Origin of the sequence: Paraeggerthella sp. Marseille-Q4926 (genome assembly GCF_916618935.1) — a bacterium.
GTDB classification, from domain to species: Bacteria; Actinomycetota; Coriobacteriia; order Coriobacteriales; family Eggerthellaceae; genus Paraeggerthella; species Paraeggerthella hominis.
Genome location: NZ_CAKAKF010000002.1, coordinates 171,100 through 228,770, shown reverse-complemented (window position 1 = coordinate 228,770; position 57,671 = coordinate 171,100). Strand labels below are relative to the sequence as shown.

Sequence of the window (57,671 nt, the reverse complement as noted above, 5' to 3'; positions counted from 1 at the left end):
AAGTAAGGAGAGCGGTTGATCAGCTCGATCACCGCGCTCGCGTGTTCCGGATTCATGGTAGCCATCGTTTTCGCCCTTCCCTTCCCATTGCCTGCGTTTCATGGTAGCGGCCCGCACGTACCGGCGACACGGGCAAATCGCGTGCACCGTGAACCCTTGCGAAACCCCGCGAACAGAAGACGGCAAGCCAGCAACGGCGCCGCCGCCGCAGACCACGTGCGCACGAAAAATCGCGTTTGCTGGCAGGTTTTGACGGTTTGGGGTCGTCGAACCGGGCAAGACGCGCGCCCGCGAAAGGGCAATACCGCAGACCAAAGCTGTGACCTGGTAAAACAAAATACGATCCGAGCAGCGGCGCACGTAACGACGAGAACGACAACCTCTAACCGTCAAAACCTGCCAGCGACAGCGGTTTTTCGCGCGCAAGCCGGCTTGCGCGGAAGCAAACGCGCGCCGAAAGCCCTCGTTCGCAGGAAGAGCGCGCCCGATCCGACCGCGCGCCAACCGTTGGCGCACCACGCAAAAGGGGCCCGACGCAATGCCGGACCCCTTCGAAGGTTGAAGCGCGAACCGCTTGCAGCGCTTACTTCTGGGGATAGAAGCCGCTCGGCTCTTCGCCCAGGTTGATCATGATGTTCTTCGTTTGCGTGTAGTGCTCGAGCATCACCTTGTGGGTCTCGCGACCGATGCCGGACTGCTTGTAGCCGCCGAACGGCGCGCCCGACGGAATCTGGTTGTAGGTGTTCACCCACATGCGGCCCGTCTTCACGCCTCGGGCAACGCGGAACGCGCGGTTGATGTCGCGAGTCCACACGGCACCGCCCAGGCCGTAGACCGAGTCGTTGGCCATGTCGATGACCTCTTGCTCGTCCTTGAACTTGATGACCACGGCCACCGGCCCGAAGATCTCCTCCTGAGCCACGCGGCACGAGTTGTTCGGCACCTCCAGCAGCGTCGGCTTGAGGAACGCGCCCTTTGCCAGCTCGCCTTCCGTAGCTCGCTCGCCGCCCACGAGCACCTTGCCGCCCTCCTGCTTGGCGATCTCGACGTACTCCAGGATCTTGTTCATCTGGCGCTCGTCGATTTGGCTGCCCATCTGAGTGTCGTCTTCCCACGGCAAGCCGACTCGCACGTTCTCGAACGCCTTGACGGCATCTTCGACGAACTTATCGTAGACGTCCTCGTGCACGAAGATTCGGCTGCCGGCGCAGCATACCTGGCCCTGGTTGAACAGGATGCCCAGCTGCACGCCGTCGAGCATCATGTCCCACTTGCAATCGGGGAAGATGATGTTCGCGGACTTGCCGCCCAGTTCGAGCGTAGCCGGAATCAGGCGCTCGGCCGCCGCACGGGCGACGTCGCGACCGACCTCGGTGGAGCCGGTGAACGCCAGCTTGCTGATCTTGGGGTTGTCCAGAATGTACTGGCCGGACTTGGAGCCGCGGCCCGTCACCACGTTGAACACGCCGGCGGGAATGATGTCCTGGGTCAAGCGAGCCAGTTCGAGCACGGTCAACGACGTGGTAGAAGACGGCTTGAACACCGTGCAGTCGCCGGCAGCCAGCACCGGAGCAAGTTTCCAGGCGGCCATGAGGAAGGGGAAGTTCCACGGCACGATCTGGCCCACCACGCCGATGGGCTCGTGGACCACGAGCGACATCATGTTGCCCGGCAGCATGTCGGCCTCGCCCGTGTCGGCCAAAAGCACGCCGGCGAAGTAACGGAAGTGGTCGACGGAGTAAGCCACGTCGATGGCGCGCGTCTCACGGATGGGCTTTCCGTTGTCAAGGGTTTCCAGCAGGGCGAAATGCTCTGCGTTCTCCTCGATGACGTCGGCTATCTTGTTCAGGATGATCGCGCGCTCGGCCTTGTCGGTCTTGCCCCAGGTCTCAAAAGCCTTCCATGCGGCGTCGACGGCGCGCTCGACGTCTTCTTTCGAAGCGTCGGCAATCGTGGAGAGCTTCTCTCCGTTTGCAGGGCAGTAGACATCGAGCGTCGCGGCGTCGGACGCGTCGGCCCACTGGCCCCCGATGTAGAGTTGATAGGATTCCTGAGCAGGATTGTTCATTTGTGCATCCTTTCTCTTGGAAGCGCATGCGATGCGTTCAGGATAGCGATTCACCTTGATCGCTTTCTCTAGCATACCCCGCGAGCAGCAGAACTGTCAGTCGTCTTCTCATGAAGAATCGTCAACGGTCCGTAAACGTGGGTGATCAGGTGTCAATTACAGGCGAACGGAAGCTGTTCCAAGACGAAAGGCGAAAAAACCGATCGGGAAGCCAGCCGCGGAAACCGGGATCCAGCGCGCAAGCGCAAGCGCCCGCGTCGCATCGAGCGCAACGCACCCCGGCACGCCCGCGCCCCAGCAACGCGACGAGGGGTGCGCCAACCTTCGTCAGCGCACCCCTCGTCGGTCCTTGCCAGCAGCTTGCACGCAGCCGAAACGCTTACGCGCGCTGCTGCTTGTCCAAAAGCAGTCGGTTCAAGGCGTTCAGGTACGCCTTCGCCGACGAGACGATGATGTCGCCGTCCGCCCCGCGACCGGTATAGGCGTCCCCGCCCTCGGCCGTCACGCGCACGGTCACCTCGCCCAAGGCGTCGATGCCGCGCGTGACGGAGGTCACCGTGAACTCGGTCAGGTCGTTGCCCACCTGCACGATCTTGTCCACGGCCTTGAACGCGGCGTCGATGGGGCCGGTTCCGTACTCGCACACCGTGCGAACCTCGCCCTCGGCATCGCGCAGCGTGAGCGTTGCGGTCGGGGTGAGCGGGAAACCGCAGCTGATCTGAATGGCTTCGAGCGTGTACAGCGCGCGCTCGTTGCGATCGCGCTCGTTGATCAGGCTCTCCAGGTCTTCGTCGTAGACTTCCTTCTTCTTGTCGGCCAGGTTGAGGAACGCCTCGTACACCTGATCGAGCGCCTCGCCCTCGAAGTCGTAGCCCAGTTCCTCCAGGCGATGCTTGAGCGCCGCATGGCCCGAACGCGCCGTCAGCACGATCTGGCTCTGGCCTGCGCCCACGTCCACCGGATCGATGATCTCGTAGGTGTCGCGCTTCTTCAGCACGCCGTCTTGGTGAATGCCCGAGGAGTGCGCGAACGCGTTCGCGCCCACGATAGCCTTGTTGGCCTGCACGTTCATGCCGGTGATGGACGACACCAAGCGGCTGGCCTTCACGAATTCGCGCGTGTTCACGTCGGTGTGCGCGTCCAGCTCTTCTTCGTGCATCCTGATGGCCATGACCACTTCCTCCATGGCCGTGTTGCCCGCACGCTCCCCCAGGCCGTTGATGGTGCACTCGACCTGGCGGGCGCCGTTTCTCACGCCGGCCATGGCAAGCGCCGTGGCCATGCCCAGATCGTTGTGGCAATGCACGGCGATCTTCACGTTCTCGATGCCGTTCACGCCGTCGACCAGGTACTTGATGCGCTGTCCGAACTCTTCGGGCAGCGAATAGCCCGTCGTGTCGGGGATGTTCACCACGGTGGCGCCCGCGTTCACGACGGCCTGTATCACGCGCACCAGGAAATCGTAGTCGGAACGGCCCGCGTCCTCGGCGTAGAATTGCACGTCCTCAACGTACTTTTTCGCGTACTTCACGCACTTGACCGCGCGCTCGATGCACTCTTCTTCGGTGATGCGCAGCTTGTCGCGCAAATGGCTCGGACTCACGCCGATGCCCGTGTGAATGCGCGGGCGCTTGGCGTAGCGAAGCGCGTCGGCTGCCGAATCGATGTCCTTCTCGACCGCGCGCGTCAAACCGCACACGACGGCCTGATCGCCCGCCAGCTCGGCGATGCGGCGGACGCTCTCGAAATCGCCCGGGCTCGAAATGGGGAAACCCGCCTCGATGACGTCGACGTTCAGACGTAGCAGCTGACGCGCGACCACCAGTTTCTCCTCGGTGTTCATGGATGCGCCCGGCGATTGCTCGCCGTCGCGCAGCGTGGTGTCGAAGATATCGATCTTGCGCGTCATGTGCTCATTCCTTCCCGTCATACGCCTGCCGCCCGCTTCGCCGAAAGGCGCCGCGGGCGGCAGGCTGCTCAAATTGGTTTGATAATCATAGCTAATTAAGCCAACCGATTCAATTGGGATTCTTCGAGCTCCGGTCAATTCCGGGAAACCGACCGTAAAGGGAGGCGAGCGGCGCTTCTCTGAAGCACCGCTGCAACTTCTCCCCCCGATCTTACAGCTTGATGTACCAGAGGTTCTTGAGGTCGGCCAAACCCGCGCGCAGCTTCGCCAGCACGTCCTCGTCGACCGAACCCTCCACGTTCATGTATGCAAGCGCACAGCGCTCCTCCGACTTCGTGCCGATCTGCATCGTGGTGATGTTGATGCCCGCTTCGCCCAAGATGGTCCCGATGGTGCCCACGCGACCCGGCGCGTCTTCGTACTCGAACACGAGCGACTGCGACGCCGGGGCGATGTCCATCTTGTACCCCAAAAGCGACACCAGGCGCGCCGCCTGCGCCTCGCCGGCCAGCGTGCACGCAACCTCGGTGCCGTCGGCCACGATGGACACCGTGGAAGCGTACCCGGCGGCGTCGGCGTTCGACAGCGTATCGATGCGAATGCCGTGGCGCTTCGCTACGGCCTCGGCGTTCACCGGGGTGACCGTTGCCGTGTTCTGGTAGGACAGCAGCCCCTTGAGCATGCCGGCAACCAGAATGGACAGGTCGGCGTTCGCCAGCGCGCCCGCCGCCGTCAGCTTCAAGAACTGCGGAACCTCGCCGTGAATCTGGGACAACATGCTGCCCATCATCTGGCAGGCGGGAACGTAGGGTCCCACCGTGTCCATGACCTCGGGCGGCACGGGAGCCATGTTGAGCGCCGTGGGAACGATGGACCCCTCCAGGCCGGCCGCCACGTACTCGGCCGTCTGCACGCCCGCTCGCAGCTGAGCCTCGAGCGTGCTCGCACCCAGATGCGGCGTGAGGATGGCGTTCTCGAACTCGTGCAGCGGGCTCTCGCGGCACGGCTCCGTTTCGTACACGTCAAGCCCCACCGCGCCGATCTTGCCCGCCGCCAGGAAATCGGCCAGCGAATCGACGTTGAAGATGCCGCCGCGCGCAGCGTTGACCAAGATGACGCCGTCTTTCATGGCGGCGTACTGTTCCGGCCCGAACATGCCGATGGTCTCTTTGGTCTTGGGCAGGTGAACCGTGATGAAATCGGCCAGCGGAACGATGGCGTTCACGTCGTCGTACAACGTCACGCCCAGCTGCTCGGCACGCTCGGGGCTGCAGTACGGATCGTACCCGATCAGCTTCATGCCGAACGCGCGGGCTCGCTCGGCGACCAAGCCGCCGATGCGGCCCAGGCCGAAGATGGCCAGCGTCTTCTCGTACAGCTCGACGCCCGTGAACTTGGCGCGCTCCCACACGCCCGCATGCATGGACGCGTTCGCAGGCGCGATGTTGCGCGCGCATGCCAACATGAGGGCCATGGTGTGCTCGGCGGCCGACACGATGTTCGACGTCGGCGCGTTGCATACGATGACGCCGCGCTCGGTTGCGGCCTCCACGTCGACGTTGTCCACGCCTACGCCCGCGCGCCCGATGATGCGCAGCTTGCCGCCAGCCTCGATCACCTCGCGCGTGACCTTCGTGGCCGACCGCACGATGAGCCCGTCGTACTCGGGAATGGCCGCAAGCAGCTCTTCGGGCGTCATTTTCAGCTTGACGTCGACCTCGATGCCCTTGTCGCGCAGCACCGCAAGGCCGGCTTCGGCCAGCTTCTCGGAAACCAGCACCTTCTTCGTCATAACGAACCCACCTTTTGATTCATGTAACAGTGTCGGAATGAAGATGCCCCGACCAGGCGCACATGCCTCGGCCGAACGGGCGGAACCATCATACGAAAAAACCGCCCGCGCGAAAGCACGAGCGGCGAAATAACCGATGAAATGCGAACTGCGGGGCTTATGCGGCCGCACGAACCGCATACGACCCCGCAGTTGAAAGCAGTTTTCTACCAGCGCATTTCCCGATGCTTGATGTTGTTCGCAAGCATCACGCACGCAATGGGCAGAGCCAGGGACACGATCGCGCTCACGATGGACGAGAGCTCCGCGCCGCCGAGGAACGTGCCCACCAGGTTGAGCGCGCCGAACACCACGCCCAGAACCGCCAGAACGAAAAACGCGCCGATCTTGCTGGGGTTGTTCGCCCCACGCAACCCGAAAATACCGATGATCAGGTTGAAAGCGGACGACAAAAGCAAGCCGAACCCAACGATCATAGTCAATCCACCCGCAACGGCGGCATCGTCGTTTGCCGTATCGATACCCGATACGCCCAAAGCACCGCCTCCGGCCAGCAGCAACGCCCCCGATACAACCCCCAGGACGCCCAGCACAATCATGATGATCGAAATAACCTTGAGAACCTTCTGAGACCCGCTCTTTTCCATGTCATCCTCCATTTTCTTGGAAAGGACCCAAACAAGGCAACGCTTGCTGCCAGCAGATCCCTCGCTTCCTTCTTCGTTATTCGCTGCGCTTGCGTACACCAACCGCGCCCAGCGCAACGGCGCCGAACGCAACGCACGCGATCAAGGCCATAGCTATCATGTTCGACGTATCTCCCGTTTTAACCAACGTCTTAGGCTGAGCCTCAGCCGCCGGCACGATCTTGCCGTCCTGCACGTCCTTTGGCACCGTCAAGGCGAAAGATGAAAGCTCGCCCACGCTGACCAGCACCTTCCCGTTCGCGCATTCGGCCGTCATCGTCTCCAAGGTCCCATCCGCCTTCAGATGGCGAACCGTGACCGTCTTCCCATCGTGCTTCCTATCCAAAGGGAACGACAGCCGCAACGCGCCCTCGTACGAGCCGCCCGTCAAGCGCACCTCGTACGCGGAAAGCACGTCGTGCCCCTCACGGCCGGCCTGCGCCAAAACCGCCTGGTACGCAGCGCCCGAGGACAAGGGCGCCACTTCGAGAACAGCGCCCTCGGTCAGCTTCCCACTCACCTGGACCAAGCTCTTTTCGTCCACGATGGTGCGGTCGACGTACACCGGCGCCAAAGCCGTCCACTTCGCGTACAACGTGGTATCGCAGGCAACCGTATCGCTTTCGAAATCCCACGGAACCGTCAATGCGGAATCCTTGCACCATCCGCCGAACGTCGCGCCGCTCTTTACCGGGTCGACCGGTTTGGCGACCTTCGATCCGGCCTTAACCGTTTGGGGTTCCACGGCGCTGCCGCCAGCAACGTCGAACGAAACGGTGCACACGGCCTCGGACGCAATATGAGTGGGAATCGGGTTCTTCTCGCCCATCAGCACAGGCAGGTTCCCAGAGGAAAACGTCCAAGCGCCCAGAGGAGCCGCCATGAACCCGAGTCCGTTTTGACGCTGCCACCACGATGCGTCGACGATGTCCGTTGCGGACGCATCCGCGCCGTCCTTCGTCTCGGCACCCTTCTCAGGCGCGATATCAGACGACCCAATGCCAACGCTCATGCCCGCAAACCCATAATTATTCGAAGCTGTAAATACGTTTTCATTTACAGCGTTGCCCCAGACGCGACCTGCCGACGAGGCACCGCTCGTCGCAATAACGGACGAACCGAGCGCGGCGCAATTCTTGATGGTATTCTCGCCCTGGTAGTTGTCCACGTTGCCCACGATGCCGCCGACCACCTCTTTCCCCTGCACCATGCCCGTGCTATAGGAATACGAGATGTTGACACCCGTGCGCACGAAGCCCGCAATGCCGCCAATAGAGCTTGCCGATCCGGTCACGGAAGCCGTGCTGTAGCAATTCTCGATAAGCGCGCGGCCGGTAGCAGCGCCGACCAACCCGCCCACGGAGTCATTGCCGCTGACCGCACCCGAAACGAAGCAACGCGAAACGACGCCTCCCCGCAACTCCGACGCCAAAGCTCCAGCGTAGTTCCCCCCGGTCACAGCAACGTCCGCCAACCCCAGATTCACGATACGGCCCTTCACCATGCCGAACAACGACGCCTGCGAAGCGCCGCCGTTGACAACCAAGCCGGAGATCGTCCTCCCGCCTCCATCGAAGGTGCCGGAATACGTCCCGCAAGGAGCATCCCAAGCCTCAGCGAGATCGATGTTCGCCGTCAACTTGAAACTCGCGTTCGAGAGGGTGCCGTCGTTCAGTCCGGCTCCCATGGCGCGCAACTGGGCCTCGTTCTCGATCAGGTACGGATCGTCCTCCAACCCGGTGCCGCCGCCAAACGACGCAGCGGGTTCCGCCGCAAACGCCGCCACCGGCATCAAAGCAAGCAGCAGGACCGCTCCCGCAAACGCGCTCGCCCATCGTTTACCCATCGGCTTTCCTTTCGTTTAATTTCATGCATTTTGAGGGCAATCATGTCATATAATTCAATACGCAAACCGTTTTCTGCACAAACGGTAAGATTTTCAAACATGAACGGAACGGGAAAAGCGGTGACGTTTCCAGTTGCGTTCAACGACGATACCCCAAGGAACTCAACACCGGCCAGAAAGGCAACACCGTGCGCATCGCACTCTGCGAAGACAACCCCAAAGACCTGGCGGTGCTCGCGAACTTGCTCGACAGATACCGTCGGGAAACGAAAGCCAGCCTCTCCCTCGCCGCTTACACCAGCGGCGTTGCACTATTCGATGACGTGCGCAACGAGGCTTTCGACCTACTGCTGCTCGACGTCATGATGCCTTTCGTCGACGGTATGCAGATCGCTCGGGAAATCCGAGAGTTCGACGAAAACGTCAAGATTGCGTTTCTCACCTCATCACCCGAATTCGCCGTTCAAAGCTACGAGGTCGACGCGTTCCATTACCTTCTGAAACCCGTGAGCTACGACAAGCTGCTCCCCATGCTCGACAAGCTGCGGCTGCACATCGAAGGGCACGACGCGGGGCTGGCTGTCAAGCTCAAGAGCGGGGCCGCCAACATCCCATTCGCGCGCATGGCCTATGTCGAAGTGCTCAACCGAACCGTACGCTTCCACCTGACCGACAAGAGCGTGCGAGAAGTTGCCGGGTCGCTTTCGGACTACGAGCCGCAGCTTCTCAGCCGACCCGAATTCATCCGAACCCACCGGGCGTTCATCGTCAATCTTGATCAGATTCAAGGGCTGGAGAAGCTAAGCCTGCGCACGTTCTCGGACGAGTCAGTCCCCGTATCGCGCAGACTGTTCGGCGAGGTCAAAGCCGCCTACTTGAAGCGGTTGTTCATGCAGGCGGAAATGGCGTAACGGCATGTCGCTCGTACCCGTATTCATCCTGCCCGTCTACGCCGTTGCCTTCATGTGGGTATTGCTCGACGTGCAGCCCGCCAAGATCCCGCCGCAGCGCAAGAAGATCGCGATCGCATTCGCCCTTGGCACAATCATCGTCAACGTCGCCGTGTTCCTTCTGTTCGGGCGCACCGCCTACGCGCACGCATACGCCCTGATCATGCACGTCCCGATTCTCATCGGATTCTCGATCATCTCCCCGTATCGTGGATGGAAGGTGGCGTTCGCGTTCCTCACCGCATTCGTGTCCTGCGCCGTCCCCGTTATCGTGGATTCGGTCGCGCGCTTATTCGGGGAAACCGGGCCCTGGACCGAGCTGGCCATCTTTGCCGCAACGTGCGCGCTGATGCTTCTTGTGGCCGCAAAGGGATTCCGCAACCTGGTCGCCTACGCGCTCAAGCACGGCGAACCCGGCGATTTCGCTCGGTTCTCCCTGATTCCGTTGACGTACGAACTGTACGCGTTCTCAACGCGGGGCAGCTTCTCCATCACGGACCTGCCTGCCGGGCTGAACGCGCGCCTGGTACCCCTTGTGCTTACGGTGCTGTCGTACTACCTGGTCTTTCGCGTATTCAAAAACACGCGCGAAAAGCAGGTGCTGCTTCAGGAACAGCAAGCCGCCGCAGCGCAGCTCGACCAGGCCAAGCTCGAGCTCAGCCGATTGCGCGAGACAACCGCGCAAACGGCAGCCTACCGACACGACATGCGCCACCACCTTGCGCTTGTCAGCAACTTGGTTGCTGAAGGCAACGCCGAAAAGCTCAAGGAGTACCTAGCGGAAATCGAAGCCGACCTTGACGACATCACTCCGCAGCGGTTCTGCAACGACGAGACGACGAACCTGATACTGTCCTCGTTTTCCGCAAAGGCACATCACTTTGGCGTGTCGATGCAGGTAACGGCGAGCCTTTCCCGACACGTGCCGCTAAGCGACACGGAGTGGTGCGCCCTGCTGTCGAACCTGCTGGAAAACGCCGTGACCGCTTGCGCGAACGTGCACGACGGTCGAAACCGCGAGGTTCGCCTGGCAATTACGAGCGCCGACGACCGCACGTTGCTGGTCCTTGTCGAAAACCCCTGCTGCAAGACCGTGACCATGGAAAACGACAGACCGACGACGTCCGAACAAGGACACGGCTTCGGCATCAAAAGCGTGGACGCCATCGTGGAAAAGCACGGGGGCATGTCCCTGTACGAAACCGTCGGCGGCGCGTTCGTCGCCCGCATCGCCATTCCCCTGGAGCAGCAGCCCGCATAGCGTCCCCGCGCGCATGGGACGCTCTTGCATCTCCTCAAAGTTAGTATAAACTAACTTTCAAACAAGCAACGCCTACAGAAGGTGCGGGCCGCAGGGCGCTTCCACCCTGCCCCATCTTCTCCAACGAGCATCGGAGCAGCGTCATGAAGGCCAAGGCATATTACGCGGTCCAAGACAGTCACGAAATGGGCATGGGGCAAAAGTTCGTGAAAACGTCGCCGGTACTGCACGAATTCAAAAGCGAGAAGGCGCGCGACGCCTGGGTGGAACGGGCGGCCGACCGTCGTCGCAAAGTGAACGCGAAAGAGAAAGAGGCCCTGCAGGCGCAGTCGCCCTTGCGAACCACGTCCCCGGTGCGCCACGCAACGCTCCCGAAGAAAAGCTGGGAATAGCAGCGTCGCGCCTATTCCCAGCTTCCCCACACGTCCGGAGCGTAGCCCACCGTGGCCTGCTTCCCGTTGCGCACCACCGGCTCCGCCACAACGTGCTGGTTCTCCAAAACCTTGTCGAACTTCTGGTCGGGGCTCAAATACGCCAGCAGCGCCACCAGATCGGCATCCTTCGCCTTCGGGTCCACCAGCTTGTCGATCCCGCCCACGGCGCGGCAGACCGACTCCAGCTCCCCTTTGCTCATGCCCTTTTCCTTCAAGTCGATGAACTGGAACTTCACGCGGCGTTCCTTGAAGTAGCGCTGGGCCTTCTTCGTATCGAAGCTCTTTTTCGTGCCGAATACCTGGATGTTCATGCTTCCTACTTCCCGCTCTCGGCGATCTCGCCGCAACGATACGCCGCCAACAGCAGCTCCAAGTCGGCGATCTGTTGCTTCAGCACCGCACCGGTGTCGGTGTCCGCCACCAAGGTGCGCTTCTCCACGCGCTCGACCACGCGGCGCGATGAATGAATGTCCAGCTCGTTCATCACGGCAGCGCGCATCGACTCAAGAGGCTCGTGCGCAGCCAGCACGAAGCCGTAGGAATTCGAGATCAACGTGTAGCCCGCGATGCCGGTGGTGGGCTGGTACGCCTTCGAGAAGCCGCCGTCGATGGTCAGCACGCGCCCGTTGCACTTCACCGGATCCTCGCCGTCCTTCACCTTGACCGGCACGTGCCCGCACACGATGCGCGAGGCGTCGGGGTCCAGCCCGAAGTCCTCGAAGATGCCCGCCAGCACGGCCTCGTCGTCCAGGTATGAGTAGAACGCGTTCTTAACCTCCTTGCGCGCGGCCTTGTCCGCGATCAGGTACAGCTCGAACGTGGCCATCTTGCTCTTCGCGAACAACGGCGACCCCTCGCCCAGCCACAGGTACCACATGAGGTCGCGCCCGCGCTTGCGCATGTCCGGATCGGGATCGAAGAAGCCCGCGCGCACCCAGCGCTCCATGGCGTCGTACAACGCCCGGCCCTTGTACGTGCGCCCGAACACGTCCACTTCCTTCAACGACCCGTCGGCGTTCAGGGGAACGCACGCGTGGAACAGCAAGCTGCCGTTGTACACCTTGTACAAGCTGCCCGCCTCAAGGAAGAAGCGCATGTGGCGCTGCAGCTTCTCGCACCCGGCGAACGCCTGCTCAAGGCGCTGCACAACGTCCTCTTCCTCGGGAGTCAGGCGGTAGGGATCGGCCGGGTCCACCGTGGGAAACACGTTGTCGGTCAGCTCGTACTCCACGCCGTCGAGCATCACGGTGCCGCGTTCGTAGTCGATTTTGTCGAGCAGCTTGCGATCCTCCAGACCGAAGTCCGGGTTCTCGTCGATCAGCTTTCCCTCCACCTTGAACTGGATGATGGCCATCGCTTTTTGGATTTTGACGTTCATTTCCAACTCTTGGGGCGAAAGGTCGGGGTTTCCCTTGAGCCCGAACGCGATGCAGGGATCGTCGCGATACGCGTCGAGCGCGAACGACGCAAGGGGCAGTATGTTGATGCCGTAGGCGTCCTCGAGGATCGACAGGTTGCCGTAGCGCGCGCAGTTGCGCACCACGTGCGCGATGCAGCCCCGCTGCCCCAGCGCCGCGCCCATCCACACGATGTCGTGGTTGCCCCACTGGATGTCGAGCGAATGGTATTCCATAAGGGTATCCATGATGATATGGGGATACGGACCGCGATCGTAGATGTCGCCGACGATGTGCAGATGATCGATGGCAAGCCGCTGGATGAGCTGGCACAGCGCCTCGATGAGCGCGCCGCCGCGATCCGTGCGGATGACGGCGTCGATGATGGCGGCGTAGTACGCCTGCTTGTCCACCCCGTGGCGGTTCTCCGTCATCAGCTCTTCGATGATGTAGGCGAAATCCTTCGGCAGCGCCTTGCGCACCCTCGAGCGCGTGTACTTGCGCGCCGCGCGCTTGCACACGGCCACCAGCCGCGGCACCATGACGCCGTACCATGCCTCGGGGTCGTCCACCTGGGACAAGACCAGCTCCATCTTCTCGCGCGGGTAGTAGATGAGCGTCGCGAGGGAGCGCTTCTCCTCCTTGCTCAGCTCGTCGCCGAACACGTCGTCGATCTTGAGACGGATGGAGCCGGATCCGTTGCGCAGGATGTGCGAGAACGCCTCGTACTCGCCGTGGATGTCGGACGCGAAGAACTCAGTGCCCTTCGGAAGGTTCAGAATGGCGCTGAGATTGATGATCTCGGCCGAAGCCTTGGCGGCTGTGGGAAACGATCGGGAGAGAAGTTCCAGGTAGCGCTTTTCCGTCACATCCATAGCTGATCTCCTTGAGAGGTACGGCAACACGTTAACCGTTCTATAGTATCAGCAATTCGCCGCAACGGGCTGGCCAGTGGGCAAGCGGCGCGATAACTCGACGGGGCTGCGCTTCCCCGCAGCGCGGCGGCGCGTGTTTTCCGTCCACGGCGATTCCGTCCAAATTGTGCCCGTTGCGCCGATCGTTTTACGGTAAAGTAATCTTTGCTTTTACGTAATCAATCGACACGAGAGCAGACGAGCGCGATGACGGTGCAACGCTTTTACGCGCTATTGGGCGCGGATTACGCCGAGGCCATCCGAAGGATCGGCAACGATGACCGCATACGGAAGTATCTGGGCATACTGCAACGCGACGATTCCATGGACGTTCTTCAGCGCGCGCTTTCGGAAAACGACGCCGATACGGCGTTTCGCGCTGCCCACACCATCAAGGGATCGGCGCTCAACCTGGGGCTTACCCGCCTGACCGACTGCTCGTCAAGGCTCACCGAGGCCCTGCGCCCGAAAACGATAGACGGCGCCGTTGCGCCCTTGGCCGAAGAGACGGCGCGGGCGTACCGGGAGACGATGGCCCGCATCGGCGATCTGCTTGCCCAGCCGGAAACGGAACGGCCATGAAAGAGCGCAGCCTGATCCTTATCGTGGACGACTCCGAGCTGAACCGCTCCATGCTGGCCGACATCCTCTGCGACGAATACGAAATACTCGAAGCGCGCAACGGCCGCGAGGCCATCGCGCTGTTCCAAGAGCACGAGCACGAAATATCCCTCGTGCTGCTTGACATCGTGATGCCGGAAATGGACGGCTTCGAAGCGCTGGCCGTCATGGGCAAAAGAAGGTGGCTCGAGCACGTCCCGGTCATCATCATCTCCGCGGAAAGCGCATCCACCTACATCGACAGCGCCTACGACCTGGGCGCAACCGAGTACATCAGCCGGCCCTTCGACCCCAAGGCGGTCCAACGGCGCGTGGACAACACCGTTTTGCTGTACTCCAAGCAAAAGATGCTCGAGAACATGGTCACCGAGCAGATGCTCGAAAAAGAGAAGGGCAACCTGATCATGGTCGACCTTCTCAGCCATATCGTGGAATTCCGAAACGGCGAAAGCGGCATGCACGTGCTCAACATCCGCTCCATCACGAAAATGCTGCTCGAGCAGCTCTGCCGCATTTCGGATCAGCACGCGCGCATACAGCCCAAGATCCCGCTCATCGCCAACGCTTCGGCGCTGCACGACATCGGCAAGATCTCCGTCGACGAGAAGATCCTCAACAAGCCCGGAAAGCTGACGGAGGAAGAATGGGCCGTGATGAAGACCCACGGCGTTGCCGGGGCGAACATATTGGAAAGCACGCGCTACTACCCGGACGAAGAACTGGTCCGGGTGGCGCGCGACATCTGCCGCTGGCACCACGAGCGCTACGACGGCAAGGGCTATCCCGACGGCCTCGCGGGCGACGAGATTCCCATCGAGGCGCAGGTGGTGGCGATCGCTGACGTGTACGACGCCTTGACGCACAAGCGCGTCTACAAAGACGCCATCTCGCACGACGAAACCATGCGCATGATCTTCAACGGCGAATGCGGCGCGTTCAACCCGTTGCTGCTGCAATGCCTGGCCGACATCGGCCCGCAGCTGAAACGAGAGCTGAAGCTCAAGTCGCTGGGGAACGTCTCCAAAGAGGAGATGCTCGACATCACGCGCGCCATGGTGCAAACCGCCAACGTATCCAGCCGCACGCTGGCGCTGCTCGAGCAGGAGCGCATCAAGTACCAGTTCTTCGCCGACCTGTCCCGCGAAATCCAGTTCGAATACGCCGCGCACACCGACGTCCTGACGCTTTCCGAATGGGGCGCGTCGCAGCTTGGCCTTCCCAGCATCATCGAGAACCCGCTTGAAAACAGCAAGCTGCTCCAGGTCGTCGCGCAAGAAAACCTAGAGCAGCTGCGCAACCTGATCGTCTCGGCTTCGCCGGAAAGCCCCAACGTGAGCGCCCATTACCTGCTGCACACAGACAGCGGGCAGCGGTGGCACAAGCTGCTGGCCCGTCCCCTTTGGCTGGGAAACGATGCCGAGGTATTAACGGGATTCATCGGAAAATGCGTGGACGTCCACGAAGAGCGGATGAACCTGGATCGGCTCATCTGGCAAGCAAGCACCGACGCGCTCACCGGCCTGCTCCACCGCAAGGCCGCCAAAAGCGCCGTGCAGAACGCGCTCGACGAAGCGGCTTCGCGGAAAAACTTCGTGCTCATGCTGTTCGACCTGGACTTCTTCAAAAGCGCGAACGACCGCTACGGGCATCTGTTCGGCGACGACCTTTTGCAGGAGACGGCGCGGCGCGTGCTGAGCGCCGTGCGCGATGCGGGCATCACCGCCCGCATCGGCGGCGACGAGTTCCTGGTGTTCGTCGAGGCCTCCGACCCTGCGGCGGCCGTCGATCGAATCTTCAGCTCGCTTGGGAACCCGTACCGAGGCCATCCCATGACCGTCAGCATGGGAGCCGCTCGCGCGCCGCAGAACGGCACGCGGTTCGAAGACTTGTTCTATTGCGCCGACCAGGCATTGTACGCAGCGAAGCAGCAGGGCCGCAACCGCTACCGCTTTTACGACGAGTCCATGTCCGCAATGCTGTCCGTGCTTTCGGAAATACCCGGTTCGGACACCGAGGAGGCGGCGGCCGGACAGGATCGAGCCCGATGAGACGAACGCGAAAACCGCGAACCGCATCCGCTCAGGCACCGGCTTGGCTCAAGGCAGCATCCGCTGCCCTTTTGGCTTTGCTGCTCTGCGCAACCTTTGCTTTCGCGCGCGCCTACACGGACCTCAGCAACTCCATCCATCGGGAGCGCGTCGAATCCGTGCAGCAGATCAGCAGCCTGATATCGAAGAAGCTCAACCTGCTGAAAGAACGCCATGAAGAAGAAACCGCCACGGCCGCACGGTTCCTGTCGCACTCAGGTGCGACTTCGATGGCTCAGGTAGACGAGCTGCTGGACCACTCGGACGAGTTCCACCTGCTGTCGGAGGACGGACGATGCCTTGCCTTGGACGGAAGCGCCATCGTCGTGTCAAGCTCCATGCTGTCCGAGGACATCGGCACTTGGACGGAAGTGCGCTCCGAATTCTGCACGGTCCAGAGCAAGGGCGATTTCTGGGTGTTCGCAGCACCGGTCGAGAACGTTTCCATCGACGGAGTCGAGATCGCGGGCCTTCTGAAGGTGGTCGACTCCCAGCAGTACGCAGACGTTGCCATCCTGCCCGTGTTCAACGGACAGGGCGCCTCGTACGTGGTCGACACGAACGGCGTCATCCTTTTGCACCCTTCCGAGTCGCAGGCTAACGAACACTTCAAAAGCCACAATTTCCTGCGCATCCTAACCAACGACGGCGTGGACCCCGCCCTGGTGGAGAAACTGCAGAAAGCGCTCCTGAACTGCGAAGAAGAGCAGGTGCTCGTGAAGCTGCAAGACGACACGTGGCTTCTGCAGACGTTTCCCGACAACGAAGGCCGCAACATCGTGATGGCCATCCCCGTATCGATAACCGCGCAGGCCACGTTCGCCAGCATGAAAAGCGTCATCGCCTTGGTGGTGCTCATCGTGGCGTCGATCGCGGCGCTTTCGCTGCTGTGGCTCTACCACCTGGTGAGCAAAAGCCAGATGGCGAAGATCGAAAGCGCGCGAGCCAGCCTCAAGAGCGACTTCCTTACCAAGATGTCCCACGATATTCGCACGCCGCTCAACGCCATCGTGGGCTCCAACGAGCTTGCCCTGCGCTCCCTTGACGACCCGGCAACCGCGGCCGGCCATCTTGAGCGCTCCAAGAAGTCGGGCGAATACCTCATCGACATCATCAACGACATGTTGGACATGAATCGCCTTGACGGCGGAAAGATGACCCTGGCCCACGAGCCCTTCCTGCTTTCCGATGTGCTGGACTCGGTCATCGCGCTGCAAAGCGGGCCCGCCGAGGAGAAAGGCGTGACGCTGCGCGCGCTTTCGCACACAAGCTTCGTAGGCGATGCGACCAGAATCAAGCAGTGCCTGGTGAACCTGGTATCGAACGCCGTCAAATTCACTCCGGAGCACGGAGACGTCGCCCTGTCCTGCGAGGAGGTCTCTCAGGACGGTCCGACCTCGCGTGTGCGGTTCATCGTGCGCGACAGCGGCGCCGGCATGAGCGAAGCGTTCATGAAGCGCTTGTTCGAGCCCTTCGAGCAGGAGCGGTCGTCCCTCACCTCGGCCCAAGTAGGCAGCGGCTTGGGGCTTGCCATCGTGCACAGCTTGGTGGAGCTTATGGGCGGCACCGTCGAGGCAAGCAGCACGCCGGGGAAAGGATCGACGTTCGTCGTGGACATCCCCTTGGAAAGGGCCGCGACCGTTGTTTCAAGACCCGCGAGCGCGCAATCCCAAGAAAACCTGCGCGCCCTCTGCCGGGGCAAGCGCGTGCTTCTGGCCGAGGACAACGAAATGAACCGAGAGATCATCGTCGATCTGCTCTCGGACTTCAGCGTGGAAGTCGACACCGTTCGCAACGGCGCCGAAGCCGTCGAAGCGGTGACGTCCTCGGCGCCGGGGCGCTACGCGCTCGTGCTCATGGACATCCAGATGCCCGTCATGACCGGCCTCGAGGCTGCCTCCGCCATCCGCGCAAGCGAGCACCCCGACGCCGCAACCATTCCCATCGTGGCCCTTTCGGCGGGCGCGTTCGAGGAGGACGTGCAGAACTCGCTTCGCCATGGGATGCAGGATCATTTGGCGAAGCCCCTGAACCTCGAAGACATCGAAAACGTGTTTCGCACGTACCTGAACCGGTAAGGAGAGCACCAGCATGCGCATTCGAAAGGCAGTCGCAACCCTGACGACCGCAGCCCTGCTTCTAGGACTTGCAGCCTGCAGCCAGCCGCCCGCGCCCGAGCAGAGCGTCGGCGCCCAGAACGAGATCGTCTCCTACCAGCCGGTGGAGCCGGGCAAGACGGTCGTCACCATCGGCCGCTACACCGTCTTCAACGACGGCCCGCTCAAGGCGGCTTTGGAAGAGAAATTCCCGGACGTTCAGATTGTCACGGTCAACGCCGCCGGCACGAACACGATCAGGTCCTACGTGGAGGAACAGGGCAAGCACGAGGATTTGCCCGACCTTGTGTTCAGCGCCATGCGCATGGGCAACAGCGAGTACGCGTACGACCTTTCCTCCGAAAGCTTCACCAGCCGCTACAACCTGTCGTCCCTTGAAACGCTGGGCGCCGAGGGGGCGCTGCGGCAACTGCCCATCAACAACACCGTCAAAGGCATCTTCTACAACAAGACGCTCTTCGAGAAGCACGGCTGGCAGATCCCCGCAACGCGCGAAGAGCTGTTCGAGCTGTGCGACGCCATATCCGCCGAGGGCATTCGCCCCTTCGTCCCCTGCCTGAAATACTCGGTGCAGGAGGTGGGACTGGGGCTTTCGAATCGCGAAGTGCTCGGCACCGGGCAAAAGCGCGCGCAGTACGAAGCCGTGGTCAAAGGGGAAGCCTCGTGCGAAGGGCTGTTGGAGCCGTACTACGGCGTGCTGAAGGAGCTGTACGATCGCGGCATCGTGGTAGAAAGCGACTTCACGTCCAGCCTTACGAAAAACCGTCAAGCCCTGTACGCAGGCGAGATAGCCATGATCCCCGCCGAGCTGGGCATGTACGGGCTGTACGAAGAAGAAAACCCGGATTGCGAGATCGACTTCATCGGCTATCCCACCGACACGCCGAACGAGCGTTGGGTCCAAATGGTGTCCGGCACCAATTTAGCCATCTCGCAGCGTTCCATGGACGACCCGAGCAAGCGGCAAATCCTGCTGGACATCGTTGACTGCCTGAGCACCAACGAGGGTCAGGACGCGCTGTTCCAGTGCTTCACCGGCATCAGCGGCGTCAAGTCGTACCAAGAGAACATCCGCAGCGAGTTCTGGGACGTTAAGAACTGCATCGACAAGGGGCAGGTGTACTTCGCGGATCAATTCGGGCAGACGTCGGACTTCGAGACCGCTTTCGAGTGGATGCGCGGGTCGATGACCATGGACGAGATCATCGCCGCCACCGACGCCTTCGAACCGAACAGGCCGACCGACCCCGTAAAGAGCGCCGTTATCGGAAATGCCGCGGAAAACTTCACCTCGCTCGAAACCAGCATGCTCATGGCCGACGCCATGCGCGAGGCAACGGGGGCCGACGCAGCCCTGCTCTTGCACGGCACCTATTTCAAGGGCAACTCGGGGAAGCTCTACCAGGGGCCCATCGACCTGGCGGATCGCTTCAACCTGCGCAGCGTATCCAAAAGCGATGCCCTGACCACCTACGAGATCACGGGCGCCAACCTGAAGAAGCTCATGGAGCACCCGCTGACCGACGGCGACGAGATCAACGCCCTGTACGCGTGCTCGGGCCTGCGCATGGAGTACGCCCCCTGGCGCGACAAGGACGGCAACGCGCTGAGCCTGACCATGGCCGACGGCGCCCCGATCGAAGACGACGCCCGCTACACGATTGCAGCCTGGGCAACCACGATAGACGATTCCTACGTTTCCTCTATCGTGCAAGAGCATTCCGACCGGGGAACCTGCGCTGACCTCATGACCGAGTACCTGGCCGAGGCGGGCGCCGTATCCCCCGCCAAAGACGGTCGCATCGTGTTGAACTGGGAATAGGCCGACGTCAGCCGGGCGGCGGTTGTGCGGCGCTCGGCTGACGGCTTTGCGGCAGCGACGCCTCCGGTTGCGCGGCGCACTGCGACGAACGCTTCCGGTTGCGCGTCGCCCGGCTGATGCTTCCGCCGCGGTGCCGCGCGCTGTCAAAACGAGCGAGTTTTGCTGATCCTCAAACCAGGATAAAGACCCATGACAACTTCGTGAACTGGGATGATGCAAAACGCCTTCAAGAAGCGACGTGCTCAAAGGCGAAAAACCGCCGCAAAACTCGATCGTTTTGACAGCGCGCGCCGATCCCTGCATCCGGAAACGCGGACATCCCGGACGGCAACGTTCGCGTATAATGGCAAGCCCGATTTCAAGCCGGAACACAGGAGCGCATTCCATGTCGAACATCCATACCACGCTCGCACGCGAGCTGGGGCTTTCCGCGGCGCAGGTTGCAGCCGTCATCGCCCTCGTCGACGAGGGCAACACCATTCCGTTCATCGCCCGCTACCGCAAGGAAGCCACCGGCGGCATGGACGACGCCCAGCTACGCGCCTTCGACGAGCGCCTTTCCTACCTGCGCGCCCTCGAGGCTCGCAAGGACGAAGTGCTGCGCGCCATCGACGAGCAGGGCAAGCTCACGCCCGAACTGCGTGCGAAGATCGAAGACGCCGCGATCATGCAGCGCGTGGAGGACCTGTACAAGCCGTACAGGAAAAAGCGCGCCACCCGCGCGTCGAAAGCGCGCGATGCCGGGCTGGAACCGCTCGCCCTGCTCATCTTGGCGCAGGGACGCTCGGACAAGAGCCCGCTCGCCCTTGCCGCCGGGCTCGTGAACGCCGAAGCCGGCTTCCCCACGGCCGAAGCCGCGCTGCAGGGCGCTCGCGATATCGTTGCCGAGACGATAGCCGACGACGCCGAGCACACCGCCGTGCTGCGCAGCTTCACCCAACGCACCGGCGCGTTGGCCGTCGAAGCAACCGACGCACAGGAAAAAACCGTCTACGAGTCGTACTACGATTTCTCGGAGCCGCTCTCGCGCATCCCCAACCACCGCGTGCTCGCCGTGAACCGCGGCGAAAAAGAGGGCAAGCTGCGCGTGAAGGTGCGCGTTCAGGCAGACGCCGCGGTGGAGCAGCTGGAACGTCGCGTGATCACGCGCCCGCAAAGCCCCTTCGCCGACGTGCTGCGCGAAGCCGTTGCCGACGGCTACAAACGCCTGATGGCGCCCGCCCTCGATCGCGAGATGCGCAGCCTTCTTACCGAGCGCGCGCAGACCGACGCCATCCGCGTGTTCGCCAAGAACACCGAGAACCTTCTGCAGCAGCGCCCCGTTCGCGGCGCGCGCGTCCTTGCGCTCGACCCCGGCTACCGCACCGGCTGCAAAGTGGCGGTGCTCGACGAGTACGGCAAGCTGCTCGACTACACGACGGTCTACCCCACGCCGCCGCGCTCGCAGGTGAAGGAGGCGCAGGCCGCACTCGAAAGCCTGGTCAAGAAGCACCGCGTGAACGTGGTGGCCATCGGCAACGGCACCGGCAGCCGCGAGACCGAGGACGCCGTGGCCGACCTTCTAGCGCGACTGGACCAGCCCGTGCAGTACACCATCGTGAACGAAGCCGGGGCCTCGGTATACTCTGCGTCGCAGTTGGCCAGCGAGGAGTACCCCGACCTCGACGTGACCACGCGCGGCGCCATGAGCCTGGGGCGTCGCCTGCAAGACCCCCTAGCCGAGCTGGTGAAGATTCCGCCCCAGGCCATCGGCGTGGGCCAATACCAGCACGACCTGGACCAGGCGGCGCTCGGACGCGCGCTGGGCGACGTGGTGGAGCGCGTCGTAAACCGGGTAGGCGTCGACCTCAATACGGCAAGCGCGAGTCTTTTGGGCTACGTGTCGGGCGTGAACGCCACCGTGGCGAAGAACATCGTGGCCTACCGGGAAGAGCACGGCGCCTTCGCCGATCGCCGCGAACTGAAGAAGGTACCGAAGCTGGGCGCGAAAGCCTTCCAGAACTGCGCGGGATTCCTGCGCATCGCGAACGGCGCGAACCCGCTCGACGCCACGAGCGTCCATCCCGAAAGCTACCCCGTGGCGCGCGAGCTTTTGAAGCGCGCACAGATGAAGCCGGAAGCGCTCGCCCAAGGCGGAGTACCCGATATCGCAAGCCGTCTGGGCAACGTGGCGGGTCTTTCCGAAGAGCTGGGCGTCGGCCTTCCCACGCTTAAAGACATAGTGGCCGAGCTGGAGAAACCGGGCCGCGACCCCCGCGACGACGCGCCACCGGTGGTGTTCGACCGCACCGTGCGGGACTTCGACGACCTGTCCGTCGGCATGGAGCTGACCGGCACCGTGCGCAACGTGGTGGACTTCGGCGCATTCGTCGACATCGGCGTGAAGCAAGACGGACTCGTCCACATTTCCAAGCTATCCGACCGCTTCGTCAAGCACCCGAGCGAAGTCGTGTCCGTTGGCGACACGGTAACCGTCTGGGTGACCGGCATCGACAAAGATCGCGGCAAGATATCACTTTCGATGGCGAAGGGAAAGGCGTAGCGTCCTCGCAAGCGCTCGCAGCGCGAAGCAACGGCAGCGACGCCCCTTCGCGACGCACGCGGCATCGGGGCGGGCACGCACCTGCGCACCCGCCCCGATCGCCCGCTCTTGAAACTACTTAGCAGGCTGCTACTTTCCCGACCGCCTCTTTCCCACGGCAATGGCGGCGGCAAGAATCACCACGCCCGCCAGGAAGGCCGCGCCCGCGAACGCAGCGACGGCCGCCAAGCTCGAGTCGCCCGTAACGGGAAGCGCCTTTGCCTGGGCCTTTACGGGTTCGGGCATCGGCTTGGGCTGCTGCCCCGAGGTCCCGGGCTCAACCGGCGCAACCGGATCGACCGGGTTGACTGGATCGACCGGGTTGACCGGATCCGGCGGGTCGGTCGGGTCCGGCGGGTCGACCGGCACGGGATCGGCTGCGAATTCCCAATACCCCACGAACTCGCCGTCGGCGTCGTCAACCAGATGCGACTCCTTGCCCCAGGAGCGGAACGCCCATTTTCCGCCTTCGACTTGGACCTCGGTCTGAAGCAGTTCTTCGGGAGACACGCGATCGCCCGTTTCCAGACCCTCGAGCGGCACAGGCAGAAGCGCCAGCACGTCCGCAGGCAGCTCCTTGCCTTCCGTCATGCTTTCGAAGCGATACGAAACCTGGTAGGTTCGCGCCACGAAGGCTATTCGCATCGAGGGGCTGTCGATTCGGGGAATGTTCTGCTTGATCGCGCTCACCTTCACCACGCCGTCGATGTAGCCGCCCAGTGTAATCGGCTCGCCCGCAGACTCGACCGCGTACGCCGTCTCCTTCGAAACGAAGAAGGGACGTCCCGGCGCTGTAAGCACCATCGGCTCGAGCACCTGCGAAGCCGAAGCGTTCAGAAGGTTCGCCGGATTTCCGTCGCGGCGAACCGTGACCCGGACGATGAACGTGGACTTGCCCTGGCGATCGAACGAGAACACCGAGGTGGGGCTTCCCTGCACCAGCGAATCGTCTATCCGGGCAAGCACGTTGTAGTTTTCGTCGAGCACGTACGAAGGCTTGAACTGGTAGCTGGTAAACGACACGTTCTCCAAAACGTCGGGCATGCCGATGCGCTCGTCAAGCACCACGTGCAGATCGACGTGCGTGTACGACGCGCCCTGCTTCGGGCCGTCCGACCAGGTTCCGCTGTTGGTCATGATGCCGCCGGGATTCCTGAACACCATGTGCGCGAGCACCTTGTTGAAGCCGAATTCCGGACGCGCCGCAATCCCGTATCTCGACGCCGACGGATCCAGCATCACGGTTGCCGCTTTGTCCGCCTGATCGGTTCCGAACCCGGATTGCTCGACAATCTCGCCCTCCACGGTGTCGGAAGCGCTCATGCCGCGGTTCATGTCGATGTAGCCCGCGCTGTTCAGCGCATCGAACCCGCCCGCGAAAATGGCGTACAGACGGCGCGGCTCGGACAGGCCCTCGGGAAACGCCGCGGACACCGGCTCGCTCTCGTAGAAAAGGCGGCCCTGCGCGTTAGCCACGTAATCCGGCACGTCCGACCAGCCGATGAAGTACTTCTTGAAAACCCAGCTTCCCATATCGTACAAACCGAAGTTGCCCAGCGGCTCGTCGCCGCTCGTAAACACCTTGGACTGCACGCCCTCTCCGGCAACTTCCATGTCGAACTCCACGATGCCGTTGAAATCGGGCTGTTCCGCAGGCGCCGCATCGCGCGCATCTACCGGACGCTCCCCCGCCGTCCCCGATTCGGGCGCCACGGGATTTTCGTCGTCGATCGATATGGAAAGCGGCTCGGCGATCGGCGGCGGCAACTCGGCATCCGTCGGCGCTTCAGGCGCTGACGTCGGCGCGCCGTCGACGGAAGAGCCTTCCTCGTCGCGGCCCTCCGACAAGCCGGCATCGCTCGAAGCCGCCTCGGGCGCAGCATCCCGAACCTCTGTCCCCGCCGAGCTGCCGTCGGGCGCCGCGAACGCGAAGCTGCCCGGCATCGCAACGCCCGCAACCAACCCGACGGCAACGACAAGGCGAAGCACGCTGTCTCGTAGCATTTCAACTCCCTTCGTCCTGATGACTCAAGTTGAAGCGCAAAGCCCGCATCCTGCCAGCCCGAAAACCCTCCGCCACGACGCGCAGACTAGAAGCTTCCCAAGCTATGCTATTCCCATGGCAGCGCCGTTGCGGCCGAAAACCCCGGATGCTTTAGCACCCTATTCATTGCTCCCTCTATAGCGAAACGCCGTTGACATCCTGTTTCATGCGCCTTTTTCGCTGATGAGGCCGGGCGCGCCATTGCACGGTTGCGCGGCGGCCCCTCTTCGTTTATTATTTAAGAATATTCTTATATTCTAATTTAGAGAAAGGAAGACGGTGGCAAAGAAGATAGCGGTCGTAGCCGAGAAAGCCTGCGTCGCCTGCGGCGCATGCGCTCACGCCTGCCCTCGGGAAGCCGTTTCAGTCTGGCGCGGAACAAGGGCGTACGTGAACGCGACCCTTTGCGTGGGCTGCGGAGCATGCGAAGCAGAATGCCCGGCATCCGCCGTAGCCGTGCACCGACGCGAGGCGGTGTCGGCATGAGCGGCAAGAAGGCGTGCGGCAAGGCATGCGCACCGCGCTGGTACGACCGCCTATACGTGATCACGCCCATCTACCTGGCGCTGGGCTTCTTCAACATCCTGTTCGCGTGGATCGGCCTCGTGTTCTTCTTCGTGCCGCTCATCGTTTCCCTGGCAGGCGGCGGAAAAGCCTACTGCAACCGCTACTGCGACCGCGGACAGTTCCTGACGCTTCTGGGCAAGCGGTTCGGCCTCTCGCGCAACAAGCCGACCCCGCGCATCCTGCGGTCGCGCGCGTTCAGGCTGGGCTTCCTGGTGTTCTTCATGGCCATGTTCGCGAACATGCTGTTCGTCACCTGGATGGTGTTCGCCGGAAGCAGCGAGCTGGGAACGGCCGTACAGCTTCTGTGGACCTTCTCGCTGCCATGGGATTGGGCCTATCCGGTGGAAGTGGAGCCGTGGGTTGCGCAATTCGCCTTCGGGTTCTACAGTATCATGCTGACGTCGAACCTGATCGGGCTTGCAGTCATGGCTCTGTACCGGCCGCGCTCGTGGTGCGCGTTCTGTCCCATGGGCACCATGACCCAGCTCATCTCCAAAGGCCGCGCGCACGGCATGGAACCGCCGACGGAAGAGCGACCCGCGACGTCTGCGAACCCTTCGACTCCCGCATAGGAGACCGCCATGGAAGAAAAAGCGCACCAGGTAGCGGAACTGTTTCGCCTGCTTGCCAACGAGAATCGGCTCTTGATTCTCTGCGCGCTGCTCGAAGCCGACCAAACCGTGGCCCAGCTGGCCGAAAGCGTTCCCAACATCAGTCGGCCCGCGCTTTCCCAGCACCTTTCAGCGCTTCGCCTTGCGGGCGTGGTGCATGCCCAGCGTTCCGGGCATTACGTCGTGTACAGCTTGGCTGACCAGCGCATTCGATCGCTGTTTCAAACAGTGAAGGACGCCTACTGCTCCTGATGCGCGCCCGCGCGCACGTAGGCGACGCCCGCACCTGCACGCGCGGGCGTCGCCTGCCCTACCCCACCAGCTTCGAGGACTCCACCTGCTCGACGTACCACGTCATGAACTTCGCCAACGGCTTGCGCAGCACCAGGCCGATGAACGCAGCGGGAAGCAGGAACAGCGCCAGCTTGCCCAACTCGATCCAGAAATCGTTGCCGAACGTCCCGAACATGGCCGCGCGCATGGCGTTGACCACATGGGTTGCCGGCAGCCACGGGCTGAGGTCCTGGATGAACGAGGGCAGCAGCTGCAGCGGATAGGAGCCCCCGCATCCCGTCACCTGGATGATCAGTAGCAGCACCGCGACCGCCTTGCCCAAGTTGGCGAACGCCGCCACCAGCGCGTAGATCAAGAACGTGAACACCAGGCCCGCCACCCAGAAGCACAGCATGAACAGCATCGGATGGGCTACCTGCACCTGCAAGAACAGCATGTTGCCCAGCCCCATCAGCGTGGTCTGCGCCAGCGACAGAAACGCCATGACGCCGAAATGCCCCAAGAACAGCTCGCGGGGACGCGGGTTGCTCAAAAGCGCCCTCGTCTTATCGGAAACGCCCGGCTTCACCGCAACCAGGATAAGCAGCGAGCCGATGAACAGGGCCAGCGTCGTGTACAGCGGAGCCATGGCCGATCCGAAGTTGTCCGCCGGGAACACGGCGATGCGATCGATGGCGACCGGTGCCGAAAGCGCCTTCGAAAGCACCTGGGTGTCCGAGCCCAGCACATGGCGCAGGGCTTCCATATCGCCGCTCGCAAGCGCTTGGTCGATGCTGTCGGCCAAAGACGCCAGCTCGGTGGCCGATCCGCGCAGCTTCTGCGCCGCGCCGTCGATCTTCGAAGCCGCCGACCCCAGCAGATCGTTGGCCGACCCCGCGGAATCGGCCAGCCCGGAACTCGAAGCCCGCAAGTTGTCCACGCCGGCTCCAACGTTGGCCGCAAGCGTTGCCACGTTGCTTGCCAACTGCTGCATGGCCGGTTTCACGTTCGCATCGAAATCGCCTTTGACCGCCGACATGCTCTCCTGCGCCTGCGCGGCCAGCTTCTTGATTTCCTCGCGCTCGGCCTGCGTGTTCGCGTTGCCCGCTTCCAGCTTGGTCGCCGCGCTGCGCAGGTTGTCGCGCACGCCCTCCATAAGCTCGATAACGGCGTTCAGTCGCACGATCACCGCGTCCACGGCAGGTTGATACTCTTCAGGCACCTGCCCCCGCAGCTGCTCCAACTGGCCCACCAGGGCAACGTAGTGGCTGATCTGCCCGTCCACCGTATCGGCCTGCGCGCGCATCTGCGCAACGCACTCCTGCGTTCCCGAAGAAGCCGTGTCGAACAGGGCGTCCACCGAATCGGAAACCGCGCCGAAGCCCTGTCCCGTGCTCTCGAGCGCGTGCGACAGGTCGTCGACCGACTGCTTCAGGGCTTCGACCATGTCACCCGTAGCCGCCGCGCCCTGCGAAGCCGTTGCGCCCATGCCGTCCAACTCGGAGCGGGCCGACCCGATAAGCTTGACCGAATCGCCGATAAGCGTTTGCGAAGAACGCGCGAGTGAAGCGTACAGATCGAGCACCGAGCCCATCTGCTTCACCTGCTCCCCCATGCCGCGCACGTGCTTGGACAGATCGGCGATGCGACCGTTCACGTCGGCGTCGTCGGCATAGCGCGAGAGCGATTCCGCCAAGCTGAGGGCAACTTCCGAAAGCGTTTCGGCAAACACCTCGTTTACCTGGTACGACACGGAATCGGCACCCTTGTCGGTAATTTTCGGGGCAATCGCGCTCTTCTTCTCGTTCGCGTAGTACACGATTTTCGCGTGCTGCACGTCCTGTGAATAAAAGGTGAGCATATCCTTGCTGAAGCTGCTCGGAATGACCACCGCCGCGTAGTAGCGTCCCGATTTCGCGCCGTCCACGGCGTCCTCTTCGGACGTGAAGGTCCAATCGATCTGGTCGTTGGCGCGCAGCGCGGAAACCACCTGCTCGCCCACGTTGACGCGCAAGGGAACCAAATCGCTTTCGTACCCCTCGTCGACATTGGCCACCGCCACGGTAAGGTTGCCGGTGTTGTCGAACACGTTCCAGCACGCAATAACGTTGTACCAGGCGAAGATGGAAGGCATGACCACCAAGCCCACGGCGATGATGATGCTCATCGCGTTCGCGAACAGGCTTTTGAAGTCGCTGCGAAGGATGCGCCACAGGTTACTCATGGCCGCCGCCTCCCTTCAAGCCGCGAAGGGCATCCGAGGTTCGCGCCATGCTGTTGCGCGACGCGCCCAGTTCCAGCAAGCCTTCTTCGGACATGCCGTCAAGCTTCAGCTGCCGCTCGAAGCTGTCGCGCAGGCTCTCCAGCACCACCAAGAACACGAACACGGTAACCATCCATATCAGCCACGCGGTCAGCAACCACACCTTCTCGGTGGGCGTGAGCGCGAATATCACGGTCAACGCCACGGGCACCGCCAAGCCCAGCGCCACGGATCCGCGGATAAGCCGAGGATACCAGCGGGCGAAGCGCTCGTAGCGAAGCTGCAGCTCTTCGCGGTACTCGTCCTTGTCCGCAAGCGCGCGGAACAGCTGCGCGAACCGGTACGGGCGCTCGGGAACCTCCACGTCCTCGCCGTTGAACAGGCCGCTTTGGCTCACCTGCCCCGCAACCATGCGGTTCACGTTCGCCATGAGGGGCCGAACGATGATCCCCAAGGCCATGAACAGCACGAAAAAGAACACGAGCATGCCCACGGCGTCGGTGTAATGGGAACCGTAGAACCCGCAGATGGCCTCGCGCATGGCGCCGATGCCGTAGGTGAACGGGAAGAAGGGGTACACCGCCTGGAAAAAGCCCGAGGTCATCTCGATGGGGTACAAGCCCGTCGCGCCCGGAATCTGCGCGAACACCAGCACCACGCAGATGCCCTTGCCAATGTGCTGCAACGTAACCGAAAGCGCGTAGATGATGCTCAGGTAGGAAAGCGACGCCACCGCCGCCGCGAAGAACAGCGCCGGGGCGTTCACGGCCTGAACCCCTATGACCAAAACGCCGGCGCAGCAGATGACCGCCTGCAGAACCGCCATGACGGCCAGCAGCAAGAACCTGCCCAGGTAGCGCTGCGTGACGGTCAGGTTCCGTATGCCCTCCCCGTCCACTTCCTGCTTCATGATGACCAGCAGCATGAAAGCGCCGATCCAAAACGTCAGGTTCATGAACAGCGGAGCCATGGCCGACCCGTAGGCGTTAAGCGGATAAAGCTGCTCGGTGACAAGCTTGGTGGGAGATCCCATGAATTCAGCGATCTTCGTGGCGTCCAACCCGTCTTCTCCGAACAGCTTCGTCAAAACTCCCGACTCGCCTAACGACAGCACATCGGTCCTCACCGTATCAAGACTTTCGCTCAAGCTTGCCAGAATGGCGTCGGTTTGGCCGAGCGCTTCTTTCGCCGTGGCAAGCGTCGAGGAAAGCCGGTCCAAGACAAGCGACGTCTGGTCGATCAGCAGCCGCTGGCTAGCAACGGCCGCACCCAGCGTGGCCGAGGTTGCGCTCACCTGCGACAAGCTCTGGTTGACCAGGGGAATCGTGGTTCCAAACAGCCCGTTCGAATACGTGTTCGCATCGTTGACGGCAAGCTGCACCGCAGCATTGAGCGAATCGCCCGCCTGCGACACCGACTGGGACAGCTTGCCCGCTTCCCCGTTGAGGCCCGCAAGGCCATCCAGGGTTTGCTGCGCATCGGCCGCGCGGCGATCCAGCTCGTCCGCCATGGCCGCAAGAGGCTCCTTGCCGGGGTCGCCGGCGGGAAGCCCGTCCGCCATCGTGCGCAGGTAGGCGGCCAGCGCCTTGCTCTCTTGGACGATCGCCTGTCCCTGGGACAACGAGGCGCCTATGCCCGCCTGGGCCTCCCCCGCAGCCGTCGTCAAATCCCCTATCGCGCCGTTCGCCTTGGAAGACGCCTGGGAAACGGCAAGCAGGCTTTGGCTCACGGCGGGCGCTGCGGTAGTCGAAACGCTTTCCAGCCCGCTTTGCATCTGCCCGGCAAGGTTCGACACGTTTTGCAGCGCGCTGCTGGCGCTTGCAATCTCGGTGCGCGCGCGATCGAGCGTGCCGCGCGAATTCCCAACCTTATTCTGAGCCTCGTCGGTGGCCGCCGAAATAGCGCCGAGCGATGCGCGGGCGTCGCTTACCAGCTGCGCCGTTTCGGATATCTCGGAAACGGCGCGAGACCGCGACGCGTCGATCGATCCGCGCGCGTCGGACATCGCCTGGTCTATGGCTTCGGCAGCAACGTCGCTTACGGTCGAGACGAACGTGGAGTTGATGGTTTCGTCAAGCGTCGTGGCGCCCGTATCGGTGATCTTAGGCGAAACCGGCCCAAGCTTTTCGTTGACGTAGTATTGGATTTCCGGCTGCGTGAAATCGCCGGTCGTCAAAGAGAGCAAGTGCTCGGTGAAGTCCTTCGGTATGACGAAGGCCGCGTAGCTCTTGCCCGATTGAAGTTCGGACAAAGCGGTGTCGTGATCGGTGAAAACCCAGTCCAGCTGCTTGTTTTCATGTAGTTCCTCAACGATCATGTCGCCAACGTGAAGCTCGCCGGTCAAATCGCTTGAGCCGCCGACATCCTCGTTCACCACGCACACGCGCAGATTCCCCGTATTGTCGTACGGGTTCCAAAAGCCCACCACGTTGTACCAGGTGTAGACCGACGGCAGAACCAGCAAGGCGACGACCACCACCAAGGCGGGCGGCACCTTCAACAGGCGCAAAAGGTCACGCTTGAACACGCGAAAAACGTTTCCCATCTTGCCGCAACCCTCCTTCATGAAGCTCGCCGAACGCATCCGGCCTATGATACTCCTCTTGCATGAAGGCGCCATGCCCGATTGACGTTTGAAGCCCAAACGTCAATCGGGCATGGTTGGATCGCGGCACCTGGCAAAAAAAACGGCCTCGGAGCGCGATGCGATCCGAGGCCGTGGACGTTGCGTTGGGCGCAGAAGCCGACTCTACGCCGCCAGACGCTTGGCAACCGCCAGGATGAAGTCGCGCGTGCTAAGCTTCACCGGGTTCGGCAGCGTGGTGATGAGCGCCAGGTCGCCCGTCATCTCGCCGGCTTCGATAGTGTCGAGCGTGGCCTTCTCCAGGCGATTCGCGAAGTCCACCAGGTCGTCCAAGCCGTCAAGCTCGCCGCGCTTGCGCAGCGCGCCCGACCACGCGAAGATGGTGGCCACCGAGTTCGTGGACGTTTCCTCGCCCTTAAGGTGCTTGTAGTAGTGGCGTTGCACGGTGCCGTGCGCGGCTTCGTACTCGTAGTAGCCCTGGGGGCTGACCAGCACCGACGTCATCATGGCAAGCGAGCCGAACGCGCTTGACACCATGTCGCTCATCACGTCGCCGTCGTAGTTCTTGCAGGCCCAGATGAAGCCGCCGTCGGCCTTCATCACGCGCGCCACGGCGTCGTCGATGAGCGTGTAGAAGTACTCGATGCCGGCTTCCTCGAAGCGCGCGGCGTACTCGGCGTCGTAAACTTCCTGGAACACGTCCTTGAAGCGATGATCGTACTTCTTCGAGATGGTGTCCTTCGTGGCGAACCAGATATCCTGCTTGATATCGAGCGCGTACTCGAAGCAGCTGCGCGCGAAGCTCTCGATGGAAGCGTCCAGGTTGTGCATGCCCTGCGCCACGCCCGGACCGTCGTACTCGTGCACGAGCTCGCGCGTCTCGGTGCCGTCGGCGGCGGTGTAGACGAGTTCCACCTTGCCGGGACCGGGTACGCGAATCTCGGCGTTCTTGTACACGTCGCCGTAAGCATGACGCGCGATGGTGATGGGCTTGACCCAGTTGCGCACGCACGGCTCGATGCCCGCCACCGTGATGGGCGTGCGGAACACGGTGCCGTCGAGCATGGCGCGGATGGTGCCGTTAGGGCTCTTCCACATCTGCTTCAGGTCGTACTCGTCCATGCGCGCGGCGTTCGGCGTGATGGTGGCGCACTTCACGGCAACGCCCAGACGGCGGGTCGCCTCGGCGGAGTCGACGGTCACTTGGTCGTCGGTGGCGTTGCGATGCTCCAGCCCCAGGTCGTAGTACTCGGTTTTCAGGTCGATGTGCGGCGCGAGCAGTTCGTCTTTGATCATCTGCCAGATGATGCGCGTCATCTCGTCGCCGTCCATTTCCACAAGCGGCGTGGTCATTGCAATTTTCGCCATAGCTAGCCTTTCGTTCCTGCGGGCCTGCGCCCGTCGCGCGCGTCGGCGCGCTTGTTCGCGTGCATGAAACCATGATAGCGCGGAATGAGCGCGGACGGCCTCAAATCCAAGCGATTCCGATTTCCGGAGCCGCGTTTCCCTTGAAAGCCGCTGGTTTCGCCCGTCCTGTCAAAACGGGCGAGTTTTGCTGGTCCTCAAACCAGGATAAAGGATGCTTGCAACTTTGCGACCTGGGGTGATGCAAAACGCGTTCGAGAAGAGACTCCTCTGAGGGCGAAAAAGCGCCGCAAAACTCGTCCGTTTTGACAGCGAGGGGATCTTGCCGCTCGGAAACGCGCGCAGCAGTGGCGTTGCCCTCGCGGAAGCGGGCCCCGCGGAAACGGACGCGGCAGAGGCGTTGCCCATACGGGAGCGTGCTCCGCGGAAACGGGCCGCACGACATCGCCCCCGCGACACCCACGCGCCGCCGCCGGGCGCTCGCACTCCTGGCGCCGCCCCGCCGCGGGGCGCGCGGCCTACTCCAGATACGCGCCCGTCTGGCACTCCCACAGGCGCGCATACGCTCCACCGGCCTCGATCAACTGCGCATGCGGGCCGTCCTCGACCACGCGGCCTCCGTCAAGCACCACGATGCGGTCCAAGCTGGCCACCGTGGACAAGCGATGCGCCACCACGATGGCCGTACGCCCGTGCATGAGGGTGGCCAGCGCGTCCTGCACCAGGTGCTCGCTTTCGGAATCGAGCGCGCTGGTAGCCTCGTCCAGCACGAGCACCGGGCAATCGGCCAGAAGCGCACGCGCTATGGCGATGCGCTGGCGCTGGCCGCCCGACAGCTTGACGCCGCGCTCGCCCGTAACGGTATCGAAACCCTGCGGCAAGCGCTCGATGAACTCGAGCGCGTTCGCACGGCGCGCCGCTTCGCGGATCTCGTCCATGGACGCGTCGGGCCGTCCGTACGCGATGTTCTCCGCAATGCTGCGATGGAACAGCAACGCCTCCTGCGGCACGTAGGCGATCTGGCGGCGAAGCGACTGCTGCGCGGCGTCGGCGATGTCCTGGCCGTCCACCAGGATGCGGCCCTCCTGAATGTCGGAAAGCCGCAGCAACAGCTTCGTGAGCGTGGTTTTGCCCGCACCGCTCGCACCCACCAAGCCAACCCTCTGGCCTGCGGGTATGTGCAAATCAAGCCCGTCGAACACCGTCGTGCGCACGTCTCCGTCGGTATACCAGAATCCAATTCCCTCGAAATCGATGGCCCCTTCGCGCACCTCAAGCGGAGCAGCGTCGGGCGCGTCGGCTACCAGACGCGGCTCATCGAGGATGATCGTCATGCCGCTGGCGTCGCCGAACGCGCGGTTGAAGCGCTGCAGCCCGTTGTTTATGAAGTTGAACTGGTTCGTCACCGTGTAGGTGTAGGTAAACATGACCACCAGCGTGCCCGGCGTGATGCCGTACCAGGCGTTGCCGCCCGCGATGAACACCGCCACCACGCTCATGATGGCAACGGTGATGCACGCCGTCACGATGCCGCGCGTAAGCGATGCCCACATGCGCTTGGAATCGCGCGCCACCACCTCGCGGTTCGCCTGGTCGAACAAGCCGCGCTCGTAATCCTCGCGACCGTAGGTTTTGACGGCAAGAATGTTCGCCACCGAATCCGACAACTCGCCCGAAAGCTGGTTCTGCGCGCCCGCCGCCTTCTCGTTCAGGGCTAGGATGCGCTTGTACATGTAGTACGAAACCCCCGCGTACACCGCCAACAGCAGCATGAGGATGGCCACGTACACCGGAACGCGAGGAGCAAGGATGGCGCACGTGAACACCACCGAGCAGATCACCGGCAGAAACGGAAACGTGATGGTTTCCAACAGCAGTTGGTAAGCGCTCATGAACTTAGTGGTTTGGCTGACCAGCGTACCGCCGAAACGGTTCGAATGAAACGACATGGACTGGTTGCACAGCGCGTCGAACGACATGGTGGCCAAATCGTACGAGGCTGCGATTTGCAGACGGTACATGGTGTAGTCCTGCACCTTGCTGGCAACCTGACCTGCTACGTTGATTCCGATGAGCGCCAGAATGTACGGCCCGAACACCGCGAACACCTCGTCCGGCGACACCGACCCCGCGCTCACACGGTCCACCACCAGGCTCATCACGTACGGGTTGCCGTACGAAAGCAGCGCCACGAACAGAAACGTCGACGCCATAAGGGCCGTGAACAGCCCGAAGTGCTTGCGAGTGACCAACCAGAAATAATGCAACGTGCGACGCGTTGTGGACGCAGCGGTTTGACGCGACATGAGGATCCCTTCTTTTTGCTTCGACACGATTATGCCACAAGCGCGTCGACTCATGCCGCGCCGAGCGCCGCCGCACGTTTGCTCCAGCGAAGCGGCGCCGGGAGCAAGGCCGCGGGACGGGTTGCCCGCCCCGGCCAAGCCCATCGGCTATTCGATTCCCAGTTCTTCGAAGAAGCCCACGCGGAAGCTCTTGAACACGACCTCGCCCTCTTCCTGTGTGGCGTCCAAATCGACATCGGCGGCAATGCCGAAATCGTGATCGTCGTCAGGGTCGCTGAAAATCTGGTGCACGTGCCACACGCGGGCCGATTTCTCGTCGGACTCGTCGATCTCCAGATAGGCCATCGACCGCGCATCGCCGTCGATGCGCACCTCGTCGTGCGCTTCGTAGTACGAATCCAAGGCGCGCTGCCAACGCGGCTCCCCGCAGCCCCAATCCTGGTCCAAGCGGCCCAGCTCAGCCGCGCGCTCCTGCGCAGCCAGCCGCACGCGCAAAAACAGCGCGTTGCGAACGAGCACCGTCACGCCGCGCCGATCCGTCACCACCTCGTCGGCGTCCACCGGCGCAGCCGCGTCCAAGGCCGACCCCGCGTTCTCCCATTCATCCATCAAGCTGGAGTCCACCGACCTCACCACGAAGCCCAGCCATGCGATGACGTCCTCCAGCCGATCGTTGCGCTTGTCCACCGGCACCGTGCGCGCGATCACCCGGTACGCGTCGGCCAGGTAGCGCAGCAGCAGCCCCTCCGACCGGGCGATGCCGTAACGCTGTACGTAGCCCTTGAAGTCGCTGGCGGTTTCCAGCATGTCGCGCAGGACCGACTTCGGCTCCAGCTGGAAATCGCGCGCCCACGGCACCTCCTGGCAATAGCGTTCGAACGCCGCACCCAGCAGATCTTCGAGCGGCTTGGGATACGTGATCTCGGCGATGCGCTCCAAGCGTTCCTCGTAGTCCACCCCGTCGGCCTTCATGTCGGCCATGGCCCGATCCTTCGCCTGCCGCTCCTGCGCGCGCAGCACCTGACGCGGGTTTTCCAGCGTGGCCTCGGCCATGGAGATGACGTCGTGTGCGTACGTGTCGCTTTCCGGGTCCAGCAGCTCCAGCGCAGCCAGCAAAAACGGCGAAAGCGGCTGATCAAGCGCAAAATCCTCAGGGAGGTCGACGGTGGTGACGTATTCCGTGCTTCCATCTTCGGCCTGCACGCGCTCCACCACGTCGGCGTTCACGAGCGTGGCGAATATGTCGTCCGCGCGCACGACCAGGGCGGCTTTTTCCTCGTCGGTTTGAGCGGAATCGGCGATGAGCTTGCGGACGCGCGCGTACGCGTCGCCGCCCTGCACCACTTCCGACAGCACCATCGAATGCGTGATCTTCATGCGCGGCTTCAGCGTTTCGGGCGTTGCCTCGATCAGGCGCTCGAACGTCTGCTTGTTCCAGGTGACGAATCCCTCAGGCGGCTGCTTCTTCTTGATCTTGCGCAGCTTCTTCGGGTCGCCGCCGGCCTTCTGCACCAGCTTCGCGTTCTCGATGTCGTGCTCGGGAGCTTCGGCCAGCACCACGCCCTCGGTGTCGAAGCCGCTGCGACCCGCGCGGCCCGCAATCTGATGGAACTCGCGGGCGCGCAGACGGCGCATCTTGTAGCCGTCGAACTTCGTGAGCGCCGTCAAAAGCACGGTGTGAATGGGCACGTTGATGCCCACGCCCAGTGTGTCCGTGCCGCAGATGACGGGAAGAAGTCCCTGTTGAGCAAGCTTTTCCACCAGCAAGCGATACCGGGGCAGCATGCCGGCGTGATGCACGCCGACGCCGCTTGAAAGCAGACGCTTGAGCGTTTTGCCGAACGCCGTGGTGAAGCGCGTGCCGGCCATGGCGCGCTTGATGTCCTCACGCTGCTCCTTCGACGCCACGCCGAAGCTCGAAAGCGATTGCGCCGTGGCAAGCGCCGCATCCTGCGAGAAATGCACGATGTAGAGCGGAGCCTCGCCGTTGCGCAGCGCCAGCTCCACGGTGCCTTCGAGCGGCATTTCCACGTATTCGTACGACAGCGGAACGGGACGCGGGGCGTCGGCCACCACGTCGACGTCGACGCCCGTGCGCTCCTTAAGCGAGCTCGCGATGCTCGAGACGTCGCCCAACGTTGCGCTCATCAGCAAAAACTGCGTTTTCGGCAGCGTGAGCAAGGGAACCTGCCACGCCCATCCGCGGTCGGCGTCGCCGTAGAAATGGAACTCGTCCATGGCAACGCAGCCCACGTCGGCGCGCTCGCCCTCGCGCAGCGCTTCGTTCGCCAGGATCTCGGCCGTGCAGCACACGACCGGTGCCTGTGCGTTGATGTGCGTGTCGCCCGTGATCATGCCCACGTTCTCGCGCCCCAGCACGTCCACCAAGTCGAAAAACTTCTCGCTGACCAGGGCTTTAATGGGGGCCGTGTAGTACGCACGCCGACCCGTGGCAAGCGCCATGAAGTGCAGGCCCAGCGCGACCATCGACTTGCCGGAACCCGTGGGCGTGCCCAGGATAACGTGATCGCCCATCATGAGCGCCATGAGCGCTTCTTCCTGATGGGGCCACAAGTCGATGCCGCGCGACGCCACCCAATCGAAGAAGCGGTCGAACGCTTCGTCGGGCGTGAGCCACGGTTCGGGGGCGGGCTCCCCCTCTTCCGGCTCCCACCAGCTTGGCGCGAGCAGCCCCAGCGACCCGTGCGCAAACGCCGCCCCTTCGGGCTTCTCCGTTGTTTCCTCCGTTGCGCGTTCGACCATGCGGGACGACCTCCGAACATACCAGCGATACTTTGCAAAGCATTTATTCTACCCGTTACCGCGTGCGCGCGGACGGGCAAGCGGTAAAGTCCTCGCGTTCTGCGCGCCAAAACGCGCGTGATGCGGGGGCGAGGTCAGGTTGGCGTGACAGCACGTGGACTGGCGCTCCCAAGCCGGTGGGGCGACCCGCACCCGCAAAGCACAACCGGGCCGCATGCGCCCAGTCGTGCAGCCGAAGCGTCCATTCAGGTTGGCGGCACCGCGCAGGGCCGCGTTTGCTGCACGGTTTTGTCCCCAATGCTGCGCATCGCGAGTTCCTTGAGCGCCCCGCCCTCGGGAACTTGCGTCACGCGATCGTTTTGCCAAGTCGCGCCAAGGCAAGGCCGAAGCATGCCGAGTCAAACACAACATTGGGGGAAACCGTGCAGCGCAAGGACCCCAACCCCGCCCGCTACCGCACTCGGGCGCGCTTCTTGCGAAAGCCCAGCGCCGCCAGCACGAAGAACGCTGCCACGAATCCCCACAGAACCGCAAGATCGGGCCAGACCGCCGCGAAATCGGCACCGCGCAGCATCACCGCGCGCAGGGCGTCCACCCCGTACGTCACCGGCATGCACTGGCCCAGCGCCTGAAGCCAGCCCGGCGCGCTCGACAGGTCGAACAAGCCGCACAGCAGTATCTGCGGCACCACGAACAAGAGCATGAGCTGGATAACCTGAAACGCGTTGCTGGCCAGGCCCGACACCAAAAGCCCCAACGTCACCGACACCAGCGCCATCGACACCGCCGTCACCACGACCAAGCCCAGGTTGCCTTCGTTGGGAAAACCGATCAGCCCCAACGCCACCGCCAGGATCACGCCCGATTGCGCAAGCGCCAGCGCGCCGAATCCAATGGAGTAGCCGCCCAAGATCTGCGTCGGCTTGACCGGCGTCGCCAGAAAGCGCGCCATGGTTCCCGCGCCGCGCTCGTTCACCAGCGACATGCCGCTTGTGATGAACGTGAACGCGAACAGGAACACCCCGATGAACACCGGCCCGTAGAAGTCGAACATCTTCCAATCCTCGCTACCGTGCAAATACGAGGTCTCCACCTCTTTCACCGGCATGTACGACGAAGGGTCAAGGGCGAAATCCGCAGCCGAAACGGTGCTCGCAAGCGATCCGTCCAACATGGCGCGCACCGACTCCGGCATCTTCGCCAAAGCGTTTGGCGGAAGCGAGAGCGCCACCTCTTCGATAGCGCTGCGCAGTTCGGCCTGCTTGGATTCAGCGTCCTCCCGAGCCTGCTCGATTTCGTCCTTCTTCGCCTCGATGTCCGCTTCCATCTGATCCGCCGCGTCTTTTTGCACGTCGGCCATGGCAGACGACGCGCACGCCATCACGGCAGCGGTCTTGGTGGAATCGCTGCCTTCGGCCCATATCTCCAGCGTCGCGTCGCCTTTCATGCGCAATACCGCATCCACGTTGTTGGAGCGCAGCAGACGCTCGGCTTCGTCGGCCCCCACGTCCGACACGCGCGCATCCTGCGCCTCGAGCGCATGCTGATACGAAGACGGAAGCGAAACCGTGGCGATGCGCGGCTGGTAGGAGTCGGCGCCCAGCAGCACCGACAGCAGCCACAGCACCACGATGGGCGCCACGAACAGAAGCGCGATGGTGCGCTTATCGTGCATGAACTGCGAGAGGATGCGGCGAGCAACCGCGAGCGTCTTACGCATGATCGGCCTCCTTCCCTTCAGACGAGCCCTCTAGGAGAAGGAACGCATCCTCCAGGTTGTCGGCTCCCGTTTGCGCAAGGATATCGGCAGGCGATGCGTTCGCGATGATGCGGCCGCCGTGCAGCATGGCTATCTGGTCGCACCGAACCGCTTCGTCCATGACGTGCGTCGTCACGATGATGGTGGCCCCGTTGCCCGCCATCGCGGAAAACGCATCCCAGATGCGACGCCTATGATCGGGATCAAGCCCCACCGTTGGCTCGTCGAGCACCAGCAGCTCGGGCTCGTGCAGCATCGCCACGCCCAGGCTCAGCCTTCGCTTCATGCCGCCCGAAAACGCCGACACCAGCTTCTTGCGATCGTCTTCCAAGCGACCGAACTTCAGCATCTCGCCGATGCGCGCGTCCAGCCGCGCACCCGAAAGCCCGTTCATCGCGCCGAAGAACCGCAGGTTCTCCTCGGCGGTGATGTCGTCGTAGAGCGCATCCTCCTGCGGCATGTAGCCCACGCGAGCGCGCGCCGTAGGGTACGGAGCGCGCTCGCCCATGACCAGCACTTCGCCCGCCGCCGGCACCGTCACGCCCATAATAAGGTTGACCATGGTGGTTTTGCCGCACCCCGAAGGCCCCAGCAGGCAGAGAATGCTGCCCCGGTCGACACGCAGGTTCACCCGATCGAGCACGGTGCGCCTGCCGTCCGCCAAAGGCGTCTTCCTGCCGAACCTCTGAACCGCGCCTTTGAATTCGACCATAGGCCGCCCATTCGCACGCGTCTGCGTTTCCATGGCATCACGTCCCCTCCCCGCGCGCTTAAGCGCGGCTTGCTTCGAAGAGCCCGCATGCGGGAACCGCGATGCTTGACGACTCTTCGTCATCTGTTCTAGGATGATTTTATTGGCCTATGCGTCCAATAAAAATATGCAAATCACGGGAAAACGACCAATTACAAATGAGCAAAACACTCATAGCAAGGAGGAAGCCGTGCCGCGACCGAAAAAAGGGCAGGACGTCCCCGCCGTCGACCGCATGAGAGACGCATTCTGGACGCTGCTGGCCGAAAAGCCTTACGCGGCGCTTTCGGTGGCGGATATCCTGCGATCGACGGGCCTCAACAAAAACGCGTTCTACTACCACTACGGCAACCTTGGCGAGCTAGCGAAAGACGCCGTCGAGCAAATGCTGCCAACCGATCTTATGGTTGCGGTGTTAAGGGAGATCATCGACCCGAAAAGCAACCTGGACGCCTTGCTGTGCGACCCCAAATACCACGTGCACCTTGATCGCCTCAGCCTGATAGCCGGAAAACACGGGTCCCCGCAGTTGCAGGGAACGCTCAAGCGCGCCATGAAGCAAGCTTGGATCGGCATGCTTGGCATTGACGAGGCGAATTTAGGATTCAACTCGTCGCTTGCCATCGAGTTCGCGCTTGGCGGAGTGTTTTCCCTGCTGGCCTATCGCGCCGAGCACCTGCCCGACATGACAACCGAGCAGCTCTTCGGATCTCGTTTCGGCCAGCGCATGCGAAGGACCGTTCCGCCCATGTTGCTGGAAACGTTTCTCGACGAGGGCGTGATCAGCGAATCAGCCTTGCTGGCAACGCGATTCGCGCCGACGTCGAGCTAGCGACCATGCAGCGCCCACGGCGGCGCCCGCAAAGGCTATGAGCACCCATCCCAGGCCGAAGTCCGCAAACGGCAGCGCATCGAGCGGCAGCCATGCGCTGGGCGCAAACGCATCGCGCAGACCCACAACCACGCTGAACACGGCCGTCGACAGCACCGCCCACGGCCACATGAGCGGCAGCTTGTCGCAACGAGCGTGCACGAGGCCCATGATCACCAGCACGATAGCCGGCGGGTACAACGCGCCCAGAAGCGGCGCGGAAAACGCCAGGATCGCGTCCAGCCCCAAAAGCGAAACGGCGCAGCTGAACACGGCGAACGCAGCCGCCCAGGCAATCAGCGGCACGCGCGGGACAGCCTCGAAGAAGTACTCGGAGCAGCACGAGATCAAGCCCGTGCATACGTTCAGGCACGCGATCAGGAAGATCGCAGCCACGATAACGGCCCCAGCCTCGCCGAAGTGCATGCTGGCCGATGCCGCCAGAATGGCCGCGCCATTGGTCGCGTCGGGCAGCGCGCCGCCCATGGTGGCGCCCACGAACCCCAAGCCGCAGTAGATGACCATCATGAGCACGCCGGCCACGACGCCCGCACTCGAAATGGCGCCGGCAACCTGCTTCGGATCGCGCGCGCCCAGCTGCTTCACGTTCGCCGCAACCACGATGCCAAAGCACAGCGCAGCCAGCAGGTCCATGGTCTGGTATCCGGTCAAAAAGCCGTGCGTCGCCGCGTTCACGCTGTACGGAGCCTGCGGCTCGAGAACTTCTCCCCCGCCGCCGATCACCGATGCCCCCACCACCAAAACGATGAGCACGATAAGAGCAGGCGCAGAGAACTTGCCCAGCACGCGCGAAAGCAACCCAGGCCGCAGCGCCAAAACGAAAGCCACGGCGAAAAACGCAACCGAGAACACGACCGCCGCCACGTTCGGATCGATCACGTCAGATCCCGGCAGCAAAGGCCGCAGCATCTCGTACGCCGTAGAGGACGTGCGCGGAATAGCCAGAAACGGGCCGATGGTCAGGTACACGAGCGCAATGAACACCGATGCGAACAAAGGACTCACACGCCCCGCCAGCTCGCGCACGCCGCCGCACAGGGCCACGGCCACAATGCCCAGCACGGGCAGGCCGATGCCCGCAAGCAGAAAGCCCGCCATGGCCGGGACGGCTTCGGTGCCCGCCTGCAAGCCCAAAAGCGGCGGCAGGATCAGGTTCCCCGCTCCAAAGAACATAGAGAACAGCATGCCGCCCACCATCAGCATCTGACTGGGGCGCAGCCCGCCACGCGCGTTTTGTTGCTGCTCTTCCACGAGGTTCCTCCTGAGTTCCGTATCGTACTGCCACGCCCTTGCGCGCCGCGAAACGGCGGCGCGAACGATCCGCAATGATAGCACTGCCCTCGTTCGATCGCTATTCCATATTGTTTCACTATGAAATCGACGCAAACGAGCAAGGCGAAGGGGCGAAGCCGATGGCCCGCTTCGCGCTGTTCGCCGGAGAACGAGCCATCGACCCGCCCGTTAGCCTGCCTAGCACGATCCCGCGCACGAGCCATCGACCTGCCCGTTCGCCTGCCCAGCACGGTCTTGCGCACGAAAAACCGCGCTCGCTGGCAGGTTTTGACGGTTTGAGGTTGTTGCAGAGTCCCTTGCTTGCGACCACAACCAGATGGCCCAGCATTGCACCAGGTCAGAAAATCATAGAAAATTACTGGAAGATCGGATGCGGTTTGCGGCACGTCCACGACGACCGCAAACCGTCAAAACCTACCACGGAACGCCTTTGCGCGTGCGCTGGACGGAGAAAAACGCACGACCCTTCGCGTCCTCTACGAAACGCGCGTGAACCTTACGGCGAAATGCGCGTCCGACGACCCCGGCTCAAGCCGCGTAGCCAAGCACGAGCGACCGGCAATGGGAGCCAGCTGAAAGCGCTGCCCCTCTTCGCTCGCAAGGAACGCCTTCACCGTCTGGTTGTCTTCCTCGCAGGTCACCGTACACGTCGCGTACGCCAGCGTTCCGCCTGGCGCCACATGCCCAGCGGCAGCGCGCAGCATGCCCAGCTGCGTCTTCGCGAACGCGGCCACGTCCTCGGGCTGCAAGCGCCAGCGAATCTCGGGATGGCGTCGCAGCGTTCCCAGTCCCGAGCACGGCGCGTCGATGAACACCACATCGAACAGGCGATCGCGAACCACGTTGCTCAACGCCAGGGCGTCGCCCGTCAGCGCCTCCAACACGCACGAGCCGTACCGCGCGGCGCGCTCGAGCAGCAGCTTCGTCTTGAACCCGTGATTGTCCAGCGTCACGTACGACTCGATCTGCGACCCCCACGTGCGCTGCGCCGCGCTTTGCAGCAAGATGGTCTTCGTTGCGCGACCGGCGCCCACTTCCAGCATGGACGCGGGCTTGTCCTGCGGCAGGACGGACGCAGCCACCAGCTGGGACGCGGCATCGGAAACAAGGATCTTTCCCTGCACGAACAATTGCTTGACCTCGGGCAGCAACAACGCGCGGTTGTCCTTCACGCGCAGGCAGCCGGGCACGGGCACGCCGTCGATCTCAACCGGCTGCGTCGACTCTCCCGCCTTCGCGAACGCGGCGGCCACGGCGACTTCGTCCGTCTTCGCCGCATTCGCCGCCACGAACAGCGGAGCCGGCTCGTTCGAGGCGCGCATGAAGTCCAACGCCGCCTGGGGTCCCAGATCGAGCACCAGCTTGCGCGCCAGCCAAACGGGGAAAGCATGCAGGCGAGCCAGCGCTTCCACGTCGCGCGTCGGATCGCCGAACGGGAAGGACGCGCGCGAAGCCACCACCTTGCGCAGCACCGCGTTCGCAAGGCCAGCCGCCCTGGGCGCGAACGAGCGCACCAGCTCGACCCCCTGGTCAACCGCTGCATGCGGCGTCTTGTTCAGGAAGATGATCTCGTACACGCTCAAACGCAGGGCGTCGCGCACGTCGGGTTGCACGTCCGTCGGCTTGCTGAGCGCCCGATCGAGCACATCGTCGAGCGTGCCCACGGAGCTGACCACGCCCAATGCGAGCAGCGTCGCGAACGAGCAGTCCTCAGACGAAAGCGAGGAGCCGTCGATGCGCTTGCCGATAACGTCCTGAGCGAACGCCTCGCGCTCGCGCACGGTGCGCACCACGTCGAGCGCGGCAAGCCGAGCCGGGCTGGCTTTCGATCGCGAGGCGCGGCTCTCTCGCGGCTTCTCCACAGGTCCGGCGTATCCCTTCGGCGCGCGTCGATCCTGCGAGCCCTTATTACGATCAGGCATGAAGCCCCTTCCAGATAAGGCCGCCGTCCTTGATCCCTTGGATCCCGGCGGCAAACGATTTCGCATCCATGGCCTGCTTGCCCGCCGGCTTCAGAATCAGAAGCTCCACCGCGCCGTCGGCCGCGCCCAAGAACAAGCGCTTCGCCGCATAGCGAACATCGCCTGCAGCCATGCCCGCAACAAGATCGCGCGCCTGGCTATCGGCCGCCACGGGAGCAAGCGACAGCACCGTGACCGCGCGCCCTGCCACCTCGGCGCGCGCAGGGTGCGCGGCGCTCGAAGCCTGCACCTTGCGAACCATGAGCGCAGCGGAATCGCCAACGGACAAGTCCAGCTCGCCCTTGGCGATCTTATCGGCGTAGGTCACGCGCGATTCGTCCTGCTCGGTCCAATCGCACACGCCCCGCTCCACGCGCACCAGCGCGGTCAACAGGGCGTGAGATCCCAGAATAGCCAGCTCGTCGGTCAGTTCTTCAGCATTCAAATCCCCGACGCTCGCCGTGCGGCACACGCAGTACGCGCCCGTGTCCAGGCCCTCTTCCATGCGCATGATGCATACGCCGGCCTCTTCGTCGCCCGCCAGGATAGCGCGCTCGATAGGAGCGGCGCCGCGCCAGCGAGGCAGTAGCGACGCGTGCACGTTCAGGCAGCCGTACCGGGGAAGATCCAGCACGGCCTTCGGCAGAATGGCCCCGTAAGCGGCCACGCAAATGACGTCGGGGCGAAACGAGGCCAGTTCGCGCTGGACGTCCTCGTCGCGCAGGGTGCGCGGCGTGCGCACGGGAATGTTCCAGCGCTCAGCCGTCGCCTTCACCGGCGAAGGCTCCAACTGCTTCCCGCGGGCGCGCACGGCATCAGGGCGCGTGTAAACGGCAACCACCTCATGCTGCTGCACCAATTCATCGAGGATCGTAGCCGAGAACTCCGGCGTGCCCATGAACACGACGCGCATGGTTATCGAACCCGTGGATCAAGCGAGGTCTCTCCCGGCTTCGCGCCGGAAGCAACCGCCTGGTCGTAATCGCGAAGCGCCTGGATGCGCGCGAGGGGATCGCAGCGCTCGAACATGGTCACGCCGTCCAGGTGGTCCAGCTCATGCTGCAGGCAGCGGCCCAGAAGGCCGTCGCCTTCGATCTCCCATTCCTCGCCGTCCAGGTCGAAGAAGCGCACGCGCGCCCACGACGGCCGGGCGATGGGCACGGAGATGCCGGGGATGGACAGGCAGCCCTCCCCTTCGACGACGACCTCGCCCTTCGTCTCCACCAGCACCGGGTTCACCAGTACCATGGGGTTCTGCTCGTCGGACTCGTCGCAGTCGATGACCACCAGGCGCTTGGTCACGCCCACCTGCGGCGCGGCAAGGCCGCAGCCGGAATTCTTGTACATGGTCTTCACCATCTGCTTGGCCAAGCGCTTCAGGCTTTTGTCCCCAAGATCGCACGGCTCGCACGGCTGGTTCAAAATGGGATTGGGAGATTGCACGATAGTAATCACGGTCAGCACGTCCTTTTGGTATCCACGCGCGCGACGCTCGAGGCGCCGCGAAACAAAATTCTGGCAAGCATTGTCCGCAATCGCTTCGCCCTTGTCCAGCGGCTTGCCGAAAGATCCATAAAACGCGAGGTGAGAAGCGCAAGAGACCGAACTTGGCGACCGTTCACCGCACGCGGGAGGCAGCCGACGAAAAGCGCCGTTCGACACGCGCCGCATCGCAGCGCGCTCGAACGGCGCCTCAAGCACCTCGAGCGTTCGGGCCGCTACTCCGTACGAGCGGAATCCTCGCTGTCCACGACGATCTCTTTGAGCGACGCCGCCAACCCGGCAAGGCCCTGGATGTCGGAGGGGATGATGAGCTTCGTGGAGCGACCGTCCGCCACTTTCTTGAGCGCTTCGAAGGCTTGCAGGGTCAAAACGGCGTTGTCGGCGCCCGCTTCCCGCACTGCGCGGATGCCGTCGGCCGTCGCCTGCTGCACGTTCTTGATAGCCTCCGCTTCGCCCTCGGCCTCGCGGATCTGCTTCTCCTTCTCGGCCTCGGCAGCCAAGATGATGGTCTGCTTCTCGGCTTCGGCGGAAAGAATCTGCGCCTGCTTCTTTCCCTCGGCGATGGTGATGGCGGCCTGCTTCTCGCCCTCGGCCAAAAGCACCGCCTCGCGCTTCTCGCGCTCGGCCTTCATCTGCTTTTCCATAGCCTGCTGAATGGCTGCCGGCGGCGTGATGTTCTTGACCTCTACGCGGTTGACCTTGATGCCCCAGGCGTCGGTGGCCTCGTCAAGGATGGAGCGCATCTTCGCGTTGATGGTATCGCGCGAGGTGAGCGTGGTGTCCAGGTCAAGATCGCCGATGATGTTGCGCAGCGTGGTGGCCGACAGGTTCTCGATGGCCACGATGGGATTCTCCACGCCGTAACAGTACAGCTTCGGGTCCATGATCTTGAAGAACACCACGGTGTCGATGGACATGGTCACGTTATCCTTCGTGATGACGGGCTGCGGCGGGAAGTCGAACACCTGCTCTTTGAGCGACACGTAGGGACGCACGCGGTCGATGAAGGGAATCTTCACGTGCAGCCCGTTGTTCCAGGTGGTCAGGTACGAGCCCAGGCGCTCCACGATGGCGGCTTCGGCCTGCGGCACGATTTTGATGCACGTGACCGAGAACAGAACCAGGATCACGACGAGCACGATAAGGAAGATCATGGGAGTTTCCTTTCAACGATGAGCTTGACGCTTTCTTGCCCGACCACGACGACGTTCTGGCCAACGGGCAGGGGCTCTCCGCTGGCAGAGCAGGCGGCCCAGGTCATGTGATCGGACGTTTCAACGCGCCCGACCAGGCGATCGTTGTCGATAGCCTCGCACACGACGGCAACCTGGCCGACCAGCGTCGGTTCCTTGGAATCACCGCGATTGCGATACTTCATGAACACGGGGCGAAGGGCCACAAGGCACACGACGGAAACGACCAGAAAGACGATCACCTGCACGGCAGGATCGACGCCGAGCAGGTTCGCGGCGAACGCCACCAGCGCGCCGACAACGAACCACAGGGTGATGAGGCCCAGCGAAACGACCTCGACAAGGGCCATCGCCGCGGCGACGCCCAACCATACGAAGGGGCTCATACGGTAGCTCCTTTCTCCTTGTTCGAGTATACACTATCCGTCTGCGCGACAGCATGACGCGCAGCGGACTCGAAACCGAACGGTTGCGCCTACACGTGCGCGGCGCGGCGACGCGTCAGATCCTGCTGCATGGCGGCCACGGCTTCGAACAGCATCTCGTACTCGTCGGCCGGAAGACGCGACGGATCGGAAAGCTGGGCCTTGAGCGCTGCCACGGCATCTTCCGCGTCGCCTATGGACAGCTCTTCCACCAGGAAAGACGCCAAGCGGCTCTCGTCCTCCACAGCGCTTTCGGCACCGGCGGTCAACATGCCGGCCGCAGCGGGCAGCACGCGCGCGACCTCGCCGACCAGCCGCACGGGCTGAGCTGCAGGGTCTTCGGCCAGCGTGTCCAGCATGCTCTGCGCGATCGTAGCGTGCGCGGGCTCGTGCCACTGCGTTTGCGCGAGCGCGTCGGCGTGCAGCAAGCCCAGGTCGGGCCGGGACGCGATCAGGGCGAGCAGCTGGCGCTCGAAGCGGCGCCGGTTGACCTCCGATTGGGGAAGCCGCTCGCGCCGCGGCTGCGGAGCCCGCCGAGGCTCGTCGTCTGCCGCAGCGTCCGCTCCTTCGGCGTCGGCAGCGCGCGGCGGCTTCAGCTTGCCCAGCTGATCGAGCACGTCCTCCTCGCGCGCACGGCATCTGCTGGCGATCTGCACGGCGTAATCGCGCGCCAACATGGAGTCCTTTATGGGCGCGAGCACCGAGAGCGCGTCGGCCAAGGCGGCCGAGCGACCTTCGGCACGACTGAGGTCATGGCGCGCCAATCGACGATCGATACCGTACTTGAGCAGGGGCTGCGCATGTTCAACCAGCTCTTGCAGCGCCGCGCCCCCGCGATCCGACACGAAATCGGCCGGGTCCAGGTTGTCCGGCAGCGTGACGGCCGCCAGCTCGATCTTGGTGCGGCCCGCCTCCGGCGTCATGCTGTCGTCGATGAACGCCAGGGCGCGGTCGGCCGCGCGTTGCCCCGCTTCGTCGCCGTCGAACAGGTACACGATGCGATGCTGCGCATGGCGCGCGAGCAGGCGAATATGGCGCATGGTGAGCGCCGTGCCCAAGGTGGCCACCACGTTCTCGATCCCCGCTTCGTGCAGCGCGATCACGTCGGTGTAGCCCTCGCACACGATGGCGGTGCCCGTCGACGCCATGGACGCTTTCGCCTTCTCCATGCCGTACAGCACCTGCGACTTATGGAACAGCGGCGTTTCCTGGGAGTTCAGGTACTTCGGCTCGCCTTTGCCCACCACGCGCCCGCCGAAGGCGATGCACTCGCCCTGCGGGTCGTTGATGGGGAACATCACGCGGTTGTAGAACCGATCGCGCAGCCTGCCGCCGTCGCCCGAAAGCGCGACGTTGGCCTGCACCATCTCGTCGGGCTTGAACCCCTTTGCCGCCAGATGGCGCACCAGCTGCCCGCGACCCGGCGCGAAGCCCAACCGCCACGTTTTGGGAACGTCGCCGCCAAGCCCGCGCGCGCCCAGGTAGCTGCGAGCGGCGCTCGCCTCGGGGCCGGGATTGCGCATGAGCTGCGTATGGTAGAAGTCCGCCGTTTCCTCGCACACGGCCTTGAGCCGCGCTTTCTTGCTAGAGCCCACGCTGCGCGGCCCGCCGGCGTCCGATATCTCGATATGCGCGCGCTCCGCCAAGCGGCGCACGGCCTCGGGAAAGTTCAAATCCTCGGTTTTCATGATGAAGGAGAACACGTCGCCGCCCTCGCCGCAGCCGAAGCAATGCCACAGCTGCGTAGCGGGATCGATCTTGAAAGAGGGGGTTTTCTCGTTGTGCAGCGGACAGCAGCACCAGAAATCGCGCCCGCGCTGCTTCACGGGCGTGCGCTCGCCGATAACGGCCACCAGGTCGTTCGCCTCGCGTACCTTCTGAATGTCTTCTTCGCTGATGCCGGCCATGCGCGAACCCTACCTCTGCTTGTTCTGTTTGGCCAGAACGACGTTCACCAAAAACAGCAGGCCAAGCGCAAGGGACGGACCCAGGTCCAGCAAACCGACCTCGCCCTCGCCCGCGTTCATGTACGTCATCACCAAGCTGCCCGTCATCAAGACGAAGCTCAGCACCGCGATGCCTGCGTAGATTCGCTCCCGATTCCTCATGCGCCGCCCTTCCGAGTTTTGTTTCGGACAGTATAGCGCAAGCGTGCAACCGCCGCGCGCCAACACCTGGCACGGAGCCGGTGTTCTCGCAGGACCGGGACGCTTGCGGGACCGGGGGGCCTTGCGGAACCGGGGGTCCTTGCGGGACCGGCACCCTTCTGTCAAAACGGACGCGCAAGGACGTACGGGGGGTGTTCCTATGAATCCGTCAAGTAGGTATTTGGCGGGATTTCCGCAATGACGAATCCATCTGCGGGCATGGTGACGCGCCGCCCCGGCTTCAAGGCGGAGGCGGTTGTCGGCGACCTGCGCCCGAGCTTGCTACGCGGAGTACGGCACCCCGTCGCGCATGACCGCGTAGATGACCTTCATCCTCTTTCTCGCCGTGGCCTTGAGCGCGCACTTGTACTTCATGCCCCTGGCCCGGCATTTCCTTAGATACTCCCCGTAGTAGCCCTTCGACCTGGTCAGGGAGTTGCACGAGAAGATCAGCAGGTTCTTGAGCGGCTTGTTTCCGCCGCGGTGCCCCCTGTCGTAGTTGGTGGAGGTTCCGGATTGCTGGGTGGAAGGCGCCAGCCCGCAATAGCTGGCCAGCTTGTCGTGGCTGCCGAACTCGGAGATGTCGATGGAGACCACCAGCTGCATGGCCGTCCTCGGCCCGATGCCGGGGATTGTCTGCAGGTTCTTGAAGTCGGCGTTGTCGGACAGCGATTCCGCTATCGCGTCCTCGAGCTCGGACTCGGCCTCGTTGTCTGCCACGATGCGGCCCGCGAAATGCTTGACGTAGCGCATCTCGGCGGCCACGGCCTGCTCCGACGGGCGTTCGCCGCAGATCGAGTTCCAGAGGCGGTCTCGCTGCTCGCGGGTGGCGCGGTGCTTGCGGGACGCCGCGCAGAACCTCTTGCGCCCGGCGTCGAGCATGTTCCAGGGCCCTCCCAGCTCGGCGAGCATGCCGGCGCACCACGGCTCGGTCATCTCGCATGCCGCCTCGAATGCCGGGCACGACTCGAGCAGGCGCGAGTGCAGGGCGTTGGCGCACGCAGTGCGGTCCTTCTGCACCTGCGCCACCTGGGCAGACATTATCCTGGCGCCGTCGAGCGCCGGGTCCTCGGCCGGCACCGGGCGGAGCGTCTGGGGCATGCCCAGAGCCGCGCGCGCTATGACCTGCGCGTCCCGCTCGTCGGTTTTGGCGATCCCGGGGAAGCTCTTGGCGAGCTCGTGCTCGGCGGATCCCGGCAGGTAGGCGACGGGCCTTCCCGCCGCCCTCGCGCGCTTGATTGCGAGCGCGCCGATGTTGCGGCGCTGGTCGACTACCACGAGCGTGTCTGCGGGAAGCTCGGCCAGCAGCGCGTCGAGCTCCCCCTCGGAGTTGGCGACGCGCCTGCTCAGCAGGACCTCTCCGTCGAGGTCGACCGCATACGCCCAGTGGGCGAACTTTCCGACGTCGAGCCCCAGGTAGGCGGCGTGCTTGCTCGTGAGCGTTGCGTTCTTCTCGGCCATGGTGTTACCCTTTCTACACGGCTGGCCGCACCGTTCGCCGCGTCTCGGCAACCACATTACTCGGCCGTGGCGCGCGATGCGCCCGGCAGGTTCCTATCAGCCGGAATCGCGGCGGCCGACCTCCGGTGGCAACACCCCCCGGGCCTTCGCGAGAGGCAGGGGACTAGGGCCATCCGGAGGCGGCCGGCCAGCAGCCCAGAGGGCCAAGTCAATATTAGATTAAGGACTGGCTGGGTCGCTAATCCAACCGGGGCCGCCAAGCCCCTTGAACATGGCTCGATCAGGCTGGTTTCTACTGTAATGGGTCGGCACTACCGGCAGCAGCGGGCGCGTGAGAACGTGTAGGCGGCTCGACGCGGGCGCGCAAGCACGCGAAGGTGCGCGTCGCAAGCAGGAGAACCTACCGAGCACGCGAGCGACGCAACCGACGTAAACCCGCCGGACGCGCGAACCCGCCGCGCAGCGCGAAGCCTACGGTTCAAGCTCTTTCGCCATCACCACTGCGTCGTCAGCCGGGAAATCGTAGAACCCCTCCCGAACGAAAACGTCCCTGAATCCAAGCCGCCAGTAAAATGCACGCGCGGATTCGTTGGAAGCACGCACCTCCAACTGCATGGAACGGCACCCCCGCGCCGCCGCCTGCTGGCACGCGCGCTTCACCAACTTCGTCCCGCATCCGCCCCGTCGGGCGCAAGGATCTACCGCCACCCTTACGATCGCTGCAGTATCGCCCGCCTCCCACCAGCCAAGATACCCCGTCACATCGCAAGCGACAGGAGAACCGCCCCCCGACAAGGCGCACGCCACCTCGTAATGCGCACAGGGATTGTGCCGAAGCTCAAGAGCGTAGGCAAGCGGCGTCCACGGATCCTGGAAAGCCTTCGCCTCGATGGCCATGACGCCCGCAAGATCGTCTTCCACCATGGGGCGAATCAGCAGCGCATCACCCTCCGTGTCCATCGTCCCCTGCAACTCCGAGAATTGCGCGCACCCGGCACGACCGTCGCCGAACGCATCGCCAGCGAACGTCCAAGGCCGCCGGTCGACGTCGGGCTTTTGTCCGATAGCCACGAACGACTCCGACGAAAAGTAGTACTCGTCGCTCTCGAAAAGAGCCTTCCATTCGTCAAGAAGCGCGTGGATCTCGTTCGCTATCGCCGTATCGACGCAGCTCGGCACGTTTCGCCTGAAGTACGCGAAACGCTCGAACAGCTCAAGACGCTCCTCGCGCGCTTTCCCAACCGTGTCTACGGAAAACGTTTTCACCCGTATCGGCGAAAAACCCGCGCGAACCAGGTAGGTGTAGCATTTCTGCCCATTGCAACGGTCGGTGCACGCCGTCCAGGCCGTATTCGGTCGCACGTGCTCATCGTACAGCGCGAAAAGCCTCTTCATCGATTGGCTCGGGTCGGGATACGACAGCTTCACCGAGTCGTCCGTGGTCTTCACGACGACGAACCCTCCCGGCGCCAGCAACCGATAAGCCTTGGCCAAAGCCGCCTGCGGGTCCCGCACATGCTGCAACACGTGGGAGAAGTACACCACGTCGAAAGCCGTGCCGTCTTCGGGTTCGAAGTCTTCAAAGGCGGCATGCACGAATAGAAAGCGAGCGTCATCCGTCTGCGCAACGGCACGCGCGATATCGTCAGCCGACGGGTCGATGCCCACGACGCGCGCGATCGAGTCGTAAGGCGCGAACTTCAGCCGGGTGTTGAAGCCGTCGAAACATCCGACGTCCAACACGCGAACGTTCTCTCGCCCCGCCAAATTGATCGCCTCGAACGCGGCGTAGTCCTCAGGCGCAGTGCGAAACGCCTGTTTCGTAATGTGCTCTCTTCCCCACGCCACAGCCGTCCTCCCATGCTCCGCTCGCAAGTTCGGTACGCAAAGCGCGCGAGCCCGACCGGAACACGCGCATCCGGCCGAGCAGCCGCTTGCTCCACACGCTTTCCAGAATGCAGGCGCTCAGCCGACCCGGTGCGCAGCAGCATCGTGCACGACAGCTTGCTCCGCCAGCAGGCGATTCGCCTTCAAGCGCAGCGCGGCTCCCTTGGCGGCGAACAGCTTGCCCGATCGCTCGAAATCCTTCCGCGCCGCAACGGCGTTGTTGGGCGAAATCGCATCGAAGAACGAATCGATGTCCGCATCCTCCACGGAAAGCCCCTCATGTCGAGCGAACGCGTCAAGCGAGAACTGCCGCACCAGCTGCTCGCGCACCTGCATCATCACCGACATCGTCAGCTGCTGCTCCTCCATCCCCTGCTGCTTCAGGAAGTCTTCCAGCGTTTGCCCCTGCTCTTTCAGCGACTTGTGAAGCGTCTTACGAGCTTCGGACATGGCGGCGTCGTATACCGCATCGGGAATCTTGCTGTTGAAGCGCTTGGCCAGCTCGGCGGCGCACAGCTGCTCCTTTTGCTTCTGGTGCTCTTTCGCTTGCTGCTGAAGCAAGCGCGAGCGGATATGCTCGCGCAGCTGCGCGACGGTCGAGCAGTTCGGCATGACGCGAGCCGCCCACGCATCCGTCACTTCGGGTTCAACCGTCGACAGGATGCGCTTGACCGTGACCGTCGAGCGATACGACTCCATAACCGGCTGCCCGTTCGCGTCAAGCTCGAAGCTGGGACCTTCGAACTCGAAGGATTTCGTTTCCCCGACGTCCATCCCCACGATCGCCTCGTCGAAATCGTCCGGCATAGACAAAGAGCCGGTGTTGTAAACGCGCGCTTTCGAGCACAGCGCACGGACCGGCTTTCCGTCCTGGATCGTCTCCAGCTCCAGTTCCACGGAGTCGCCTTTCTCCACCGTGCTATGGCTATCGTCGGTTCCCCGGTCGGCGGAAGCCTTCACCAAAGCCTGGATCTGCTCTTCAACCTGATCGTCCGAAACGGCAAGGGCGGGCATGGTTATCTCGACGGGATCGTACGAGGACAGCTCGAACTTCGGAACGGGAACGCACGTCATCTGAAACTCGAACGTATGGCCCTCGCGCACATGCTGGGCGCATGCGTACTTCGGCTCGCCCACGATATCGACCTCGCGGTCGGCCAAAGCGAACGGCGCGCAGCGCGCCATAACGGCCTCGTCGAACAAGAACGCTGCCTCGTCCTTTCCGAGCACCTCGCGCACCACGTCCACCGGCTGCCGCTTGGGGTCCGGTTCGACCTTATGCTCGTACGCCACCAGGATCGCCGCGCGTTTGAGCCCGTCTTTCACCTCTTCGGTCGAAAGCAACACCGTAAGCTCAACGGTATCGACGCTTTTCTGCCTCATAGCCACCTGCATGACGTACCCCTTTCCCCGTGATAGATGCAATGGGGAAAATCTAGCACTCACCCCCGTTCGCGTAGTCCCTTCGGGAGTATGAAAACGCCAAATCTAGTACGGGCAACTATAGGGGGGCGTCCCCCTTGGTGACTATCCTTGAGGTACACGAGCTTTCCCGGAAAATCCAAAGGAGAGGGGTTTTATGTCTGATCTCACCATCGGACAGATTAAGAGTAAGCGGGTGCTTTACCTCATTCTGTCAACGCTCACGCTTTTGTTCCTGGGCCTGATTTACGCATTCTCGATGTTCGCAGCGCCCATGTGCTCCTCGTTCGGACTGGAGAAGGGCGCCGTCGCGCTCACCTTCAACATCATGATGATCACGTTCTGCATAGGAGCGGTCATCGGCTCCCAGATCGAGAAGAAGATCGGCGTGAAAGGAACGCTGCTTGTCGCAGCCGTTCTATTCTTCATCGGCTTCGCCGGAACCGGCATCTTCGGCAACGGGAGCATCGCGGTCGTGTACCTATGCTACGGCACGTTCGGCGGCCTTGGCGTGGGCGTGGGGTACAACTCGGTCGTCGCCACCACCAACGTGTGGTTCCCCGACAAGGTAGGGTTCTCGTCGGGCGTTCTCATGATGGGCTTCGGACTGGGATCCCTTATACTGGGCACGCTGTCCGTCAACCTGATTCCCCTGTTCGGCCTGGGAACCGTGTTCACGGCCATCGGCGTGATCACGGCAGTGATCGTGATTGCCCTGGCCCTGTTCCTGCAGCGGCCGCCCGCGAACATCGTGGAGCTTCTGGCACCCGAAAAGGCCACGGGAGACAGCTACGATCCCGGCGACGAGGATAGCGCACTGAAAACGGGGACGTTCTACGTGTACTGGACCTGGGCGATCATCGTGATCGCCATAGGACTGGCGACCATCGGCAATTGCGCTTCGGACGCGCAGATCGTCGGACTCGACGCCGGTTTCGCCACCCTGCTCGTTGGCTTGGTATCAACCTGCAACGGCCTGGCGCGCGTGGTCATCGGCCTCATCTACGACAAGACCAACGTGAAGATCACCATGCTGATCGACGGGCTCATCGCCGTGGCCGCCACCGCGTGCATCGTCAGCGCGTTCATGACCGGCATCTCGGCGCTCTACATCATAGGCGCCCTGTGCTGCGGCTTCTGCTACGGCGGCGTGCCCGTTGTGGCCTCCGCGTTTGCTCGCCAGCGATTCGGCTCGAAGAACTACCCACTGAACCTGTCCTTGGCGAACTTCGCCATCACGTTCGGCTCCATCTTGAACATAGTCGTCGGCATCGCCGTCGGCGGAGCGGCCAACCGGCTTCCCATATTCATCGTCATGACCGTGCTTTCCGTCATTGCAACGATCACCGTGCTTCCCTTCTCGCGGAAATGGGACAAGGACATGAAGATGCTCGAGAATCGCAGGGCCGCAAGAAGAGGATAGTATCCCGGTTGAACGCCGAAAAGCTGAGTCCTTCGCTTCGCGGACTCAGCTTTTCGATATAGTAGAGCGCACGCCGTTCGCAAGAAGCTTCGTCAAGAACCAAGGGGGCAATTATGGCTCGATACAGCAAGCGCCAGCAAAAGGCCTACGAGGAGATTCTTCGATTGCAGGCGAATCGACGCAAAGACATCATCAAGTGCTCGGCCTCCCTGGCCGCCATTCTAGTTCTGGTATGGGGAAAGCTAGCGCTCGAGCTGAACGGCATCATCGAGGCAGGCAACCTCATTGCCGGGGCCGTCATGATGGTCTCGTCAGTTGGCCTTGCGATCTTCGCCGGCTCGGCAAGCATCGACTTCACGAAAAGCGGGCAGTACATCAACTCCATCTACGCGCGCACAGGGCTTTCCAAGAAAGACGTGAAGGATCGCGCAAAGCAGCAGTCGCGCCAGAACGCGCAGTCGTAGCCCGCGATCTGCTCGGTCTGCGTCCGCGGCCCTGCCCACGCAGGCTGCGGACGCCTTTGCTTTACCGCCTGCAACCAGTCCGCGAACTAAAGCACGGCGCTGTACGCATGCGCACAGCGCCTTTTCAATACCTACGTCCCGCATACAAAAGCCCTTGCTCGTCCCTGGTGGATCCATGTGGCACGATCCATCAGGGACGAGCAAGGGCTTCTGCAGGAGCGCAAAGCCGAAGAGCGGATCGCCTGCCCGTCAGTGCCCGGACAAGCCGTTTCCGGTAAGCTCCGTGGCCGCTACGAAGGCAACAATCAGCAACCCCATGATAGTCCACGCCAAAATCTTGGCTTGCTTCGAGGTGAACGGCCCGATCATGTCGCTTCTCGGGTCGTTTTCAGAGTCGTACGCAATGCTGCGCACCTCTTTGTTGAAGAGGGCGTAGCACTTCGTGCAATGCTCCTCCGACTGCGATTCCCTTCCGCAAAATGGACAGATCATGTCAAATCCCCCTTCGTTAACGGCCTTTGGCAATGCACGTAGAAACCACGCATTCGCCAGAGGAATCAAAAGAACGACGGCCACGCGCACCGTCGCCCGCCGCTTGCGAGCCCGCGCAAACCAAAGCGCGGCATCCCTTCCCTTCCAAGTCGAAACCCCCTTCACAACCCGTCAGGGCTTCCGATTTTACTCGGAAGCCCGTTCGAGGTTGCCCACCATCCCCTTATCAAGAGACGGAAAGCACATGATGCGAAGGTTCGCCTTGTGCTAGGACTCCACGGCTTCGGCGATATCGTCGATGTTCATGCCCTTCGCTCCCTTGGGAAGCAAGAAGCATGCGGCGAAGCCGAACGCCATGGGAACCGCAAGCAAAGCAATCAGCGGAGAGAACGCCCAACCAGCAGCCTTCAAGCCGCCCAAAACAACAGGCGAAAGGATACCGGCCGATTTTCCGAGCGCCACGATGGTGGCCACGCCCGAGTTGCGGAACTCGGTAGGATACGACTCGGACATCATCGGCTGAGCAGCCGTGATAGCGTAGTTCAAGGCAAAGCCCATGAAAACGAATGCGATGAGGTACGGCCAGAAACTCGTTTCCGTAGGCAGCTTGACAACCTGAGAGACTATCAAGCACGCCACAACAGCCAACCCGTAACCGAATGTCAGGTTGCGCTTACGACCCATTGCCTCGGATACGAAGCCCGTCGTGCAGTTCGCGACAACCGATGCCGCGTTCTGAGCCATAGCCAGCATGTACGAAGCGGTAACCGCGCCGCCCGTAGCTTCGAGCATCAAAGCCGGCAGCCAGGCGTTTACGCCGTAGATGCTGAAGTTACCGGCAAAGTAGATGATAACCAGAGCAATCGTGGTCTTAAGGTACCTGCCCTTCCAAACCTCAGCAGGGCTTGCCTTGCCGGCAACGGGCGGAACAAGAATGTTCGCAGCATCAATTTCGAATCCCGTGTCCTTGCCAGAGCGCTTCTGGATGCACTTCAAGGTAGATACCGCTAGATCCATCTTGCCGTGAACCGCCGCCCAGTGGGCGGATTCCGGTGTGAACTTGCCGAAAATGAACGCGTAGACAACCGGGAACGCACCGATAGCGTAGCACCAATGCCACGTTGCAACCTGGACCATGATGGTGCCGATCAAGGCAGCGAACACCCAGCCGACAATCATCCAAGCCATGCCGAACGTGATGAAGAACGAACGCTGCTTCGTCGGCGTGAACTCGGTGAACAGCGTGGTAACGATAGGCGTGCACACGCCCAAGAACAGACCGGCGATAACGCGGAACACCGAGAAAAGCTCGTAAGACGGGGCGAAAATGCACGGAA

At 62.8% G+C, this 57,671-nt stretch carries 43 protein-coding genes (2 of these 43 only partly in view); 14 read left to right on the top strand and 29 right to left on the bottom strand.

All coding sequences use genetic code 11. The features are described 5' to 3' along the window. The 6 genes from LG373_RS04255 to LG373_RS04230 form a co-directional block, all read right to left on the bottom strand. Positions 1-65, bottom strand: the beginning of a protein-coding gene (locus LG373_RS04255) for a PaaI family thioesterase (protein WP_225749098.1). It extends 421 nt beyond the left edge of the window; only the first 65 of its 486 coding nucleotides appear in the window; the start codon lies at positions 63-65; its stop codon lies off the left edge, out of view. Positions 66-583: 518 nt separating this feature from the next. After that, complete coding sequence (locus tag LG373_RS04250) at positions 584-2,068, bottom strand: aldehyde dehydrogenase family protein (RefSeq protein WP_114566003.1); 1,485 nt, start codon at positions 2,066-2,068, stop codon at positions 584-586. Between the two features lie 379 nt (positions 2,069-2,447). Next, positions 2,448-3,977, bottom strand: coding sequence for a 2-isopropylmalate synthase (locus tag LG373_RS04245; RefSeq protein ID WP_114566002.1), 1,530 nt, complete (start codon positions 3,975-3,977; stop codon positions 2,448-2,450). A gap of 211 nt (positions 3,978-4,188) precedes the next feature. Then, positions 4,189-5,769, bottom strand: coding sequence for a phosphoglycerate dehydrogenase (gene serA, locus LG373_RS04240; RefSeq protein WP_114566001.1), 1,581 nt, complete (start codon positions 5,767-5,769; stop codon positions 4,189-4,191). A gap of 206 nt (positions 5,770-5,975) precedes the next feature. Beyond that, complete coding sequence (locus tag LG373_RS04235; RefSeq protein ID WP_225749097.1) at positions 5,976-6,416, bottom strand: hypothetical protein; 441 nt, start codon at positions 6,414-6,416, stop codon at positions 5,976-5,978. Between the two features lie 76 nt (positions 6,417-6,492). Next, positions 6,493-8,301 (bottom strand): InlB B-repeat-containing protein, encoded by a 1,809-nt coding sequence (locus tag LG373_RS04230; RefSeq protein WP_225749096.1) that lies wholly within the window; start codon positions 8,299-8,301, stop codon positions 6,493-6,495. A 188-nt stretch (positions 8,302-8,489) separates the two neighbouring features. Between LG373_RS04230 and LG373_RS04225 the strand changes: the two genes are divergently transcribed. The 3 genes from LG373_RS04225 (at position 8,490) to LG373_RS04215 (ending at position 10,904) form a co-directional block, all read left to right on the top strand. Then, entirely contained in the window at positions 8,490-9,212 is a 723-nt protein-coding gene (locus LG373_RS04225) for a LytTR family DNA-binding domain-containing protein (protein ID WP_114565998.1), read from the top strand. A gap of 4 nt (positions 9,213-9,216) precedes the next feature. Continuing rightward, the gene (locus LG373_RS04220; RefSeq protein ID WP_114565997.1) at positions 9,217-10,512 is read left to right on the top strand and encodes a GHKL domain-containing protein; all 1,296 of its coding nucleotides are present in this window, start codon (positions 9,217-9,219) and stop codon (positions 10,510-10,512) included. Between the two features lie 143 nt (positions 10,513-10,655). Continuing rightward, positions 10,656-10,904, top strand: a complete 249-nt coding sequence (locus LG373_RS04215) for a hypothetical protein (RefSeq protein ID WP_225749095.1) — start codon at positions 10,656-10,658, stop codon at positions 10,902-10,904. Between the two features lie 11 nt (positions 10,905-10,915). On the opposite strand, the gene LG373_RS04210 is transcribed toward LG373_RS04215, so the two are convergent. Beyond that, a complete protein-coding gene (locus LG373_RS04210) occupies positions 10,916-11,257 on the bottom strand; it encodes an arsenate reductase family protein (RefSeq protein WP_114565987.1) in 342 nt (113 codons plus the stop codon). A 5-nt stretch (positions 11,258-11,262) separates the two neighbouring features. Then, complete coding sequence (locus LG373_RS04205) at positions 11,263-13,218, bottom strand: fructose-1,6-bisphosphatase (RefSeq protein WP_225749094.1); 1,956 nt, start codon at positions 13,216-13,218, stop codon at positions 11,263-11,265. Between the two features lie 246 nt (positions 13,219-13,464). On the opposite strand from LG373_RS04205, the gene LG373_RS04200 reads away from it, so the two are divergent. The 5 genes from LG373_RS04200 to LG373_RS04180 all read left to right on the top strand — a co-directional run bounded on the left by LG373_RS04200 (position 13,465) and on the right by LG373_RS04180 (position 22,446). Beyond that, on the top strand, positions 13,465-13,839 hold the full coding sequence (locus LG373_RS04200; protein WP_114565985.1) for an Hpt domain-containing protein: 375 nt from the start codon (positions 13,465-13,467) through the stop codon (positions 13,837-13,839). Beyond that, on the top strand, positions 13,836-15,926 hold the full coding sequence (locus LG373_RS04195) for a diguanylate cyclase (RefSeq protein ID WP_225749093.1): 2,091 nt from the start codon (positions 13,836-13,838) through the stop codon (positions 15,924-15,926). Before LG373_RS04200 ends, LG373_RS04195 begins: the two co-directional genes overlap by 4 nt. Continuing rightward, positions 15,923-18,043 (top strand): hybrid sensor histidine kinase/response regulator, encoded by a 2,121-nt coding sequence (locus tag LG373_RS04190; protein ID WP_225749092.1) that lies wholly within the window; start codon positions 15,923-15,925, stop codon positions 18,041-18,043. Before LG373_RS04195 ends, LG373_RS04190 begins: the two co-directional genes overlap by 4 nt. Before the next feature lie 13 nt (positions 18,044-18,056). Then, positions 18,057-19,904 carry an extracellular solute-binding protein gene (locus tag LG373_RS04185; RefSeq protein WP_225749091.1) on the top strand — a complete coding sequence of 616 codons (1,848 nt, stop codon included), beginning with the start codon at positions 18,057-18,059 and terminating at the stop codon, positions 19,902-19,904. A gap of 385 nt (positions 19,905-20,289) precedes the next feature. After that, positions 20,290-22,446 (top strand): Tex family protein, encoded by a 2,157-nt coding sequence (locus LG373_RS04180; RefSeq protein WP_216528431.1) that lies wholly within the window; start codon positions 20,290-20,292, stop codon positions 22,444-22,446. 129 nt (positions 22,447-22,575) lie between these two features. On the opposite strand, the gene LG373_RS04175 is transcribed toward LG373_RS04180, so the two are convergent. Continuing rightward, complete coding sequence (locus tag LG373_RS04175; RefSeq protein ID WP_225749090.1) at positions 22,576-24,489, bottom strand: SHIRT domain-containing protein; 1,914 nt, start codon at positions 24,487-24,489, stop codon at positions 22,576-22,578. Between the two features lie 319 nt (positions 24,490-24,808). Between LG373_RS04175 and LG373_RS12285 the strand changes: the two genes are divergently transcribed. From LG373_RS12285 to LG373_RS04160, 3 genes are read left to right on the top strand one after another with little or no spacing between them, the layout of a single operon-like run. Next, positions 24,809-25,015, top strand: a complete 207-nt coding sequence (locus LG373_RS12285) for an ATP-binding protein (RefSeq protein ID WP_114565979.1) — start codon at positions 24,809-24,811, stop codon at positions 25,013-25,015. After that, the gene (locus tag LG373_RS04165) at positions 25,012-25,668 is read left to right on the top strand and encodes a 4Fe-4S binding protein (protein ID WP_225749089.1); all 657 of its coding nucleotides are present in this window, start codon (positions 25,012-25,014) and stop codon (positions 25,666-25,668) included. The genes LG373_RS12285 and LG373_RS04165 overlap by 4 nt, the downstream gene beginning before the upstream one ends. Before the next feature lie 9 nt (positions 25,669-25,677). Beyond that, entirely contained in the window at positions 25,678-25,959 is a 282-nt protein-coding gene (locus LG373_RS04160) for a helix-turn-helix transcriptional regulator (RefSeq protein WP_147269846.1), read from the top strand. 58 nt (positions 25,960-26,017) lie between these two features. Here the strand turns inward: LG373_RS04160 and LG373_RS04155 are convergent, their stop codons facing one another. The 7 genes from LG373_RS04155 to LG373_RS04125 form a co-directional block, all read right to left on the bottom strand. Next, positions 26,018-28,204: a YhgE/Pip domain-containing protein gene (locus LG373_RS04155; RefSeq protein WP_225749088.1), complete on the bottom strand. Its 2,187-nt coding sequence runs from the start codon at positions 28,202-28,204 to the stop codon at positions 26,018-26,020. After that, positions 28,197-30,788, bottom strand: coding sequence for a YhgE/Pip domain-containing protein (locus tag LG373_RS04150; protein ID WP_225749087.1), 2,592 nt, complete (start codon positions 30,786-30,788; stop codon positions 28,197-28,199). The genes LG373_RS04155 and LG373_RS04150 overlap by 8 nt, the downstream gene beginning before the upstream one ends. 204 nt (positions 30,789-30,992) lie before the next feature. Next, positions 30,993-32,195: an NADP-dependent isocitrate dehydrogenase gene (locus LG373_RS04145; RefSeq protein ID WP_114565976.1), complete on the bottom strand. Its 1,203-nt coding sequence runs from the start codon at positions 32,193-32,195 to the stop codon at positions 30,993-30,995. 515 nt (positions 32,196-32,710) lie between these two features. Further along, the gene (locus LG373_RS04140) at positions 32,711-34,498 is read right to left on the bottom strand and encodes an ABC transporter ATP-binding protein (RefSeq protein ID WP_114566119.1); all 1,788 of its coding nucleotides are present in this window, start codon (positions 34,496-34,498) and stop codon (positions 32,711-32,713) included. Between the two features lie 147 nt (positions 34,499-34,645). Beyond that, the gene (locus LG373_RS04135) at positions 34,646-37,261 is read right to left on the bottom strand and encodes an RNA helicase (protein ID WP_225749086.1); all 2,616 of its coding nucleotides are present in this window, start codon (positions 37,259-37,261) and stop codon (positions 34,646-34,648) included. 451 nt (positions 37,262-37,712) lie between these two features. Continuing rightward, positions 37,713-38,981: an ABC transporter permease gene (locus LG373_RS04130; protein WP_114565969.1), complete on the bottom strand. Its 1,269-nt coding sequence runs from the start codon at positions 38,979-38,981 to the stop codon at positions 37,713-37,715. Then, on the bottom strand, positions 38,974-39,732 hold the full coding sequence (locus LG373_RS04125; RefSeq protein ID WP_114565968.1) for an ABC transporter ATP-binding protein: 759 nt from the start codon (positions 39,730-39,732) through the stop codon (positions 38,974-38,976). The genes LG373_RS04130 and LG373_RS04125 overlap by 8 nt, the downstream gene beginning before the upstream one ends. 229 nt (positions 39,733-39,961) lie before the next feature. Between LG373_RS04125 and LG373_RS04120 the strand changes: the two genes are divergently transcribed. After that, positions 39,962-40,603, top strand: a complete 642-nt coding sequence (locus tag LG373_RS04120; protein WP_181792508.1) for a TetR/AcrR family transcriptional regulator — start codon at positions 39,962-39,964, stop codon at positions 40,601-40,603. On the opposite strand, the gene brnQ is transcribed toward LG373_RS04120, so the two are convergent. The 11 genes from brnQ to LG373_RS04065 all read right to left on the bottom strand — a co-directional run bounded on the left by brnQ (position 40,562) and on the right by LG373_RS04065 (position 53,928). After that, positions 40,562-41,914, bottom strand: coding sequence for a branched-chain amino acid transport system II carrier protein (gene brnQ / locus LG373_RS04115; RefSeq protein WP_225749085.1), 1,353 nt, complete (start codon positions 41,912-41,914; stop codon positions 40,562-40,564). The two genes, LG373_RS04120 and brnQ, sit on opposite strands and share 42 nt — an antisense overlap. Before the next feature lie 518 nt (positions 41,915-42,432). Beyond that, on the bottom strand, positions 42,433-43,878 hold the full coding sequence (locus tag LG373_RS04110) for an RsmB/NOP family class I SAM-dependent RNA methyltransferase (protein ID WP_225749084.1): 1,446 nt from the start codon (positions 43,876-43,878) through the stop codon (positions 42,433-42,435). Then, complete coding sequence (fmt, locus tag LG373_RS04105) at positions 43,871-44,830, bottom strand: methionyl-tRNA formyltransferase (protein ID WP_216529548.1); 960 nt, start codon at positions 44,828-44,830, stop codon at positions 43,871-43,873. The genes LG373_RS04110 and fmt overlap by 8 nt, the downstream gene beginning before the upstream one ends. A gap of 2 nt (positions 44,831-44,832) precedes the next feature. Beyond that, on the bottom strand, positions 44,833-45,381 hold the full coding sequence (gene def / locus LG373_RS04100; protein ID WP_114566116.1) for a peptide deformylase: 549 nt from the start codon (positions 45,379-45,381) through the stop codon (positions 44,833-44,835). Between the two features lie 254 nt (positions 45,382-45,635). Then, positions 45,636-46,574 carry an SPFH domain-containing protein gene (locus tag LG373_RS04095; RefSeq protein WP_114565964.1) on the bottom strand — a complete coding sequence of 313 codons (939 nt, stop codon included), beginning with the start codon at positions 46,572-46,574 and terminating at the stop codon, positions 45,636-45,638. Beyond that, positions 46,571-46,999 carry an NfeD family protein gene (locus tag LG373_RS04090; RefSeq protein ID WP_114565963.1) on the bottom strand — a complete coding sequence of 143 codons (429 nt, stop codon included), beginning with the start codon at positions 46,997-46,999 and terminating at the stop codon, positions 46,571-46,573. Before LG373_RS04090 ends, LG373_RS04095 begins: the two co-directional genes overlap by 4 nt. Before the next feature lie 89 nt (positions 47,000-47,088). Next, positions 47,089-48,945 carry a DNA primase gene (dnaG, locus tag LG373_RS04085; protein ID WP_225749083.1) on the bottom strand — a complete coding sequence of 619 codons (1,857 nt, stop codon included), beginning with the start codon at positions 48,943-48,945 and terminating at the stop codon, positions 47,089-47,091. A 9-nt stretch (positions 48,946-48,954) separates the two neighbouring features. Beyond that, a complete protein-coding gene (locus LG373_RS04080; RefSeq protein ID WP_114565961.1) occupies positions 48,955-49,146 on the bottom strand; it encodes a hypothetical protein in 192 nt (63 codons plus the stop codon). Between the two features lie 321 nt (positions 49,147-49,467). Further along, positions 49,468-50,646, bottom strand: a complete 1,179-nt coding sequence (locus tag LG373_RS04075) for an IS110 family transposase (protein WP_225749082.1) — start codon at positions 50,644-50,646, stop codon at positions 49,468-49,470. Between the two features lie 471 nt (positions 50,647-51,117). Then, positions 51,118-52,494 carry a ribosomal protein S18-alanine N-acetyltransferase gene (gene rimI, locus LG373_RS04070; protein ID WP_225749081.1) on the bottom strand — a complete coding sequence of 459 codons (1,377 nt, stop codon included), beginning with the start codon at positions 52,492-52,494 and terminating at the stop codon, positions 51,118-51,120. A 117-nt stretch (positions 52,495-52,611) separates the two neighbouring features. Then, positions 52,612-53,928, bottom strand: a complete 1,317-nt coding sequence (locus tag LG373_RS04065) for a trigger factor (protein WP_225749080.1) — start codon at positions 53,926-53,928, stop codon at positions 52,612-52,614. A gap of 184 nt (positions 53,929-54,112) precedes the next feature. Between LG373_RS04065 and LG373_RS04060 the strand changes: the two genes are divergently transcribed. Further along, the gene (locus LG373_RS04060; protein WP_225749079.1) at positions 54,113-55,378 is read left to right on the top strand and encodes an MFS transporter; all 1,266 of its coding nucleotides are present in this window, start codon (positions 54,113-54,115) and stop codon (positions 55,376-55,378) included. Positions 55,379-55,491: 113 nt separating this feature from the next. Continuing rightward, positions 55,492-55,842, top strand: coding sequence for a hypothetical protein (locus LG373_RS04055; RefSeq protein ID WP_225749078.1), 351 nt, complete (start codon positions 55,492-55,494; stop codon positions 55,840-55,842). A 249-nt stretch (positions 55,843-56,091) separates the two neighbouring features. Here LG373_RS04055 and LG373_RS04050 read toward each other — a convergent pair whose 3' ends face one another. Both LG373_RS04050 and LG373_RS04045 read right to left on the bottom strand, forming a co-directional pair. Then, a complete protein-coding gene (locus LG373_RS04050; RefSeq protein ID WP_114567990.1) occupies positions 56,092-56,334 on the bottom strand; it encodes a hypothetical protein in 243 nt (80 codons plus the stop codon). Positions 56,335-56,601: 267 nt separating this feature from the next. Continuing rightward, positions 56,602-57,671, bottom strand: the 3' portion of a protein-coding gene (locus LG373_RS04045; RefSeq protein WP_225749077.1) for an MFS transporter. It continues 331 nt past the right edge of the window; only the last 1,070 of its 1,401 coding nucleotides appear in the window; its start codon lies off the right edge, out of view — the gene reads right to left on this strand; the stop codon is at positions 56,602-56,604.

What these genes read in the sequence shown, in the direction of transcription:
- LG373_RS04250 (WP_114566003.1), bottom strand. Translation starts at nt 2,068, where the DNA reads ATGAACAATCCTGCTCAGGAATCCTATCAACTCTACATCGGGGGCCAG.
- LG373_RS04245 (WP_114566002.1), bottom strand. Translation starts at nt 3,977, where the DNA reads ATGACGCGCAAGATCGATATCTTCGACACCACGCTGCGCGACGGCGAG.
- serA (WP_114566001.1), bottom strand. Translation starts at nt 5,769, where the DNA reads ATGACGAAGAAGGTGCTGGTTTCCGAGAAGCTGGCCGAAGCCGGCCTT.
- LG373_RS04235 (WP_225749097.1), bottom strand. Translation starts at nt 6,416, where the DNA reads ATGGAAAAGAGCGGGTCTCAGAAGGTTCTCAAGGTTATTTCGATCATC.
- LG373_RS04230 (WP_225749096.1), bottom strand. Translation starts at nt 8,301, where the DNA reads ATGGGTAAACGATGGGCGAGCGCGTTTGCGGGAGCGGTCCTGCTGCTT.
- LG373_RS04220 (WP_114565997.1), top strand. Translation starts at nt 9,217, where the DNA reads ATGTCGCTCGTACCCGTATTCATCCTGCCCGTCTACGCCGTTGCCTTC.
- LG373_RS04215 (WP_225749095.1), top strand. Translation starts at nt 10,656, where the DNA reads ATGAAGGCCAAGGCATATTACGCGGTCCAAGACAGTCACGAAATGGGC.
- LG373_RS04210 (WP_114565987.1), bottom strand. Translation starts at nt 11,257, where the DNA reads ATGAACATCCAGGTATTCGGCACGAAAAAGAGCTTCGATACGAAGAAG.
- LG373_RS04205 (WP_225749094.1), bottom strand. Translation starts at nt 13,218, where the DNA reads ATGGATGTGACGGAAAAGCGCTACCTGGAACTTCTCTCCCGATCGTTT.
- LG373_RS04200 (WP_114565985.1), top strand. Translation starts at nt 13,465, where the DNA reads ATGACGGTGCAACGCTTTTACGCGCTATTGGGCGCGGATTACGCCGAG.
- LG373_RS04195 (WP_225749093.1), top strand. Translation starts at nt 13,836, where the DNA reads ATGAAAGAGCGCAGCCTGATCCTTATCGTGGACGACTCCGAGCTGAAC.
- LG373_RS04190 (WP_225749092.1), top strand. Translation starts at nt 15,923, where the DNA reads ATGAGACGAACGCGAAAACCGCGAACCGCATCCGCTCAGGCACCGGCT.
- LG373_RS04185 (WP_225749091.1), top strand. Translation starts at nt 18,057, where the DNA reads ATGCGCATTCGAAAGGCAGTCGCAACCCTGACGACCGCAGCCCTGCTT.
- LG373_RS04180 (WP_216528431.1), top strand. Translation starts at nt 20,290, where the DNA reads ATGTCGAACATCCATACCACGCTCGCACGCGAGCTGGGGCTTTCCGCG.
- LG373_RS04175 (WP_225749090.1), bottom strand. Translation starts at nt 24,489, where the DNA reads ATGCTACGAGACAGCGTGCTTCGCCTTGTCGTTGCCGTCGGGTTGGTT.
- LG373_RS04165 (WP_225749089.1), top strand. Translation starts at nt 25,012, where the DNA reads ATGAGCGGCAAGAAGGCGTGCGGCAAGGCATGCGCACCGCGCTGGTAC.
- LG373_RS04160 (WP_147269846.1), top strand. Translation starts at nt 25,678, where the DNA reads ATGGAAGAAAAAGCGCACCAGGTAGCGGAACTGTTTCGCCTGCTTGCC.
- LG373_RS04155 (WP_225749088.1), bottom strand. Translation starts at nt 28,204, where the DNA reads ATGAGTAACCTGTGGCGCATCCTTCGCAGCGACTTCAAAAGCCTGTTC.
- LG373_RS04150 (WP_225749087.1), bottom strand. Translation starts at nt 30,788, where the DNA reads ATGGGAAACGTTTTTCGCGTGTTCAAGCGTGACCTTTTGCGCCTGTTG.
- LG373_RS04145 (WP_114565976.1), bottom strand. Translation starts at nt 32,195, where the DNA reads ATGGCGAAAATTGCAATGACCACGCCGCTTGTGGAAATGGACGGCGAC.
- LG373_RS04140 (WP_114566119.1), bottom strand. Translation starts at nt 34,498, where the DNA reads ATGTCGCGTCAAACCGCTGCGTCCACAACGCGTCGCACGTTGCATTAT.
- LG373_RS04135 (WP_225749086.1), bottom strand. Translation starts at nt 37,261, where the DNA reads ATGGTCGAACGCGCAACGGAGGAAACAACGGAGAAGCCCGAAGGGGCG.
- LG373_RS04130 (WP_114565969.1), bottom strand. Translation starts at nt 38,981, where the DNA reads ATGCGTAAGACGCTCGCGGTTGCTCGCCGCATCCTCTCGCAGTTCATG.
- LG373_RS04125 (WP_114565968.1), bottom strand. Translation starts at nt 39,732, where the DNA reads ATGGTCGAATTCAAAGGCGCGGTTCAGAGGTTCGGCAGGAAGACGCCT.
- LG373_RS04110 (WP_225749084.1), bottom strand. Translation starts at nt 43,878, where the DNA reads ATGCCTGATCGTAATAAGGGCTCGCAGGATCGACGCGCGCCGAAGGGA.
- fmt (WP_216529548.1), bottom strand. Translation starts at nt 44,830, where the DNA reads ATGCGCGTCGTGTTCATGGGCACGCCGGAGTTCTCGGCTACGATCCTC.
- LG373_RS04095 (WP_114565964.1), bottom strand. Translation starts at nt 46,574, where the DNA reads ATGATCTTCCTTATCGTGCTCGTCGTGATCCTGGTTCTGTTCTCGGTC.
- LG373_RS04090 (WP_114565963.1), bottom strand. Translation starts at nt 46,999, where the DNA reads ATGAGCCCCTTCGTATGGTTGGGCGTCGCCGCGGCGATGGCCCTTGTC.
- dnaG (WP_225749083.1), bottom strand. Translation starts at nt 48,945, where the DNA reads ATGGCCGGCATCAGCGAAGAAGACATTCAGAAGGTACGCGAGGCGAAC.
- LG373_RS04080 (WP_114565961.1), bottom strand. Translation starts at nt 49,146, where the DNA reads ATGAGGAATCGGGAGCGAATCTACGCAGGCATCGCGGTGCTGAGCTTC.
- LG373_RS04075 (WP_225749082.1), bottom strand. Translation starts at nt 50,646, where the DNA reads ATGGCCGAGAAGAACGCAACGCTCACGAGCAAGCACGCCGCCTACCTG.
- LG373_RS04065 (WP_225749080.1), bottom strand. Translation starts at nt 53,928, where the DNA reads ATGCAGGTGGCTATGAGGCAGAAAAGCGTCGATACCGTTGAGCTTACG.
- LG373_RS04060 (WP_225749079.1), top strand. Translation starts at nt 54,113, where the DNA reads ATGTCTGATCTCACCATCGGACAGATTAAGAGTAAGCGGGTGCTTTAC.
- LG373_RS04055 (WP_225749078.1), top strand. Translation starts at nt 55,492, where the DNA reads ATGGCTCGATACAGCAAGCGCCAGCAAAAGGCCTACGAGGAGATTCTT.
- LG373_RS04050 (WP_114567990.1), bottom strand. Translation starts at nt 56,334, where the DNA reads ATGATCTGTCCATTTTGCGGAAGGGAATCGCAGTCGGAGGAGCATTGC.